Source organism: Bifidobacterium sp. LH_426, from assembly GCF_056356875.1.
In genome coordinates, this window is record NZ_JBKEVB010000008.1 from 57,672 (window position 1) to 113,378 (window position 55,707).

Genomic DNA, 55,707 nt, shown 5'->3' on the forward strand with positions numbered 1-55,707 from the left:
CGCGGAAGTCAATATCCATGCGGTGTTTCCGGAATCCATGTCTACCTCCCTCTCTTTCACATCTTTCGCCCCGCTTCTCGGGCGAGGCCATTCGTTCTTTCGTCGTCCCCCAGCGGGGGCTAACGGTTCGATAGTGAACGCCCGGATGGTTTTCGTTTCGTTACGGCAGGTTACGCGCTTGTTAATCGCGACGGCGATGCGGGGTGCGTTCGCGTTGATTCCTCGGGGATTTCGCGGGGATTCGGCGGGGACGAATCGAAACGTGACGAAAACGCAAAGGTCCCGGACCATGTTCCATGACATGGTCCGGGACCTTGGTCGCAGTGCGGGGATGGATTCAGGCGAGGATGCCGTCGACGAAGCCTTCCGGGTCGAAGGGGGCGAGGTCGTCGGGTCCTTCGCCGAGGCCGACGAGCTTGACGGGCACGCCGAGCTCCTTCTGCACGCTGATCACGATGCCGCCCTTGGCGGAACCGTCGAGCTTGGAGAGCACGACGCCGGTGATGCCGATCGCCTCGGCGAACACCTTCGCCTGGGTCATGCCGTTCTGGCCGGTGGTCGCATCGAGCACGAGCAGCACCTCGTCCACGGGAAGGTTCTTCTCGGTGACGCGGCGGATCTTGCCGAGCTCGTCCATCAGGTTCGCCTTGTTCTGGAGACGGCCGGCCGTATCGATGATGAGCACGTCGGCATCCAGCTCCTTGGCCTTGGCGCTCGCCTCGAACGCGACGGACGCCGGGTCGGCGCCGTCCTTGTCGGAGCGGACGACCGGCACGTCGACCTTCGCGCCCCACGTTTCGAGCTGATCGGCGGCGGCGGCGCGGAACGTGTCGGCCGCGCCGAGCACGACGCTCTTGCCTTCGGAGACGAACAGGCGGGCAAGCTTGCCGGCGGTCGTGGTCTTGCCGGTGCCGTTGACGCCCACCATGATGATGACGCCCGGACGGTTCGCGCCCGGCTTGTCCGCGTTGAGGCGGCGGTCCGTATCGCGGCCGACCAGGTCGAGCAGCTTCTCCTTCAGGGCGGCGCGTACCTCGGCCGGATCGGCCTTGCCGGTGACACGCGCGTCGGTGCGCAACTCGTCGACGAGCTGTTCGGAGGCTTCGGCGCCGACGTCGGCGAGCAGGAGCGTGTCCTCGACGTCCTCCCAATCGGATTCGGAGAGGTTGTCCTTCGCGAGGATGTCGAACAGCGCCTTGCCGAACGGGTTGCTCGACTTGGCGAGCTTCGCCTTGAGCCGGGCGAGACGCCCGCCCACCGACTCCGGCTTCTCCGCCTTCGGCGCCGGCGCGGGCGCGGGTTCCGGCGCGGCCTCCGCCGCCGGCTCCGGCTCCTCGTTCTCGCCCCCGCTGGCGGGGGCTGTCGGCGCAGCCGACTGGGGGTGGTCCGCGGATTCAGGTTCGGGAGCCTTCTTTTCCTCCCCCTTCAGGGGGAGGTGGCGCTCCGCGCCGGAGGGGGTTTCCGAAGCGGCCTCCGCCTTGGGCTCGGGCTCCGCACTCTCCGGCAGATCGCGGCGCGCCTCCCGCTCCTCGATCGTCTTGTCAAGATCGCGCTTGCGCGACTTGGAGAACCAGACTGCCAACAAAATCAGGACAATCGCGACTACGGCGACGCCTACCATGGCCAATGTATTGCTATCCATGACCCCCAGTCTAACGACGGCCGTCACCCGCGCCGGCACGTCCCGCGACGGCGGCTAAGCTAAGGGGCATGGCCAATTCCTCACGCATGACGTCGTATCAGCGACGCGAACAGCTCATCCGCATCGGACGATCCCTCTTCGCATCGAAAGGATTCGAATCGGTGAGCGTCGAGGAGATCGCCAGCACCGCGAAGGTCTCCAAACCGATCGTCTACGAGCATTTCGGCGGCAAGGAAGGCCTGTACGCGGTGATCGTCGACCGCGAGATGCAGGCGCTCACCGCCGCGCTCACCGCCGCACTCGACGACCCGGACATGCATCCGCGCCAGATCGTCGAACGCACGGCGCTCGCGCTGCTCACCTACATCGAGGAGAACGCGGAAGGGTTCCAGGTGCTGTCGCGCGACTCGCCGAGCACCGATCCGTCCGGATCGTTCAGCTCGCTGCTCGGCGACATCTCGATGCGCGTCGAGGACCTGCTCATCGCCGCGTTCAAACGGCAGAAACTCTCTCCCAAAGGCGTGCCGTACTACGCACAGATGCTCGTCGGCATGACCGTGTTCACCGGACAATACTGGGCGGACCGGCCGAAAGTCAGCAAGGAGCAGCTCGCCGCATACATCGTCGATCTCGCATGGCACGGACTGAGCCGACTCGACTCGAAACCGAAGCTCATCTTCGAAGGCAAATCCGCGAAAACCGCGAAATCACGGAAAACCACACGACCGGACACGCGACCGGACGACGGCTCGGCGCGAACGCCGCAGTCGTCCGTTCCGCAGGAACCGAACGACGCGGCGGACGGCGGCGACGCCGGAACCGGCGTGACGCACGCGGCGTGACGGAACATGAACCGGATGTGCAGGATATGCGCATAAGTCCCGTCCGAGTGGGCCCGGTGCTAGGGTGAGGCGTTGAACCGAACAAACCAGATGTGATTTCGAGGATCGTGACTATGACGCAACCGGCATCGACGACGGCCGACGGACAGGCCGCCACCGGCAAGACGCTCACCTTCGTGGTGCCCTCCTACAACATGGAGGAGTATCTGGAGCGCTGCGTGCTGTCGCTCACGGCGGCGCGGCGCAACGACGACATCGAGGTGCTCATCGTCGACGACGGATCCAAGGATTCCACGCTGGAGGTGGCGCGCGCGTTCGAACGCCGCTTCCCCGGCATCGTGCGTGCCATCCACCAGGAGAACAAAGGCCACGGCGGCGCGGTGAACACGGGCATCGCGGCGGCGCGCGGCATGTACGTGAAGGTCGTGGACGCGGACGACTGGGTGGGCCCGGACTCGCTCGAAGAGGTGATGGCCGCGCTGCGCGACGAGATCGCGGGCGGCGACCCGGTCGACATGCTCGTCACCAACTACGTGTACGACAAGGTCGGCAAGCGTCGCAAGCACGTGGTCAACTTCCGTCACGCGATGAAGACCGGCGAGCGCCTCACGTGGGACGACATGGGGCATTTCGGTCTCGCCGAGTACATCCTCATGCACGCGCTGATCTTCCGCACGTCCGTGGTGCGCGCGTCCGGCATGCGGCTGCCCGAGCACACGTTCTACGTCGATTTCATCTACGCGTACCAGCCGTTCCCGTGGGTGAAGTCGCTGCGCTACCTGGACACGCCGTTCTACCACTACTTCATCGGACGCGACGGGCAGAGCGTGCAGACCGACGTGATGATCCGACGCGTCGACCAGCTGATCCACGTCAACCAGTGCATGGTCGAGGCGACGCCGGAACGCGGGACCGTGCCGGACGGGCTGTACCGGTACATGATCCACTTCCTCGCGATCGAAAGCTCGGTGGCGAGCGTGTTCCTGATCCTCTCGCGCGATCCGGAGAACTATGCGAAGAAGAAGCGGCTGTGGGCCGGGATCAAGACGTATTCGCCGTCGATCTACCATGACGTGCGCCGCAAGCCGATGTCGCGCGCGCTGAACCTGCATGGGTCGGCGGGCAGGTCCGTGATCCGGTGGGGATACCGCGTGGCGGAACGCGTGGTCGGGTTCAACTGATTGGTGTCGGCCGGTCGGGGTCGGCTGACCGGGTTCAACTGACCGTCGTCGGCTGACCGTCGTCGGCCGCACCGGAACGCCACATGATTCTCATGGTTTTCCCAGCATTTGCACACAACACGTTGAAGAGGCGGGGGTTTACTGGGAATCACGGTTGAAAAGCCGCGATAACTGAATCCCTTCTTCTCTCTTCTCTCTCAAGCCCGGTCTTCCCACCGGGCTTTCTCTTTGCCCTGTGTCTTGCCCCTGCCTCACTTGTGTCCCGCCCGCGCCTCGCTCACGAGCAGGCCAACGTAGCCGACGGACACGGAAACCGGCGGCGCAGGGTTGCAATGTCCGCGCGGCGTGTGTATTTTAGAAACGTTGCCCCTCTAGCTCAACGGTTAGAGCAGCGTCCTTTTAAGTCGTGGGTTGTGGGTTCGAATCCCACGGGGGGCACCGCGAATCCCTTGGAATCTCAATGATTCCAAGGGATTTTTGTGTTCCGGGGCCCGCACCCCAGCCCCGCACGTCCCACCCACCACACCGCACCTACTACAGTGGGCAGCATGTCTTGCACCACACTTCTTGTAGGAAAAGCGGCCAGCATCGACGGATCGACGATCATCGCGCGCGATGACGACTCCGGTTCGGGCCGCTACGATCCGAAACGACTCGTCACCGTCAACCCCAAGGACCAGCCGCGCCATTACCGCGCCGTCCTCTCCCACGTCGAGATCGATCTGACGGACGCCGGCGAACCATGCCGGTACACAATCGCCCCGAACGTGCTCAACAATCGCGGCATCCTCGCCGAGGCGGGCGCGAGCGAGCGCAACGTGGCGATGAGCGCCACGGAGACGATCGCGGTGAACGAACGCGTGCTCGCCGCCGATCCGCTGGTCGAACTGCGCCCGGCCCAAGGCGAGCCGACCAATCCGGACGGCACGTCCAACCCGGACTACCGCCCCGAGCAGCCGGGCGGCATCGGCGAGGAGGACATCATCACGCTCGTCCTGCCGTATGTGCATACGGCGCGCGAGGGCGTCCAGCGACTCGGCGAACTGCTCGAGCAATACGGCACGTACGAGTCGAACGGCGTGATCATCTCCGACGTGGATGAGATCTGGTATGTGGAGACGATCGGCGGCCATCATTGGATCGCCCGCCGCGTGCCCGACGACTGCTATGCGACCATCCCGAACCAGCTGGGCATCGACGACTTCGACCTGAAGGACGCGTTCGGCCCGCAGCGCGAATACCTGTGCAGCGCCGACCTGCGCGAGTGGATGGCCGCGCACCGCCTCGACCGCACGATGCCGGCGCACACGTCCGCGGTGCCCGTGCGCGGCGCGGGCCTCGGCGCGGCGCGCGGCGTGGTCGGCTTCGCGGCGGACGGCTCGGTGGAGACGCCGGACCGCTTCAACCCGCGCACCGCGTTCGGCACGTCCACGGCGAAGGACCACATCTACAACACGCCGCGCGCCTGGTACATGCAGCGCTGCCTCAACCCGAGCGAGGACTGGGATTCCCCGGCCGCCCGCTACACGCCCACGTCCGACGACATCCCGTGGTGCCGCGTGCCGGAGAACAAGATCACGATCGAGGACGTCGACCGCATCCTCGCCTCGCATTTCGAAGGCACGCCGTACGACCCGTACGGCACGCTCGGCACGCCGGAGTCGCGTCACCGCTACCGTCCGATCGGCGTCAACCGCACCGGCCACATGGTCGCGATCCAGGTGCGCCCGTACGTGCCGGAATCGGCGCGTGCCGTCATGTGGACGTCGTTCGGTTCCGGCCCGTTCACGACGGTCGCGCCGTTCTATGCGAACGTGCGCGACACGCCCGCCTATCTGCGCGACACGACGCCGATCGTCTCGACCGGCAACCTGTACTGGACGAACCGTCTCATCGCGGTCATCGCCGACGCCCACTTCTACGAGACGAACAATCTGGTGGAGGGGTACGCGGAAGGCGTGCGCGCGTACGGCCATCGTCTGGTCGACGAGACGGACGCGACGGTCACGGCGCAGGTCGCGGGCGGGCGCGGCGAAGCCGACGCCGCCGACGCGCCTGCCGCCGGACGCGCGGACGACGCGACAATCGCGACGACGCTGGAAGCCGCGAACGAGCGGATGGCCGGCTACCTGCGCGAACACACGACGATGCTGCTCAATGATGTGCTGTACACGTCCAGCAATCTGATGCACAACGCGTTCGCGATGTCCGATCGCTGGGCGTGAGCCGCACAATTCCGTAACAGCCCGGAAAAAGACCTCCCATACCGTTCATAGGTTGAAACCGTTCGTAATCTGAACGAGACAATGAGATGAGACGAGATGAGGGAGGACACGCATGCGTACAGCACGAGGCGACTCCGGGCTGACCGCCGGGCTGCGGGCCCGTCTGCGGGCGCTGACGGCACTGGTCGCGGCGCTGCTCGCCGCGGTGATGATGGTCGCCGGACTGTCGGCGACGCCGGCGCTCGCCGCCGACGGCACGGAGGCCGGCGACACGACCAAGAGCATGTCGACCGTGGACGACGCGACGCGCGCGCTCGCGAAGAAGGCGAAGGGCAAGACCTACACAATCGCCACCGACACCACGTTCGCGCCGTTCGAATTCCGCGAGAACGGCAAGATGGTGGGCATCGACATGGATCTGGTCAACAAGATCGCCGCGTCGCAGGGATTCAAGGTCACGATCCAGTCGCTCGGCTTCAACGCGGCGCTGCAGGCGTTGAGCTCGAACCAGGCGGACGCGGTGATCGCCGGCATGTCGATCACCGACGAACGCAAGCAGGTATACGACTTCTCCGACCCGTACTTCCAGTCCGGCGTGCAGATGGCCATCGCGAAGAGCGATGACTCCGTCAAGGGCTACGCGGACCTCAAGGGCAAGACCGTCACCGCGAAGACCGGTTCCGAAGGCGAGGCCTACGCGAAGTCCATCGCGAAGAAGTACGGCTTCAGCATTAAGTCGGTCGACCAGTCGGCCACGATGTACGAGATGGTGAAGGCCGGCAACGCGGCCGCCGTGTTCGACGACTACCCAGTGCTCGCCTACGGCATCTCGCAGAACAACGGCCTCAAGACCGTGACGCCGAAGGTGCCGAGGGGCTACTACGGCTTCGCCGTCAACAAGGGCCGGGACGCCGAGCTGCTGGCCGCGTTCAACGTCGGGCTCAAGGAACTCAAGGATTCCGGCGAATACGACAAGATCCTCGTCAAGTACCTGGGCGCGAACGCCTCGACGAACGCGGACACGAACAGCGTGAAGACGGTGGAACGCATCGGATTCTGGCAACTGGCCGTGCAGTCGCTGCCCGCACTCATGCAGGGCCTCAAGAACACGATGATCATCACCGCGCTCTCGTTCATCGTGGCGCTGCTGCTCGGCCTCGGCTTCGGACTGATGCGCGTGGGCCGCAACAAGGCGCTCGCGTGGATCTCCCGCGCCTACGTGGCCGTGTTCCGCGGCACCCCGGTGCTCGTGTGGGCGTTCTTCTTCTACTTCGGCGTGCCGCAGCTCGTCGGCCACGCCATCCCGAACTGGATCTGGTTCTCCGGCCTGTTCACGCTGTCGCTCAACTCGGGCGCGTACCTGACGGAGATCATCCGCGGCGCGATCCAGTCGGTCGACCCCGGTCAGGCGGAGGGCGCGCGTTCGCTCGGCCTCACCTACGCGCAGACGATGCGCAGGGTGATCCTGCCGCAGGCCGTGAAAATCGGCACGCCGGCCGTCATCAACCAGCTGGTCATCCTGCTCAAGGATTCCTCGCTGCTGCTCACCATCGGCTTCGCCGACCTGCTCTACCAGGCGCAGCAGCTGTACGCGGCGAACTTCCGCGTCACCGAGACGCTGCTCATGGTGGGCGTCATCTACTTCGTGGCCATCACGCTGCTGACCTGGCTCGCGAACATCGCCGATAGGAGGTTGAACAAGTAATGGCTGCATCGACTGAGAACACGGCGAACGAGTTCGTCGTCGACGTGCGCGACCTGCACAAGAGCTACGGCGGCACCGAGGTCATCAAGGGCGTCGACTTCCAGGTACGCAAGGGCGAGGTCGTGTGCATCATCGGCCCATCCGGCGCCGGCAAATCCACGCTGCTGCGCTGCCTGAACGGACTGGAGACGCCCACGTCGGGCACGGTGGTCGTCAACGGCCACGACCTCGGCGCGAAGGACACGAACATCGACGAGGTGCGCGAGCAGATCGGCATGGTGTTCCAGCACTTCAACCTGTTCCCCAACATGACCGTCGCCGAGAACATCATGCTCGCGCCGACGCTCGTGCACAAGATGCCGAAGGACGAGGCCCGCGCGCTCGCCAAGAAACTGCTCGCGCAGGTCGGCCTCGCCGAGAAGATCGACGCGCGTCCCGCGTCCCTGTCCGGCGGCCAGAAGCAGCGCGTGGCGATCGCCCGTGCGCTCGCGATGAACCCGGACATCATGCTGTTCGACGAGGCGACGAGCGCGCTCGACCCGGAGATGGTCGGCGACGTGCTCGAGGTGATCCGCGGGCTCGCCGAGGAGGGCATGACGATGATCCTCGTGACGCACGAGATGGGCTTCGCGCGCGAGGTCTCCAGCCGCGTGGTGTTCACCCACGGCGGCGTGATCGACGAGCAGGGCACGCCTGACGAGATCTTCAACCATCCGAAGAGCGAGCGCCTGCGGTCGTTCCTGTCGAAGGTGCTGTAGCGCCGGTGACGTCGCGACCGGCGTGAAAACGCCGCATCCCACCCGGATAGTGGGCCGGCTCACAGGCCCACTATCCGAACAATTCCCTTAGCCGTCGGCGATACCCCGCCGACGGCTATTACTCTTATTGGTATGAGTGGGAATACCAATTGGACCAATCCGTTGCGCGATCCGCGCGACCTGCGCCTGCCGCGCATCGCGGGCCCGTGCAGTCTGGTCATCTTCGGCGTGACCGGCGATCTGGCGCAGAAAAAGCTGCTGCCCGCCGTCTACGATTTGGCCAACCGCGGTCTGCTGCCGCCGAGCTTCGGCCTGACCGGCTTCGCGCGCCGCGACTGGACGCAGGAGCATTTCATCGAATTCGTCAAGACCGCCGTCAAGGCGCGTTGCCGCACGCCGTTCAAGGAGTCGACGTGGAACAACCTCGCGGCCGGCATCCGGTTCGTGCAGGGCACGTTCGACGACCCGGAGGCGTTCGAGCGCCTGAGCGCCACCGTGCAGGAGCTCGACCGCGACCGCGGCACGCGCGGCAACCACGCGTTCTACATGTCGGTGCCGCCGAGCGCGTTCCCGATCGTCTCCAAGCAGCTGGCCGCTTCCGGCCTGTCGCGCTCCTCCGAAGGCGCGTGGCGACGCGTCATCATCGAGAAGCCGTTCGGCCATGACCTCGCCAGCGCGAAGGAGCTCGACCGTGTCGTCTCCGAAGTGTTCGACCCGAGCTCGGTGTTCCGCATCGACCACTACCTCGGCAAGGAGACCGTGCAGAACCTGCTGGCCCTGCGCTTCGCCAACGCGATGTACGAGCCGGTGTGGAACGCGAACTACGTGGACCACGTGCAGATCACGATGGCCGAGGACATCGGCATCGGCGGCCGCGCCGGCTACTACGACGGCATCGGCGCCGCACGCGACGTGATCCAGAACCATCTGCTCCAGCTCATGGCCCTCACCGCCATGGAGGAGCCGGTGAGCTTCACCGCGAAGGACCTGACGGCCGAGAAGACCAAGGTGCTCTCCGCCGTGCGCCTGCCCAAGGACCTCGCCGCCAACACGGCCCGCGGCCAGTACGCGAAGGGCTGGCAGGGCTCGCACGAGGTCGTCGGCTACCTGGACGAGAAGGGCATCGACCCGAAGTCCACCACCGAGACGTACGCGGCCATCCGTCTCGACATCGACACGCGCCGCTGGGCGGGCGTGCCGTTCTACCTCAGGACCGGCAAGCGTCTCGGCAAGCGCGTCACCGAAATCGCCGTCGTGTTCAAGCGCGCCCCGCACCTGCCGTTCGAGCAGACCGCCGTGCGCGAACTCGGCAAGAACGCGATCGTGATCCGCGTGCAGCCGGACGAGGGCGTGACGATGCGCTTCGGCGCGAAGGTGCCGGGCGGCACCACGATGGAGGTCCGTGACGTGAACATGGACTTCAGCTACGGCCGCTCGTTCACCGAGAACTCGCCGGAAGCCTACGAACGACTGATCCTCGACGTGCTGCTCGGCGACCCGCCGCTGTTCCCCACCACCGAGGAAGTGAACCTGAGCTGGAAGATCCTCGACCCGATCGAGGAGTTCTGGTCGACGCTCGGCCAGCCGCAGCCGTACCGCGCGGGCACGTGGGGCCCGGCCGAGGCCGATGAGATGCTGGCGCGCGAAGGCCGCCATTGGAGGATGCCATGATCATCGATATGCCGAACACCCGCACGCGCGAAATCGCGCACAAAATCGACGAGCTGCACGAGGAGCGCGGCGAATCGGCGACCGGCCGCGTGCTCACGCTGCTCATCGCCACCGACGAAGGCGAACTCGAGCACGCGCTCGAAGTCGCCAACGCGGCGAGCCGCGAGCACCCGTGCCGCGTCATCGCGATCGTGCCGGACACGTCGCGCCGCGACGATTCCGGCGACGGCGACGTGAAGGCGATGGAGAAGACCGACAACCCGGCCATCGACCTGACCGACGGCCCCGCGGAATCGAACCTCAACGCGCAGGTGCGCTTCGGCGCGGACGCCGGCGCTGGCGAGATCATCATCCTGCGCCCCCGCAACGGGCTCATCAACCATCCGGACACGCTCGTCATCCCGCTGCTCGTGCCGGACGTGCCGGTCGTCGCATGGTGGCCGACCACGCCGCCGTCCAACCCGGCGAAGGACCTGATGGGCGCGATGGCACGCAGCCGCATCACCGATGCGCTGCGCTCCAACAATCCGGAAGCGACGATCGAACGTCTGCGCCGCAGCTGGACGCCGGAGGACATCGACCTGTCGTGGACGCGCCTGACCGTGTGGCGCGGACTGCTCGCCTCGATGCTCGACCAGCCGCCGCACCTGCCGGTCACGGCGGTGAAGGTGACCGGACCGCGCGAATTCCTGCCGATGGACCTGCTGTGCGCGTGGCTGCGACTCACGCTCGACGTGCCGGTCGACGTGGAATACGTCGACGGCGCGACGGCGGTGACCGGCGTGGCGTTCACGCGTGCGGACGGCACCGTGTCGCTGGAACGCCCGCACGAGGACCAGGCCGTGATCTCGATGCCGGGGCAGGCGCCGCAGGCGATCTCCGTGCCGCCGCGCACGATCGAGGACTGCCTGACCGAGGAACTGCGCCGCATCGACCCGGACGAGATCTACGCCGACGTCATCAACGAAGGCTGGGACCTGATTCGTCACTAAGGAGTTTCACATGGCAAGTCGCACACTCGTCGTCTATCCGGACAAAGACGTGATGATCAAGGCCGGGGCGTCCCGGCTCGTCTTGGCGCTGCTCGACGCGCTGGACGAGCGCCTGCCGGACGGCTCGCGCCGCACGCGCGTCGACGTGGCGCTCTCCGGTGGCTCGGCCGCGCAGCCGCTCGGACTGATTGCGACCGACGCTTCGATCGCCGCGCTGGCCACGTCGATCGACTGGTCGCGCGTGCACTTCTGGTTCAGTGACGAACGCTTCGTCGCCGCCGACTCCCCCGACCGCAACGCGGTCGAGGCGCGCCGACTGCTGCTCGACGGGCTCGTGGCGGCGGGCTCGCTGCCCGAGGCGAACATCCACGAGATGCCGGCGGACACGCGTCCGGCTGCGGAGATCGCGAAGGTGACGCGCGACGCGGACAGCTCCGACGAGTTCGTGCGTTCCGCCGCCGACGTGGAGAACGAGGCGCTCGTGGACGCCGCGGCGCGTACGTACGCGGACGAATTGGTTCGTGAAATGGGTCCGGAGCCGGTGTTCGACCTGATGATTCTCGGCATGGGCCCCGACGGGCATTACGCTTCGCTGTTCCCCGCCTCCTCGGGGCATGCGGAGGTGCAGGTGCGCGACCGGCTCACGGTCGGTGTGACCCACTCCCCCAAGATGCCGCCGCTGCGCGTCTCCCTGACCGCGCCGTTGATCGCGCGCTCCCGCCATACGTGGTTCTTCGCGGCCGGAGCGGGCAAGGCGGAGTCGCTGGCGCACGTGTTCGCCGCGGGCGGCGAAGTGCCAAGTGGTGACGTCGTGCCGAAGGGGGACCCGGAATACCCGTCCTCCTTCGCTTACGGTGTGGACGAGTTCACCTGGTTCACCACCGAAGAGACGGTGACGAAGCTGTAGCCTCAGGGAGCTTCTCGGGGGGCTACTCTCCGAAGCTTCGAGGCTTCCTTCCGAGTCTCCCCGTGTCTCCGGAGTCTCCCCGTCTTTCCAAGCGCAAGTGATCCCGGAAATCGGCGGCTTCATCCGGGAATCGTTGCACTGACTCCAGCTCAACGCAATGATTCCCGGAAAACAGCCCCGTTCTCCGGGATTTGTTGTACCAAGACGATATCAGCGCAAGTAATCCCGGAAATAGACGGCTTCGTCCGGGATTTGTTGCACTGAGCTGTGGTCAGTGCAATGATTCCCGGAAAACGACCCTATTCTCCGGGATTACTTGCGATGAAAAGAGACCAGTGCAATATTTCCCGGAAATTTACCCTATCGTCCGGGAAATGTTGCGCTGAAATGATGCCAGCACAAGAAATCCCGGAGAACATCCTTGTTTTCCGGGATTTATCGCGCTGAGACGAGACCAGCACAAGAAATCCCGGACGAGTGGTGTGTCGTCCGGGATTTCTTGCACCGAAAAAGAGCTTCTTGCTCTTCGGATGCTGGGTTGCCCGGCTCGATCAGCAATTATGGACCGGCCTACGGCCGGACTCAGATCTGGCTCGGCGGTAAACCGCCTCGCACCGAAGAGGGCCGGACGGCCCACCGGGCCGTCCTAAGCCTGAGATTGAGGAGTTTCACTCCTCAATCTCAGGCTTACCCTCTTCGGCCCACAACGTGTGGAACACGCCCGGCTTGTCGACGCGGCCGTAGGTGTGGGCACCGAAGAGGTCGCGCTGGGACTGGGTGAGGGCGGTGGGGAGGCGCTTGGAGCGCAGGCCGTCGTAGTACGCCAGGGAGCTGGAGAACACCGGGGTGGGGATGCCCGCCTCGATGGCCTTGACGATCACGCGGCGCCACGCGTCCTGCGATTCGCCGATGATCTTCTCGAAGTACGGGTCGAACAGCAGCGAGGCCGGCGGGTTGTCGCCCTTGAACGCCTCGGTGATGCGGTCGAGCAGGAACTGGGCGCGGATGATGCAGCCGCCGCGCCAGATGCGGGCCACCTCGGACAGGTTGATGTCCCAGCCGTACTCCTTCGCGCCATCCTGGATCTCGTTGAGACCCTGCGCGTAGGCGACGACCTTGGAGGCGAACAGCGCACGACGCACATCCTCGATGAACGCGGCCTTCTCCTCGCCATCAAGATCGATGGTCTTGTTCGGGCCGGCCAGGTTCTCCTGCTGGGCGGCCTCGCGCAGCTCGCCGTGGGAGGAGAGGGCGCGGGCGAACACGGCCTCGCCGATCGAGGCGACCGGGGAACCGAACTCGAGACCGGTCTGGACGGTCCACGTGCCGGTGCCCTTCATGCCGGCGTGGTCGACGACCACGTCCACGAACGGCTTGCCGGTGGCGGCGTCCTTGTGATGCAGCACTTCGGCGGTGATCTCGATCAGGTAGGAGTCGAGGTCGCCCTTGTTCCACTCGTCGAACACGCCGGCGATCTCCTCGGCGTCCATCCCGAGGCCGCGGCGCAGGATGTCGTACGCCTCACCGATCACCTGCATGTCCGCGTATTCGATGCCGTTGTGGACCATCTTCACGAAGTGGCCGGCGCCATCGGTGCCGATGTGGGTCACGCACGGCTCGCCGTTCACCTTCGCGGCGATCGACTCGAGGATCGGGCCGAGCGTCTTCCAGGATTCCGCGGTGCCGCCGGGCATCAGGGACGGGCCGTTGAGCGCGCCCTCCTCGCCGCCGGACACGCCGCAGCCGACGAAGTGGAAGCCCTTGGCGCGCACTTCCTTCTCGCGCTTGATGGTGTCCTTGAAGAACGAGTTGCCGCCGTCGACGATGATGTCGCCCGGCTCGAACACCTGCTCGAGCTGCTCGATAACCGCATCGGTCGGGCCGCCGGCCTTGACCATGATGATCGCGGTACGCGGGCGCTTCAGGGACGCGGCGAACTCCTCCAGCGTCTTGGTCGGGACGAACGCGCCCTCGGAGCCGTGCTCCTCCATGAGCTTCTCGGTGCGCGAGTAGTGGCGGTTGAACAGCGCCACCGTGTTGCCGTGGTGCGCGAGGTTGCGGGCCAGGTTGGAACCCATCGCCGCAAGTCCGATAACACCGATGTTTGCCGTAGCTTCGGCCATTTGCCTTGCCTTTCAGTCGATTCAGCTTGTTCCGAGAAAAGTCTATCCCGCTGTGCGCCGATGCGCGAGTGGCGTCTTATGTCAAGCGGCCGTATGGGCGGCGGGACTACCCCTCAGTCATGCGAAGCATGACAGCTCCCCTGCAAGGGGAGCCGGGGTGAGGGGCACGCCGACGGGCGAGCGGCATCTTACGCCGGATGAACCGCGTGGGTGGCGGGGACTACCCCTCAGTCATGCGAAGCATGACAGCTCCCCTGCAAGGGGAGCCGGAGGGAGGACGTGATGTGAGGAAGACGACATTTTCCGTTTTGCGGCGATTCCGGCCGCGGCCGGGCCGACCTCGCCCACGGCGTGTCCTTTGGGATTCCAATGATTTACCGACGTCAGACGCAGACACTACATCTAGCGAAATCATCAACGACACGCCACTATGGATAGTGTTTACTCGTCAATCAATCCTCGATAGGCTGTCTCCCGCACCACATCACACCCGTCCGATCGGAGACCACCATGACCGTCACCGTGTTCACCAAGCCGCGTTGCCCGCAGTGCGACGCCACCAAGCGCCAGCTCGACAAGCTCGGCATCCCGTTCGAGACGGTCGACCTGACGCAGAACCCGTCCACGCTGGAACAGCTGCAGCAGGCGGGGTTCCGGCAGGCGCCGGTCGTCATCACCCCGGACAACTCGTGGACCGGCTATCGCCCGGACCTGATCCGCGAACTCGCGAAGGCCGCGACGGCGAACACGACGCAGGTCGCCGAGCAGCACGCGGTCGCCGCATGAGCGTCACACCGAACGTGAGCGGCAGCACGGGAGGCGACCTGTCCGGCCTGACCGGAGCGACGCCCGTCCGTCGCGCGCAGGGCGCGGGGGACCTGTCCGCGCTGACCGGCGTCGCCGCGGGCGGACGTCGTCACGGCGCCGCCGCGGCGCGACGTGACGACGCGGACGGTGGCGACGCGACGCGCGCGGGACGCCGTAGCGCGCCCGTCGCGTTGCACGGGATGAGCGAGACGCCGGACCATGACGACGCGACGCCCGGCACGCCGGAAACGGCGGCGGCGGGCGGACGCGCCAAGGCGATCGGCGCGCTCGTGTACTTCTCCTCCGCGTCGGAGAACACGTCCCGGTTCGTCGCCGGATTGAAACTCGGCGAGGCGGGGATCAACGTGTACCGGATTCCGCTGAAACCGAACGCGGCGATGCTCAACGTGCGCGAACCGTACGTCATCATGGTGCCCACATACGGCGGCGGCGACGCGCGCAAGGCCGTGCCGCCGCAGGTGAAACGATTCCTCAACCATGCAGGCAACCGCGCGTGGATCCGCGGCGTGATCGCCTCCGGCAACACGAACTTCGGCAGCGCGTACGGCGCGGCCGGCGACATCATCGCCGCGAAATGCCGCGTCCCGTACCTGTACCGCTTCGAACTGATGGGCACGCGCGAGGACTCGCGCAAAGTGCGCGACGGCCTCGTCAGGTTCTTCACGCGGTGAGGTAAGTCCGCCGAATCGGCGACATGCGCCGCCGTCTCTCCCCCAGTCTCACTCCGTTCGACAGCCCCCTCGTCAGAGGGGGCCAAGCACCTTACCGGCATAACGACGCCGCCTCCCCAACACGACACGACGCAGCCTCCCTCTGACGAGGGAGGTGGCACGGCGCAGCCGTGACGGAGGGAGAGACCCCGACATCTCACCGTGGCGAAAGCCACCGACGCCCAACCGTGACCGAACAATCTCCTGAAGGGTATTCCATGACCACCACCTACGATCCGTCGACCGACTACCATGCGCTGAACGCGATGCTCAACCTGTACGACGAGCACGGGCTCATCCAGTTCGGCAAGGACAAGGAGGCCGAGCGCGCCTACGTCACGAGCGAGATCGAGCCGAACACGAAGCGTTTCGCCACGGCCGGCGAGCGCCTGCGTTGGCTCATCGACCACGACTACTACGACGGCGACGTGTTCGCCCGCTACAGCGCCGACTTCCTCGAATCGTTCTACGCGCACGCCGCGCAGGCCGGCTTCGAGTTCGAGACGTTCCTCGGCGCGTTCAAGTTCTTCCGTTCCTACGCGTTGAAGTCGTTCGACGGCAAGACGTATCTCGAGGACTTCCCGCAGCGTTGCGCCGCGGTCGCCCTCGACCTGGCCGCCGGCGACGAATCCGCCGCCACCGCCTATCTCGACGAGATGCTCGCCGGCCGTTTCCAGCCGGCCACGCCGACGTTCCTGAACCTCGGCAAGGCGCAGCGCGGCGAGCCGGTGAGCTGCTTCCTCGTGCGCATCGAGGACAACATGGAGTCGATCTCGCGTGGCATCAACGCGGCCCTGCAGCTGTCGAAGCGCGGCGGCGGCGTGGCGCTGCTCCTCTCCAACCTGCGTGAGCTGGGCGCGCCGATCAAGCACATCGAGAACCAGTCGAGCGGCGTCGTGCCGGTCATGAAGCTGCTCGAGGACTCGTTCTCGTACGCGAACCAGCTGGGCGCGCGTCAGGGTGCGGGCGCCGTGTACCTCAACGCGCATCATCCGGACATCATGCGTTTCCTCGATACGAAGCGCGAGAACGCGGACGAGAAAATCCGCATCAAGTCGCTCGCGCTGGGCGTGGTCGTGCCGGACATCACGTTCGAACTCGCCAAGCGCAAGGAGCGGATGGCGCTGTTCAGCCCGTACGACGTGGAGCGCGTGTACGGCAAGCCGTTCGCCGACATCTCCGTCACCGAGAAGTACGACGAGATGCTGGCCGACGACCGCATCAGGAAGACGTACATCGACGCGCGCAAGTTCTTCACGACGCTCGCCGAGCTGCAGTTCGAATCCGGCTACCCGTATCTCGTCTTCGAGGACACGGTCAACCGCGCGAATCCGATCGACGGCCGCGTGACGATGTCGAACCTGTGCTCGGAGATTCTGCAGGTGCAGGAGGCGAGCGTCTACCGCGACGACCTCTCCTACGAGCACGTGGGCCGCGACGTGTCGTGCAACCTCGGCTCGCTTAACATCGCGAAGGCGATGGACGGCGGTCTCGCCGGCACGGTCGAGACGGCGATCCGCGCGCTGACGGCCGTCGCCGAGCACACGTCGATCGACGCGGTGCCGTCGATCCGACGTGCGAACGACGAAGGCCACGCGATCGGTCTCGGCCAGATGAACCTGCATGGCTTCCTCGCGCGCGAGGGCCTGCGTTACGGCTCCGACGAGGCGCTCGACTTCACCGACATGTATTTCATGACCGTCGCCTACCACGCCTGCCGCGCGTCGCACGATCTGGCGGTCGAGCGCGGCAAGGCGTTCATCGGATTCGAGCGTTCCGATTACGCGAAGCCGACCGGCGCGGGCAACTACTTCGACAAGTACACGGACGGCCGCGCTCCCGCCGCGCCGCGCACGGAGCGCGTGCGCGAGCTGTTCGCGCGCTATGGGGTCGCGGTGCCGAGCGTCGCCGATTGGGAGGCGCTGCGTGACGCGATCCTGCGCGATGGGCTGTACAACCAGAACCTGCAGGCCGTGCCGCCCACCGGGTCGATCTCGTACATCAACCACTCCACGTCGTCGATCCACCCGATCGCCTCGAAGATCGAGATCCGCAAGGAAGGCAAGATCGGCCGCATGTACTACCCGGCGCCGTACATGACCAACGACAATCTGGAGTACTTCCAGGACGCCTACGAGATCGGATGGCAGGCGATCGTCGACACGTACGCGGCCGCCACACGCCACGTCGACCAGGGTCTCTCGCTCACGCTGTTCTTCCCGGACACCGCCACCACGCGCGACGTGAACAAGGCCCAGATCTACGCCTGGCGCAAGGGCATCAAGACGCTCTACTACATCCGCATCCGCCAGCAGGCGCTTGAAGGCACCGAAGTGGCCGGCTGCGTCTCCTGCATGCTCTGATGGAGCGTATACCGCCTTTCCTCGACACTCGACGTACCTCCTGTACGTCTTCGGTCTCGGACAGCGGTCTCCGCACACATCAGTCTGATGGAGCGTCGTCTGCGTTGCGGCGGACTCGACGTACCTTCGTACGCCTTCGCCCGCCGCGCCTTGACGCCGCACACATCACGCACGATTCCATGGGGGTGCCATCTTGCCTCCCTCTGACGAGGGAGGTGGCCGCCGAAGGCGGTCGGAGGGAGAGATACCGCAAACGTTACGTTCCGGCTATCTCTCCCCCAGTCCGCTACGCGGACAGCCCCCTCGTCAGAGGGGGCCAAGAAATAAGCCGGCTTGCACACCGCCTGCGAACGCCTCCAGCGTTTGCTCCACGGCGACGTCCCGTCGAGGGGGCCAAGAACCGTCGCCGTCTCTGCGCCCCCTTTAGGGGGAGCTGGCCCGCGTAGCGGGACTGAGGGGGCATACAGACGCCCAGCCCACTTACCTACGTCATCGCACCACACATCACCACATCAGAAGGGGAACATCATGTCGAAAACCGTGTACCGGATGATCCTGCGGCTCACCGCGCCCGAGGAGTTCGCGGACCGCGACAATCGCGACGACGAAACCGACTGAATCCCGGATCTTCCGAATCACCCCCTCAGTCGGCCTTCGGCCGCCAGCTCCCCCTTCAGGGGGAGCAAGAGATACGCATGCACCGGCAGGTGTATTCGGAACAATCGGACACACGCACCACCGAATCACCGAAACGTAACGAACCAACCGAAAAGGAGAGAACCATGGCGCCGATTTCCGTGCCGCGCAAACCGCTGAAGCTCATCGACCGCGTCTGCGCGATCAACTGGAACCGACTCGAGGACGAGAAGGACCTCGAGGTGTGGGACCGCCTGACCGGCAACTTCTGGCTGCCGGAGAAGGTGCCGGTCTCGAACGACATCCCCTCGTGGCAGGCGATGAGCGAGGAGGAGCACACGCTCACGATGCGCGTGTTCACCGGTCTCACGCTGCTCGACACTATCCAAGGCACGGTCGGCGCGGTGTCGTTGATCCCGGACGCGCTCACCCCGCATGAGGAGGCCGTGTACACGAACATCGCGTTCATGGAGTCCGTGCACGCGAAGTCGTATTCGTCGATCTTCTCCACGCTGTGCTCGACCGAGCAGATCGACGCCGCGTTCGCGTGGAGCGAGGAGAACGAGTACCTGCAGAAGAAGGCACAGATCGTGCTCGACTACTACGAGGGCGACAGCCCGCTGAAGCGCAAGGTCGCCTCGACGCTGCTCGAATCGTTCCTCTTCTACTCGGGCTTCTACCTGCCGATGTACTTCTCCAGCCACGCGAAGCTCACGAACACGGCCGACGTGATCCGCCTCATCATCCGCGACGAGGCCGTGCACGGCTACTACATCGGCTACAAGTACCAGCGCGGGTTGGAGCTGGTGGGCGAGGCGAAGCGCGAGGAGCTGCGCGAGTACACGTACGACCTCCTGAACGAGCTGTACGACAACGAGGTGGAGTACACCGAGTCGCTGTACGGCGGCGTGGGGTTGACCGAGGACGTGGAGAAGTTCCTGCGCTACAACGGCAACAAGGCGCTGATGAACCTCGGCTACCCGGCGCTGTTCCCGGCGGAGATCTGCGACGTGAACCCGGCGATCATCGCGTCCCTGTCGCCCAACGCGGACGAGAACCACGACTTCTTCTCCGGTTCCGGCTCCTCTTACGTGATGGGCAAGGCCGAGGAGACCGACGACGACGATTGGGACTTCTGATTCCCGATCGGCAGGCCTCCGGTCCACGATTCCCTCCAGCTCGGAACCGTGGACCGGAGGCCCTAGAGAACAGCCCCTTGGGCGATGGCCTGCAACGCGGCCAGGTGCCCGGCGAGCGCCCGGCGGCCCTCCGGCGTGATGGCCGCCCATGTGACCATGTGACGGGTCGATTCGCCCGGCCGCTTGACCAGGGCGATGTACCCGTCGCCGGCGAGCGTGTTGAGGTGGCGGGAGCACATCGCGTCGCTCAGCCCGAGCGCCTCGCGGATGTCGGCGAAACGCATCTCCCTGACCGAGGAAAGCAGTCCGCAGATGCGCAGGCGCGTCGGCTCGTGGATGACGGCGTCGAACCGGGGCTCGACGGCACCGAAGCCGCGGATGCCTGGAGCCTTGCCCAAGCCCGGCGCTTTGCCTGCATCACTGCCCATGGCGCTCACCGCCCCTCCTTCTTGATCGTCGCGATGAAGTATCGATCGTACAGGTAATCCCAGAGGGCGAGCACCGCGCCCATCACGACGCCGACGACCATGGGCATCTCCGGCATCGCCGATTGATGGAGCATCCACCAGAGCAGCAGGACGAACACGCCGATCTGGACGATGAGCTGCACAATCAGCACGACCCACATGAACACGTTCCGTGGCCGCAGTTCGCCCATGAACACGCTGTAGTCGGAGCCGATCTGGCGTTTGCGCCACTCTCCCAGCTCGAACAGCGCATAGCACAGCGCTGCGGCCGCGGCCATATACGATACCGATTCGAGCAACGGGAATCGGGCTTCCACAAGCCAGCCGTCCGCATCGAATTCGATGACGGCGAACTGTGCGAACAATTGCGCACACAGCAGGTACATGACCCCGGCGATCACGCCGTTGACCGGATACCACCATTTCGGGGGCATCAGCCGTTCGGCGTTGCCGTCGCGGTCGGCGGCTATCTGGTTCAGCGCCGCCGCGGCCGCCGCCGGGTCGATGGCGGGTTGCGGCGCGCCGGTCCGGCTGTCGGTCCGGTCCGGGGGTCCGGCGGTTGCGCTTGACGTATCGGCGCCGGCAAGGCCGACGGTCTTGACGGTTCCGGCGGCGGCATGGGTCGCTTCGGTGATTCCGACGGTGTTCAGAGGTGTCGTGGCCATGATGGGTCTCCTTGCGTTGATGACGGCGCGCCGGCGGCGACGCGCGAAACGTTCCGTGCGATGGGCTGTCTGATTACACAAGCGAATGATGATTCGACCGGGAGGAGATGGCGATGTCGACATGCCCAGTATATCACTTTACTTGCATGAAAGTAAAGTGATACCCGCCGATTCCGACTCACGATTTTCACCCGGGGAATCGTGGGCCACGGAGCGCCTCACATTTTATCATCTAAAAATGTGGGAGTCAGCCACATTTTTAGATGATAAAATGTGGCTGACTCCCACATTTTAGGAGGATAATCATGGGTGAGCGACTCAGCAGAGGCCTGATGAACGACCTGTCGACATGGAAGCAGCAGCCGAATCGCAAGCCCCTGCTGCTTCGGGGAGCCCGCCAGACCGGAAAGACATGGATCGTCAGCGAATTCGGCAGACGATTCTACGACGACGTCCTGCGCATCGACTTCATGCGCGACATCGACGCCATCGGCCTGTTCGATCACACCCTCGACCCTCACACCGTCCTCGACAATCTATCTATCTATGCCGGAAGGGACATACAGCCGGGCAGGACCTTGATCTTCCTTGACGAGATTCAGGAATGTCCGCGAGCGCTCACCGCATTGAAATACCTGAGCGAGGAGACTCCGGAGCAACACATCATCGCGACCGGCTCCTATATGGGTGTGTCCAAGCATCCGGACGCATCGTTCCCCGTAGGCAAGGTCAATATGATGACCCTCCACCCGTTGTCCTTTCTTGAGTATCTGGACAACGCCGGCCAACAACGATTGGCGGATCTGATCAGAAACGGAGAACCCGAACGCATCAACCCGACGTTCGCTACGCGCCTGACCGACCTGTTGAAGCGCTACACGGTGGTCGGCGGCATGCCGGCCGCCGTATCCGCTCATCTGGGAGGTTCACCGATGCAGGAAATCCGATCCATCCAACAGGAGATTCTCGACGCATACGATCTGGATTTCTCCAAGCACGCACCACCACGGATGCTGGAACGAATCCGATTGGTATGGCGCACCCTGCCGACCCAACTCGCCAAGGAGAACCGCAAGTTCGTATACGGCGTGGTACGCCCCGGAGCGCGAGCACGCGACTTCGAGGAGAGCATCATGTGGCTGAAGGATTATGGCATCATCCAACAGGTGCATTGCGTCACGGCGCTGCGTGAGCCATTGAATGGCTACATCGATACCTCCACGTTCAAAATGTTCACGTCGGACATCGGCCTGCTCGGTGCGCTGGCCGGCCTCGACCCGTCCGTCGTCACCGAAAACCGCCGCGTGTTCACCGAATTCAAGGGGGCGTTGACCGAGCAATACGTCTGCCAACAGCTGGTGGCCCAAGGGTACGAGCCGACCTACTGGTCGAATCCGCAGGGGCACGCGGAGATCGACTTCTCCATCGAGAAAGACGGCGCCGTGTATCCCATCGAGGTGAAGGCGGAGCAGAATCTGCGGGCAAGAAGTCTGAAAGTGGCGTATGCGCGATTCCCGATCGTCCATGCCATACGAACCAGTCTCGCCGACTACCGTGATGAGTCATGGGTCGCCAACCTGCCTCTTTGGGCCGTTGGCGGGCTCGGCCGATTCATCACGCGTCATGCTGATACGTGGAGGGAGCACCACGAATCGGACGCAACGGTGGTTGAATAGGGGTATCTGACTTCGAACAAGGAGCGACCCATGATCAACGAGGAATACAAGGCGATGCTGGGCGGCAAGTCCGTCATCCGCGAGCTGAGCGAGTACGCGACGGCGCGTGGCAAGGAGATCGGCTACGAGAACGTGTTCGACTACTCGCTGGGCAATCCGAGCGTGCCCGCCCCGCCGGACTTCGCGAAGACGATGGTCGACCTGTACGAGCACGGCGATCCGGTCGCCATCCACGGCTACTCCCCGTCGCTCGGTATCCCGTCCGTCAAGGAGGCGATCGCCGACTCGTTGAACCGCCGCTTCGGCACCAGCTACACCGGCAACCACATCTTCCCGACGACCGGCGCGGCCGGCGCACTCGCGCACGCGATGCGCGCCGTCACCAAGCCCGGCGACGAGATCATCACGTTCGCACCCTACTTCCCCGAATACCAGCCGTACGTGAACGGCACGGGCGCGCACCTGACCGTCATCCCCGCGGACACCGCGAACTTCCAGATCAACTTCGACGCGTTCGAGGCGGCCCTCAACCCGAACGTGCAGGCCGTGCTCATCAACACGCCGAACAACCCGTCCGGCGCCGTCTACTCGGCCGATACGCTCAAGCGCCTCGCCGCGATCCTCACCGCCAAGCAGACCGAATACGGCCACGACATCTTCCTCATCAGCGACGAGCCGTACCGCGAGATCGTGTTCGACGGCGGCACCCAGCCGTACCCGGCGAACTTCTACGCGAACACGCTCACCTGCTACTCGTGGTCGAAGTCACTCTCCCTGCCGGGCGAGCGCATCGGCTACGTGGCGGTGAACCCGACCGCCACGGATGCCGACCTGCTCGTGCCGATGATGGGCCAGATCTCGCGCGGCACCGGCCACAACTGCCCGCCGAGCTCGATCCAGCTGGGCGTCGCGAAGGTGCTCGACGAGACGAGCGACCTGAGCGTGTACGAGACGAACATGAACCTGCTGTACGACGCGCTCACCTCGATCGGCTTCGACGTGGTGCGCCCCGGCGGCACGTTCTACATCTTCCCGAAGGCGCTCGAGGAGGACGCGACCGCGTTCTGCCTCAAGGCGAAGGAGTACGACCTGATCCTCGTGCCGTCGGAGAGCTTCGGCGTGCCCGGCTACTTCCGCATGGCCTACTGCATCGACACCGAAAAGGTCAAGCGCTCGATCCCCGCGCTGGAGAAGTTCGCCCACGAACAGTACGGCCTGTGACGGAACGCTGATGCTCCTTTTCCATCGCCTCCCTCTGACGAGGGAGGTGGCCGCCGAAGGCGGTCGGAGGGAGAGATACCACGAACAGCCATGTTCCAGCCGTCTCTCCCCCACCCGGCTTCGCCGGGAGCCCCCCTCGTCAGAGGGGGCCAAATGAAGACAGCCGACCACTACACCCTGCCGGCCTTGGACGGGTCGATGGTCATCGTCTGGAAGCGGTTCGCCATGTACGCGTCGCCGTAGTGCGTGGCGAACCACTGGGTGATGGGCGAATCCTGCGGCAACCCGGCCATGCGGCCGTACCAGCAATCAAGCGCCATCAGCGTGAACGCGATGTCGACGAGCATCAGCACGGCGCACACGGCGGTGAGCGAATACCGCACCTTCCACGGGATCCGGTTGATGAGCCGCAGCAGCCGCGGCAGGATCCAGCGCACCCACACCACGCCGATCAGCCCCCAGAACACCATGTATTTGCCGGACGTGCGCCCGTCGATCGACAGCCATTGCCCGGTGTAGTCCCATGCGGTGATGCCGAATGCCACCTCCATGAACCAGCTGGTCGCGTATTCGAACGTGCCGCCGATCACCGCGCTCGCGCAGAAGATCAGGAACGGGTTCGACTTCCACAACCGGTTCAATGCCACGGTGACGAGCACCGCCCCGCACCCGTAGATCGGCGAGAACGGGCCCCAGAGCAGCCCGGCACGATCCTGGAGTTCGCCGTGGTACATCGCGAAGTGGTACACGGTCTCGACGGCGAGGCCGAACACGCAGGCCACGGCGAACAGCCAGAAGATGTTGAAGAAGTCGAGCGCGATGTACCCTTTGCCGGACGGGTCGCGCCCGAGCATGCCCGCCTCGACGGCGCGCTCGTAGGCGTCGCGGTCGTCCATGCGTTTGAGCGCACGCTGCAGCCGTCGTTCCTCGGCGAGCCCCGGATCGCACGCGATGGACACGGCGACGAGGATCGCCATGCGCACGGCCGGCGCGATGAGGTTCGCGCCGAGGCCGTCGAGCGCGAGCGACAGCATGCCTTCGGCGAGCGTGACCGGCATCAGCACGTATGCCCAGCGGGCCGCGTAGCGTCGCCAGTTGCGCAGCAGCAGCACGCCGAACACGATGAGCGCGGCCGCGTTGGCGATGAGGACGAGCGCCTGCAGTCCGGTGAGGATGGCGGTCAGGCTGGCCGCGTGGAACGTGAGTTCGCCGCGCATGATCGCGCGCACGGCGTCGACGGACGCGAGCACGACGACCGGCAGCGTGACGAGGCCGTCGAGCAGCACCAGCACGCCGTACATGCGGATGAGCCACGGCAGCCGTCGCGCGTCGAGTCGGTCCTGTTCGTCGAGTTCGGCGGCGACGAGGTCGGCGGTCACCGCCGCCTCCTCGCCCGCCGCCGTGCGTCCGTTTGTCGTCGTTTCGTTTCGCGATGATTCCGTTTGCGTTGACTCGTTTCGCGACGATTGCGACGATGAGACTTGCGACGACTCGGCCTTCGTCGATCGCGATGATTCAGCCCCCGATGATTTCCCCATGACGACTCCTTCCCACGCACGATGCCAACAGGCTAACATGCCGGCTACGTGCTCCCGCCGGCGGGACATCGCCGTGAAGCAAACGCCGGAAGCGTTTGTAGGCGATGTGCGAGCCGATGTGGGGTCGGCCGCAGGCCGTCCGTGATTGCGGGGCCCGCGAAGCGGGACTGAGGGTGGCCCCAGACATCACAAACCCCGGTTCAAACCCCCGTTCTCCTGGATTTACAGCGTCAAACACCCGTTTCGTCCCCATCGAAACGGGTGTTTAGCGCTGTAAATCGGGAATATCGTCCATTTGGCACCCCTTTTTTGAGCGGGGAGCAGTGCCTCCCTCTGACGGGGGAAGTGGTCCACGGCGGACGACGCGACCCGTCCGGCCCCGAATTGCCTCCCTCTGACGAGGGAGGTGGCCGCCGAAGGCGGTCGGAGGGAGAGATACCGCGAACAGTCACGTTCCAGCTATCTCTCCCCCACCCGGCTTCGCCGGGAGCCCGACCGCAATCAAGGACAGCCTACGGCTGACCCCACATCGGCTCGCCTGTCGGCTCACACATCGCCTACAAACGCCTCCGGCGTTTGCTATACGGCCCCCGCAATCACGGACAGCCTTCGGCTGACCCCACATCAGCTCGCCTGTCGGCTCGCACATCGCCTACAAACGCCTCCGGCGTTTGCTATACGGCGATGTCCCATCAGAGGGGGCCAAGTCAGAGAGAGGAGCCAAGGCGGAGGGGCTTTCAGGTAACGGTCAAGAATTGTTCAGAGGTTGCTTCGCAAGGTCGCAGACGACCTGCACGTTCGCGCAAGCCCTTTCCCCGGAACCGGCGGTGTACTGATATCAGCAAGCACGAAAGGCCCGCCACCGCAAGCATCGCGGCGGGCACGACGAAAGGCACGATCATGGGCATCAGGAACACCTCCGGCAAGCGGCGGGGCGGCACCACCTCCACGAGCTTCCGCGAATCACACGAATCGACTCCGGGCCGCGGCACTCGCCGCCCCCACAACACCCGCGGCGCCCGCACCGCGCAGGCCACGACCGGCAAGCTCGCCGCAATCGCCGCCGGTACGGCGCTCATCGTCGGCTTCGGCGGCGGCGCGGCCGGCACGGCAATCCTGCGCAACACCTCGACCCGCGGCGGCAATACGATCGTCTCCGGACAGATGGCCGGCATGGGCGGCGCGAACACGATGACCTACGACTACTCCGGTTCGTACACGGCGGCGCTCACCGCCGACGGCGAGGAAATCACGTCGTCCGACACGACCGCCGCGACCAACGCCGACCAGAACGCGGCCCTCGCCCAGAACGGCGGCACGCTGACGCTCACCGGCGCGACGCTCACCAAATCCGGCGACTCCGACAGCGCCGACAACAACAACTTCTACGGCACGAACTCGGTCAGCCTGACCGTCGGCAAAAAGTCGAAGACCGTCATCGACGGGTCGAAGCTCACCGCCGACTCGTCCGGCTCGAACGGCGTGTTCGCGACCGACTCGGGCACCGCGCTCGTCCACGACACGACGATCTCGACGACCGGCGACAACTCGCGCGCCCTCGACGCGACCTACTCCGGCACGATCCTCGCCGGCGAGGTCACCGCGGACACGCAGGGCGACCACAGCGCGACCGTCGCCACCGACCGCGGCGGCGGCTCGATCTCGCTCAACGAGGCGGACCTGAAGACCGCGGGCTCCGGCTCGCCGCTCCTCTACTCGACCGGCGACGTGCAGGTGACGAACGTGACCGGCACGTCCACCGGCTCGCAGATCGCCGGCATGGAGGGCCTCAACACGATCCTCATCAAGGATTCGACGCTGACGAGCACCATCACGGACAAGACGGCCAGCGACCCGGTCGCCAACGGCGTGATCATCTACCAGTCGACCTCCGGCGACGCCGAAGCCTCGACCGGCGAGCACGCGACGTTCCAGGCCGCCGATTCGACGCTGAAATCGTCGATCGAATCCGGCTCGATGTTCTACTTCACGAACACCACCGCCGACGTAGTCCTGTCGAACACGACGCTCGACTTCGACTCGTCGAAGGCGGCGCTCATCACCGCGGCCGGCAACGACGCGAACAACTGGGGGCCCGCCGGATCGAACGGCGCGACCGTCACGTTCACCGGGCGCAACCAGACGCTCGCCGGCACGGTCAGCGCGGACACGATCTCGTCGGTCACGTTGAACCTGCTCGACGGATCGACGTGGACCGGCGCCGCGAGCATCACCGAGAACGCGAGCGCGAGCGACGGCACGACGAGCGACGCGCCGATCACGGTGAACGTGGACGGCTCCTCCACGTGGGTCGTGACCGACAGCACGACCGTTTCCGCGTTGAACGTCGCGAGCGGCGGCAAGGTCGTCGACGCCGACGGGAACACGGTGACGATCAAGGCGAACGGCAAAACCGTCGTGAAGGGCGATTCCGACGTGACCGTGACCGTGACGGTGACCGGCGACTACGCGACGACCCTGCCCGACACGGCCACCGGCGACGGCACCACGCTCGCCACCGACCTGATCGACCGCTCCTCCTACGACACCCAGTTCAATACCTCCACCACCTGGACGATGTGACCCCTCCAACTCGGCCCCCTCTGACGAGGGGGCTGTCATCCGAAGGATGACTGGGGGAGAGACCACCTCACAACTTCACCCACACTTCCCGCGAAAGGACCCCACCATGACCACCAACGACACGAACAAGACCCAGGTGCTCGACACCAAGACCACCGCCGCGACCGACGCGACGCAGGTCATCCCCGAGAAGGAGCGCCCGGCGGCGGCCGACGCGCGCGCCGCCGCGGCGACGCAGACCCTGCCGCCGACGGGTGGCGTTGCCGGCACCGCGGCCACGGGCACCGCAAGCGTCACCGGCAACACCACCGGTGACGCAGCCCGGACGGCCGCCGGCGCGAAGCCGGCGTGGGCGTCCGCCCAGCAGCCGGCCTACCAGCCGGTCGGCGACCAGTCCCGACACGCCGGATACGCCGGTACTCCGGCCGGCAACGGCACCGGATTCGGAACTGGTACGGGCACCGCCGATACGAACGCGTTCGCGGCGCCGGGCGCACCGCAGGCACCGTATGCGCCGGGCGATCCGGCCGTCGCAGCCGGCAATGGCGTGCCCGGAACGCCCGGCACCGGTATTCCCGGCGCATCCAACGGCTTCCCTGGCGCTCCCGGCGACGGCAAGGCGAAGCATCCGAAGCTGGGCGGCAAGACGGTGGCGATCATCGCCGGCGTGACGCTGGTGTGCGGCCTGCTCGGCGGCATCGCGGGCGGCGCGGTCGTCACCGCGTTCTCCGATTCCGGCCGCGGCGAGAGCACGAGCCAGATGGGCCAGATGCCCAGCGGCGCCTCGAACGGCAACAGCCAGGGCGGCGGCATGGGCGGCCAGATGGGCGAGCCGCCGAGCGGCGGCATGGGCCCCGGCGGTTCGTCCAACAGCCAAGGCGGCTCCTCCAACGGCGATTCCAACTCGTCCGGCTCGGGCTCCTCCGGTTCGAGCAGCTCCGGCTCGTCCAGCAGCTCGTCCGACACCGAATCCGGCTCCACCACCTCCGGCGATTCCATCGCCTCCTGACCGGCGGCTGGCTGGGGGAGAGATACCGCGAACGTCACGTTCCAGCTATCTCTCCCCCACCCGGCTTCGCCGGGAGCCCCCTCGTCAGAGGGGGGCCAAAAATAAGCACACATCAGCCATCACAAATTGGGCAGATTGACTAGCGACACGGCAATCGGCGGGGTTCCTTCATCACCCTCCACTAGGGTGAACACTGAAAAATCGTTTCGAGCAACAGCATCGAACGACAGCAAGTAGAAGGAATCACAGGCATGGGCAACGTTCTCGCGATCGTGAAACGCGACCTCATCCGCATGCTGAAAGTGCCGGCCGCATGGGTCATCGCCGCCGGACTGACTTTCATCCCCCCGCTGTACGCATGGTTCAACATCGTGGGATTCTGGAACCCGTACGGCAACACGCAAGGCATCCAGGTGGTCGTCGCCAACAACGACAAAGGCACGAACAGCGCGCTCATCGGCAAGCAGAACCTCGGCAACCAGATCATCACACAACTCAAGGCGAACCACCAGCTCGGCTGGACGTTCGCCGACGAGGCCGAGGCGATGAACCGCGTCCAATCCGGCAAGGCGTACGCGGCCATCGTCATCCCCAAGGACTTCAGCGACCGTCTCGCCGGCGTCGTGACCGGCGGCGCGCGACCGAAACTCGAATACTACGTGAACGAGAAGGCGAGCGCCATCGCCCCGAAGATCACGGACATCGGCGCGAGCACGGTGGACACGCAGGTCAACGGCACGTTCGTCTCCACGGTAAGCGAGGTCCTCTCCGAAACCGTCAACAAGGCGACCGACACGGTCGAGACCACCGCCGGCACGCTCCAGACGAAGACGCTGCAATCCCTCGACGACGCGCTACGCGACGTGACGAACACGCGCGGCAAGGTCAAGGAACTCGCCGAAACGCTCAAAACGACGCCGCAGAAGACGCAACAGGCGCGTGAGGCGCTGGCCGACGTGCAGCGCCTCGCCGCCGACGCGAGCACCGGACTCGGCAGCGCGTCGCAGCTCATCGGCGCTACGCAGTCGACGCTCAACACATTCGTGGCGACCACGTCGGGCACGCTCGACACCGGCACGTCGCTGCTGTCGCAGACCTCGCAGCAGGCGACGGACGGCGTCACGCGGGTGGCGGGCGGCATCACCGTCGCGAACGGCGCGGTCGGCGACGCGGTGACGACGCTCACGCAGGTCAACCAGACGAACAAGCAGGTCCTCGACCAGCTCAAGGCCATCGTCGGACAGTTGCCAACGGACGACACAGCCGTACAGACGCTCAACCGAATCATCAAAAATCTGGAAGATAAAAACGCGGCCACCGCCGAAACGCTCGCCAACGCGAAAACCCTCAACGACGACACGGCGAAGACCGTCACGTCGGTCTCCGGCCTCGCCACGACCTTCAACACGGCCACCCAGTCGACGCTCACGACGACGACCGACGCGCGCAAGACGCTCACCACCGGCGCGCTGCCGCAGCTCAACAGCGGCCTCAACACGCTCGCCGGCACGACCGGCACGCTCGCCGGCGGCCTCACCAGCCAGGGCACGCTCATCAGCCAGACGAACGTCGTGCTCGACCAGATCGACCGCGCGGCCGCCGACACGGTCACCGCGCTCGGCGACACCGACAAGGCGCTCGCCGGCGTGCAGACGCGGCTCGACACGGTCGCCACCGACCTGCGCGCGCTCGACACGTCCAGCATGCTCGGCGAACTGTTCGGCACCAGCGGCGCGGACGGCGGCATCACGCTCGACACGAAGCGCATCGCCGAGTTCATGCTCTCCCCCACCGTGCTCGACACGAAGATCCTCTACCCGGTGAACGCGTACGGCTCCGGCATGGCGCCGCTGTTCACCAACATGGCGCTGTGGGTGGGCGCGTTCGCGCTCGCCGTGATCCTGAAGCTCGAGACCGACGACGAGGGCATCGAGAACATGACGATCACGCAGGGCTATCTGGGCCGCTTCACCCTGTTCTCCGTGTTCGCGGCCGCGCAGGGATTCGTGACGACGGTGGGCGACCTCATCCTCGGCGTGCAGACGGTGAACGCGTTCGCGTTCGTCCTGACCGGCGTGATCACGTCGCTCGTGTACGCCTCGCTCATCTACGCGCTGTCGACCACGTTCCTGCACGTCGGCAAGGGCGTGTGCGTGGCGCTGATCATCCTGCAGATCCCGGGCGCGTCCGGCCTGTATCCGATCGAGATGATGCCGGACTTCTTCCGCAACCTGTACCCGTTCTTCCCGTTCACGTATTCGATCGACGCGTTCCGCGAGACGATCGGCGGATTCTACGGCGCCCACTGGTTCACCCGGATCGCGCACCTGCTGCTGTTCGCCGTGATCGGCCTCGCGCTCGGCCTGATCGTGCGCCCTCTCATGGCGAACGTGAACCGCCTGTTCGCGCGCGAGATCGAGGAGAGCGACATGATCATCGGCGAGCCGGTGCACATGCCCGGCACCGAATACCGGCTCTCCACGGCCGTGCGCATGCTGTCCAGCCACGAAGGCTACCGCGAGCGCATCGAGCGGCAGGCGGCGCGCTTCGCCGTCCACTACCCGCGGCTCAAGCGCGGCGCGCTCGTCGCCGGCATCGTCGTGCCGATCGTGCTCGCCGTCACGTTCTCGCTCACCACGAACACGAAGCTCGAGGCGCTGCTCACGTGGATCGTCTGGATCCTGCTGATCATCGCGTTCCTCGTCACCATCGAGTTCATGAACGACAGCCTGCGCCGGCAGGTGGAGCTCGGCAATCTGGACGACGAGGCGATCCGCGCGTACATCCGCGACAAGGAGCGGCTGCGGGAGCGCAACAGGCGGCGGGTGAAGGAGAAGCTCGCCAAGCCGCTCACGTACACGTTCGAGACGTTCGACACGCGCGGCGGCGACCAGCACAACGGCAACCAACACCACGAGGGGAGGTCCGCGCGATGAGGACGATCTGGCGACTGTTCACCGGCGACGTGAGGCGCATGACCAGCAACGTCGTCTCCATCATCATCACGATCGGCCTGGTCGCGATCCCCGGCCTGTTCACCTGGTTCAACATCGCGGCCAGCTGGAACCCGTTCGATAACCTCAAGAACCTGAAGTTCGCGGTCGCAAGCGTCGACGAAGGCTACAAGTCCGATCTGATCCCCATCAAGATCACCATCGGCGACACGGTCGTCAACACGCTGCGCGCCAACTCGCAGCTCGACTGGACGATCACCACGAAGGACGACGCGATCGACGGCGCGAAATCCGGCAAATACTACGCGGCGATCGTCATCCCCAAGGACTTCAGCAAGAAGATGATGACCTTCTTCTCCGCCGACGTCGACCACGTGAAGATCGACTTCTACAACAACGAGAAGAAGAACGCGCTCGCCCCGAACCTCACCAACGAGGGCGCGAACGAGGTGAGCACGCAGGTCAACCAGATGTTCGCCAAGACGCTCACCGGCACCGCCCTGTCGATCGCGTCGCAGCTCGCCGACGACCTCTCCTCGCCAAACGCCAAGACCGCGCTCGACCGGTTCAGCGCGAACATCGGCGACTTCGCGACCACGCTCAACGACACCTCGTCGATGCTGTCCAGCTACGCGACGATCACCGGATCGGCGAGCTCGCTGCTCACCGAATCCGACGCGCTGCTCGACACCGCCTCCGACGCGGCGGACGCCGCCGGAACGCAGCTCGAAACCGCAAAACAGGGCGCGACCGACCTCTCCGGCGCGATGACCACCGCCGCCGACACGCTCGCCAGCGCGCTCGCCGCCAGCGCGAACAGCTACGGCGCGGTCGCCGATTCGGTCGACGACCTGTATGCGAACGCGGGCAAGCAGGCCACGGACACGGCAGCCGCGCTCGACACGCAGGCGAAGCACGTGGGCACGCAGATTGCTGACTACCAGACGATCCGCCAGTCGATCGCCGATTTGCAGGCCAAACTGCCCACCGACCTGCAGCCCGCGCTGCAGCCGATGCTCGACCGTCTCGACACGGCGATCGCCCTGCAGCAGACGATCCAGACGCGGCTCACCGACGCGGCGAACGCCGTGCGCGCGAAGAACACGGACGCGCAGAACCAGCATGCGCAGGTCAAGAGTCTCGCCACGCAGGCGAAACAGGCGATCGCCGGCGTGAAATCCGATTTCGACACGCAGGTCAAACCGCAGCTCAAGCAGCTGAACGCCTCGGTGACCGACGCCACGCAGGTGCTCGACGCGGGCGCCACGCGGCTCAGGAGCACGCTCGGCGATCTCGACACGACCACGGCGGACGCGCAGGCCAATCTGGCCGACGTGCGCGAGACACTGGAATCGGTGTCCGACAAGCTCGCGAAGGCCGGCGAGGAGCTCGGCTCGTTCGACGAGAAGCTGGCGGCCGCGTTGGACAGCGGCGACATGAGCACGGTCCGGGAGGTGCTCGGCAACAATCCGGATACGCTGGCCGCCACGTTGGCGGCGCCGGTCCAGCTCACGCGCAAGGCACTGTTCCCGGTGAGCGACTTCGGTTCGTCGCTCGCGCCGCTGTACATCCTCCTGCCGCTATGGGTGGGCGCACTGCTCATGGTCGTCACGCTGAAGACCACGGTGTCGCGCCGCACGCGCAAGGAGCTCGGTGATCCGCGGCCGCACCAGATGTACCTCGGCCACTACGGAATCTTCGCGCTGATCGCGCTGCTGCAGAGCACGTTCTCGCTGGGCGGCGCGCTGCTGTTCATCCACGTGCAGGCCGTGCATCCGCTGCTGTTCATGCTCACCGGATGGGTGAGCTCGCTGGTGTTCTCGTTCTTCACGTACACGATGGTGGTGAGCTTCGGCAACGTAGGCAAGGCGATCGGCGTGCTCATGCTCATCGTGCAGATCTCCGGTTCGAACGCCGCCTACCCGCTGCAGATGCTGCCCAACTGGATCGGGGCGATCAGTCCGGCGCTGCCCGTCACCCACTCGGTGACGATGATCCGCGCGGCCATCGCCGGCATCTACGACATGGACTACTGGCGGGCGCTGGGCGCGCTGCTGCTGTTCGTCCCGCCGATCCTGCTCGTCGGACTCGTGCTGAGGAAGCCTTTGGTGCGGTTCAACCAGTGGTACGTGGCCAAGGTGGAGAGCACGAAGATCATGGCGTAGGGGTCCGGTCCGGGAACGTCACGGTTCGCTCGCTCGTCGTCACGGTTCGCTCCGGGGTTTGCCACGGTTTTCCGTGCCGAATCCCGGAGCGAACCGTATCAGGCGTGGAGCGAGCCGTGAGCATCGCGGAGGAACGGCAGGGCCGTGAACAGCGGCAGGCCGGTGAACACCGGAATCGGATACCAGAACAGCGCCTCGGGCGAGGCGTACAGCGACATCACGGTGAAGACCAGCAATCCGAACGCGGCGACACGCGGGCCGATCGACGCGTCGACGCCCGCGAGCAATCCCCCGTCATCACGGGAATCACGGAAATCACGAGAATCGGCGATGACGGTGCGACGGCGACGTCGCGTCACCGACTCCGCAATCAACGCGATCGCGGCTGCCGACGGAATCCACGTGACATAGAGCGCCATCGACGTGAACGGATTGCCGGCGGCGGTGCCGGAGGCCGCCGCGACCGTGCCGGCGCCCGTGCCGCGCACCCAGTCGCGGACCGAGCGCAACGTGTCGCGCGCCCACCGCGGCCGCGCCGACGTGCCGGCGAGCGGCGCGAGGTCGCGCGCGATGGCGGCCATGCGCGCGGACCCGGCGGACGTGCCGGAGCCGCCGGTGCCGCCGCCAGCGCGGCGCACCTTGGCGGCGGTCAGATACGTGGACCACTGCTTCAGATAGCCGCCGCGCAGCAGATAGTCGGAGTCCGTGGGGTAGGCGAAATTGACGCGCGGATCCCACCATCCGCGCGTCTGGGCGGCATACGTGCGCGCGTAGACGAGCGGATGCGCGAGGCCGAGCCGCGCCCACGCGCGCACGGCCGCGAGCTTCTGCGCGGTCGTCGGACCGGGCGCGACGACGGTGCCGTCGTCGGCGCGACGCGGCTCCTTGAGCGTATGGAACGTCTCGTCGGACCGGTGCGGATTGATGGTCGTGGCGGCCTTGTCGAGATCCATGATCCCGTCCAATGCGCGGCGCTGGGCGGGGTCAATCGCGGACGGATCGTCGTGGGCGAGACGCGCGACCGGCTGCGTGACGATGCCCCAGACCTCGCGACCGGGCGATGGGGTCGCATGGGTCGCGGCGGCGGCGATCGGTGCGAACAGTCCTTGCGCGAGGAGGACGGCGACGACAAGGCAGATAGCGGCGCGAACGCGGTCGGAAAGGCGCGGCGCGGCGGTGCCGGCGGGGAGATCATCACGACGGGGCTTCCGCCCAGCGCAAACGCACAGCAATCCGATGCCGGCGCAGACGACGATGGGCAGGGCCGTGCGCTTCGACGCGACGGACGCGAACGTGAGCAACGTGAACGCGACGGCGACCGGCATGCGGCGCAACACGCGGCCGCGCGTGAGGCATGTTTCGGCGAAGATCACCGCCATCGGGAGGAAGAAGACCGTGTGGAGGGAATCCTTGCCCATCGTGGTCGAGGCGGCGACGACCACGTAACTCGTCGCGGTGTAGACGAGGCCGAGGGTGACGAGCCACAGGGGCGCGCCGAGCTTGCGGATGTAGCAGAGCATGAATGCGATGCCGGCGGCGAGGGCGAGCGCCTGCACGATCGTGTAGACGGCCTGGCCGGCGAGCGGGGAGCCGAAGACCGCGGCGCCGAGATGCCAGAAGAGCCCGAAAATCAGGGTGTCGAAGAGCGGATGCTGCGTGTAGTAGTGGTGCAGGCCCATCGCCTGGAGATACTGGGCCATCGTGTCGTCGCGCATGGCACCGGGCCACGTGAGCGCGATCCACGGCAGCCAGCACGCGACGATCAGGGCGAGATAGAGGGTGAAGCGCTCGCGCAATGCGACGGTGAAGGCCGACGGCCGGCGGTCGGCGAACCAGAGGCGGGCGGCGGCAGGCCAGGTGCGGATGATGCCGGAGCCGGCCCGCGCGACGCCGGACCGAGTCCGCGCGGCGGATGACCATGTATCCCATTCAGACACCCCACCAGTGTACGCGGCTTCACGGCGACATGGCTTCACGGCGACGCGGCTTCACGGTTGCACATCGTTCGGCGCAAGGAATCCCGGAAAACTGAGGTATCGTCCGGGAATAGTTGCGCTGAGAACCGGTCAGTGCAAGTTTTCCCGGGAAATGGGACTTTCTTCCGGGATTTATTGCGCTGAGGACCAATCAGTGCAAAGATTCCCGGACGAAGCCGCGTATTCCCGGGAATAGTCGCGCCGAAAAGCGACGGGGACGCTGTTGAGACCCCGGAGACCGGCGGCCAGAGACCGGCGGCCGGCGGATATTGGATGGCTACTGGATGGAGGCCTGCTCGCGGGCCAGGTCGAGGGCCTTGTTGAACGCGTCGGACGTCCAGCTGGCACCGGCGACCTTGTCGACCTTGAGGCCCTTGAGCGGCTTGCCGTCCACCACGCCGTTGATCGCGTTCGCGAAATCGGTCTGGTGCTTCTTCGAAATCGATGTGAACGGGTGACCGATCACCTCGACGGTCTGGACGTTCTGGTCCTTGATTGTGATGTGGACGTCGATGGAGTCCTCGCCCACCGGGCCGTACTGGCCGTTGATCGAATACGTGCCGTCCTTGTAGTTGCCGGTGTCCTTCGCGGCGGAGGAATCGCTGGAATCGGACGACGAGCCGGACGAGTCGGAGGAGTCGCCGGACTGCGACTGCTCCTCCTGCGACTTCTCGGTCTCGCCCGAATTGCCGGCGTACTGGTCGTCCATCGGCGTGGCCTTCGACTCGGCGCAGCCGGCGACGCCGCCCAGCAGCACCAGCGTCGCGGCCGTCAGCGCGACCGTCCTGACGGCCTTCCGTGTGTTGTCGTTCCTCTGTTCGTGCATATCGACCATCCTAGCCGCCGGCCGCTCAGTCCTCGCCGCCGGTCTTGGCGGCCTTGGTGGGGTCGGCGAAGCCGATGGCGGTCTCGCCGGTCTGCGCGCCCTCGACCTGCGCGCCGGTGGAGGCCGGGCGTCCGCCGGCGGCCTCGTACGCCTTGCGCGCCGCCTCGTCGTTCCACTTCTCGCCGACGAGCACGCCGTGGTTGAGCATGATTTCGCGCTGGGCGCAGCTGGCGACGAGCGCGTCATGCGTGACGACGATGATCGTCGTGCCCTGCTCGTGCAGCTGGCGGAACAGGTCGAGCACAATCTTCTCGTTCTTCTCGTCGAGGTTGCCGGTCGGCTCGTCGGCGAGGATGAGCTTCGGCTCGTTGATGAGGGCGCGCGCGATGCACACGCGCTGCTGCTCGCCGCCGGACAGCTGGCTCGGCAGATGGTGGGCGCGGTCCTTGAGGCCGACGCGCTCCAGCGCCTTCATGGCCTGGTCCTCGTCGACGACCGAATGGTAGTACTGGGCGACCATCACGTTCTCCACGGCCGTCAGATGCGGCACGAGGTAGAACTTCTGGAACACGAGGCCGATCATGTTCTTGCGCATGTCGGCGAGCTGCGAGGCGTTGAGGTCCTCGAGCTTGCGGCCTTCGAGCTTCACGGAACCCTTCGACGGGGAGTCCATGCAGCCGATCATGTTCATCAGCGTGGTCTTGCCGGAGCCGGACGAGCCGACGATCGCCAGCCATTCGCCTTCCGGCACGGTGAGGTTCAGGTCGTCCACGGCATGCAGGTCGCCGTAGATCTTCGAAATATGGTCGAGTTCAAGCAACATGGTGGTTTTCCTTACTCCTCTTACTCCTCGCGAAGCACGATGGCGGGGTCGATGCGGGTGGCGCGGTGGACGGGCGGGATGGAGGCGACGACGGCGACGAGCGCGGCGAGCACCACGGACGCGACGCCGAGCGCCCAGTTGAACGCGATCGCGCGTTCGAACACGGCGACGCACAGCCAGCTGGCGAGCCCGTATCCGATCGCGGTGCCGACGAGACCGCCGATCAGGCCGTACATCGCGGATTCGACGTAGAATTCGACGCCGATCGCGGCGGAACTCGCGCCGAGCGCCTTGCGCAGGCCGATCTCGTTGCGCCGCTGCGAGACGATCGAGCTGATGGTCGTGCCGACGCCGACGAGCGTGAGCACGAGCACGACGAGCGAGACGATCCAGAACAGGGTCTGCAGCATCGTGATGATGCGCGTGTCCGATGCGGTGATCTTCGTGACCTGCTGCGCCTTCACGTGCATCGACGTCATGTCGTTGATGCTGGCGACGAGCGCGTTCAGGTCGCTCGCACCGGACGAGTATTCGATGACGTCCACGCCGCGCTTCACGCCGGTGAGTTTGTCGACGTCGGCGTTGGTCGCGTAGATGATGGAGTCCTCGCTGCCGCCGGTGTCGACGATGCCGGCCACGCGGAACTCGGTTCCGGTGGTGTCCATGATGTCGCTGTTGACGCGGCCGTCGCGCATCTGCTGCGACGATTGCGAGGACTGGGAGGCGGCGTCGGATTCGGGGGATTCGGCGGTGGAGGCCGAAGAGGAAGAGGCGTTGTCGGAGGCGCGGTAGCCGATGGTGATCGAGCCGCCGACCTTCAAACCCATCGCGTCGGCGACGTCACGGCCGACGAGCACCTTGCCGGCGGTCGGCCAGGAGCCGTCCACCACCCAATGATGGTTGAGGTTCTTCACCTGGGCGGCGTCCACGCCGGCCATCACGTACGGCGCGGCGTTGACGCGCACGTTCTCGTAACGGTAGGCGGCGTGCTTCTGCGAGCCCTTCGCCGCGACCATCTCGGTGGTGTGCCGCACCATCGCCGCGTCGATGCCGGTGGATTTCGCATCGGAATCACCGGATGCCGACGCGGAATCGCCGGATGCCGAGGCGTCGGACTCCGTACTCGAACCGGAATCGCCGGTGGGCGTGACGATGAGGTTCGCGCCGTACGCGCGCATCTCCTGGTTCATCTGCTGCGGCACGGCGATGCAGATCATCGCCAGGCAGAACAGCGTGGCCGCGCCGACCATCGACGCGATGACCGCCATGACCGCACGCGAACGGCGGCGGAACACGGCGCTGAACAGCATCCGGAAGAACATGCCGGTATTCGTCATCGCAACCCTCCTTCACGTTCTTGGCTCCCCTTGTCAGGGGAGCTGTCGTCGGCAGACGACTGAGGGGTAGTCACCATACCACTCGTCTCTCCCCCAGTCAGCTTCGCTGACAGCCCCCTCATCAGAGGGGGCCGCATAGTTTGACGATCAGCGACCATGGAGCACCTCCGCGGGCTTGAGGCTCAGGATCGAGCGGATCGACGAGGCGCTGGCCAGCGCGACCGTGAGCGCGAGCAGCACGAACACGAGTACGAACACCATCGGACGCATCGTGATGCCGGAACCGAACACCACCTGCCCGATGATCTGCGCGACGCCCGAACCGAGTCCCGCGCCGACCACGGTGCCGAGCAGCGAGACGGTCGCCGTCTCCGCCATCATCAGGCGGGAGACCGCGCCGTCGGTCGCGCCGATCGCCTTGAGCAGCGCGAGTTCGCTGGAGCGCTCGCCGATCGACGCGACCATCAGGTTCGCGACGGCCACGGCGGCGGCGATCAAACTCAGCACCGTCATCAGGATCATCACGGCCTGCGTCTTCTGCAGGACGTTGCCCTGCAGCGCGGCGACCTGACGCACCTGCTTGGCGACGGCCCCCGGAATCACCTCTTCGATCTGGTAGGCGATCGAACTCGGGTAGGCGGTGCAGTACCAGGTCTCCCACTCGTCCTGGCTCAACGCGGCCGGATTCTTCGCGGCCTTGCGCGCCAGATCGTTCTCCGGCGTGGTGAGCGCCTTCACCTCGATCTTGTCGATCGAATCGGGCAGGTCGGCGAGCACCTGCGCGGTGGACGAGGCGATGTACAGCGAACCGTTCTCGTCGTCTCCGGAATCGTAGACGCCAGTCAGCCTGATCTTCTGCGTATGCGTCTGCCCGGACGCGGTCTTCTTGGTGAGCGTGACCGTGTCGCCGCGCTTGACGCCGAGCTGCTGCGCGAGCGTCGCGCCGATCACGCCCTGATCGGAATCGTCCTTCGGCCACGTGCCGTCGAGCGTCCACCACGAGCGCATGCCCTCGACGCCCACGACGGTGGTCTCACCGGATTCGAGCTTCAGCTTCTTGTTGAACCACGTGCCGACAATCGGCGCGGTGGCCTTGGCGCCACCGTCCGCCCCCGAGACCTCGGCGTGCACGTTGAGCTGCGGCGCGAAGTTCGTGATGTTGAATGCCCAGAAGATCGTCTTGATCTTCGCCGCGTCGGACTCCTTGAGGAACGACGTCGGGTCGGATTCGGCGGCCGCGCCGCCCGTCGCGCCCTCCGTGTTGTACAGATCGGAGACGACGGCGTCCGACTTCGGCTGCACGGTGATGTTCGAGCCGTACGTCGACAGTTCGGCGTTGAGCTTGTCGCCCACGTCGAACACGACGCCGAGCATCGCGACGCTCACCGTAGCCGACAGGCACACGGTGAGTGCGATGAGCAGCCGCCGCCGCAACTGGCGCGTGAACGACCGCGCGATCATTCGCAGAAAGAACATTGTTCCTCCTTGTTCCGTTGTTGCCTCCCTCTGACGAGGGAGACCATCTCACGTTCCACCCCGCTCCCCCTGAAGGGGGCGCATGCATAGTCACTGGAAGTGGGCGCTTAGGGCGTCCAGGTCGGCGGTGTGAATCGTGATCTTGCCGTTGCCGGTCTTGTACGGGAACGGGATCGGGTTGCATCCGCCCTTGAAGCCGATGGTCGCCAGGTTGATCGCGACCTCGCACTTCTTGCAGATGATCTTGCCGTCCTTCTCGTAGTAGCCGGCGTCGCCGCAGTTCTCGCACGCGTCGAGGCCGATGCCGTACGCGCCGCCGTTCTTCTTGATGATGATGAACCGCATCGAGGTACCGTCCTTCGCCTTGTATTCGAAGCGGTGCAGATGCCCGTCCTCGACCTGGCTGAACGGAATCGTCGCCACGCCGTCCTTCAGCGAATACGCTTCCGGCGGCGACAGCGTGATCGTGCGCGTGGTCGCGGCGACGCCCGCGGTGAGCGTCACGGTCACGCCGATCGCGGCGACGAGACTCCACACGGCCGCGGCGACGGCACGACGGCGGAACGCCTTGTGCCGTCGCACGTCGGCCTCGTTCTCGCCGTCGCGCGGTTTCGTCGGCGTGCGGAAGCCGGCGACGATCGACGCGATGGCGGGGATGACGAACACGACGCCCTGCGCGATGATCATCTGCGTGTTGTGGTTGATGGACCAGACGAGCGGCTGGAACAGGAAGTGCGGGAAGAGCAGCGAGTGCGCCTGGATGATCTGCAGCAGTCCGGTCGCGTGCTGGACGAACAGGATCGCCATCATCAGTGCGGCGGCCGCGGTGAACGCGGGCCGCACGGCGGTGTTGCGCATCGTGCGGAAGATCGCCGCGACGATGACGGACATGACGACGCCGAGCACGAAACCGAGCGCGCGCAGCAGCATCGCGGATGTGAACGCGGTCTCGCCCGGCTCCACCCAGATCGTGAGCTGGAGGATCACATCGGGCAGCGCGTAGAAGACGGTGAGCGCGATGGCGAGGGCGCCGACCGCGTTGGCCGCGTGCATGAGCGGCGCGTGTTTGCGCCAGTCCGTAGTAATCCAGTGCCCGGCGATGACGGCCACGATGGCGAGCACGTCGACGACGACGGCCACGGTGAGCACCGGCTGGTTGACGAAGGTGCGCTGGTTGATGACGGCGGTGGCCCTGAGGGCGGCGAACACGATGGCCGCGACCGTGCCGAGCAGCAGGCCGTAGAGACGCCAATGGGCGCTGAACGGTTTATCCTTGCCCTCGCCGACCGTGAGCGTCACGCTCAGGCACATGACCAGCAACGCGGGTGCCAGCGTCCCCGGCATCACCGCAACGAATTGTTCCAGCATTCGCGCCCTTTCGATTGTATGCGACTCCCTGCGATGAGGGAGCTGACCGCCATAGGCGGACTGAGGGAGAGATTACCGCAAAACGGACTGAAGCCCCCTCTGACGAGGGGGCTGTCGGCGAAGCCGACTGGGGGAGAGACCGCGGCGGCAGCCGTGATGAGAGGGAATCGGCCTTCGGCCGATACCGTGTTCTCCGCGGCTTGCGCCGCTCTTCTTCTCTCCCTCCGTCATCGCTTCGCGATGCCACCTCGTCCGCAACTGCGGACGGCCTGCGGCCGACCTCATGTCGGCTCGCCTGGCGGCTCGCACATCACCTACAAACGCCTCTGGCGTTTGCTTCACGGCGATGTCCCGTCAGAGGGAGGCATCACCGGCGAATAACGGACGTTCGCTTACGCGAACGGCTGTTCGCTTCACGGCTCGGCCACTCCGCCGTGGTGATTTCCTACGGAAATCACCACTGACGCGGAGTGTACTCCCAGTTGTCGAAGGTGACTTCGAGGGGCTCGGTCCAGAAGTGGCCCTTGACGCCGGTCTCCGGGTCGACGTGGAGCATCCAGCCCTTCTTGGCCGGGGACTCAATCGAGAGCTTCAGCTGGTAGGTGCCGGCCTTGTCGAGCTTGACGTTGGCACCGTAGTGCGGGCCGTCGGAGGCGTTCATCTGCATGAAGGTGCCGGAGGTGGCGGTGCCGCCCTCGACTTCCTTGCCGGTGGACTTGTCGATGATCGTGTAGTTGACGGTCAGGTCAGGGATGAAGTCGCCCTTGCCGTAGCCGAGCTCGGTGCCCTTCTTGTTGGCGTGGATGTCGGCCTCGAGGTGGAAGGAGGCGTCCGCGGCCTTGAGGCCCATGGAGGACGGCTCCATGTCGATCGGCTGGAAGTAGACGGCGCCGACGGTCAGCGGGCCGACTTCCTGATCCTGCTCTTCGGCGGTGCCGGACGGGCCGACCGGGACCTCTTCGAAGCCGGTGCCGGCGTCGGAGGAGGAGTCGGACTTGGTGTCGGAGGACTGCGAGGAGGAGTCCGACTTGGCGGAGGAGGTGTCGCTGGAGGAGCCGCAGGCGGCCAGCGAGAACGCCATGGAGCCGGCGAGCAGCACGCCGAGCAGGGCGGCGATCTTCTTGTTCTTCATCATTTCTCTATCCTTTTCTTGTGGGAGTGAAGGAACCCCACAACAGGGACTTCACAGCTTGTTGGTTGAATTATCGATTACTCGGGAAAGTCTTACTTGGCGGAACCGGCCTTCGCGGAACCGGCCTTCGCTGCGGACGCCTTGAGCTTGCGCTGCTTGGCGAAACCGACCACGAACAGCGCGATCACGGCGACGGCCGCGAGCACCTGCGCGACGATGCACTCGACGTACGGGTAGAAGCCGAGCCAGTCGTTCGTCGGCACGCCGTCCAGGTAGATGGCGGGCAGCAGGTCGCCTTCGATGAGCGCGTGCACGCCGCCGCCGGCGAAGACGACGACCAGCACGGACATCAGGATCGACGTGACGAGGAAGAACGGGCCGATCGGGATCTTCACGGAGGTGAAGCGGATAATCAGGAAGATGATCACCAGCACGACGGCCGCGGCGATGCCGCCCGTCCACATGCCCTTCGAATCCTGGCTCATCGAGTAGATGGACTGATAGAAAATCACGGTCTCGGCACCCTCGCGGAACACGGCGAGGAAGCTCAGCATGGCGAGTGAGACGATCGTGCCGAACGCCACCTTCTCGCCGGCCTCGACCTGTGCGGAGACGGACTTGACGGCTGCCTCGGTCTTGGTGCGGATGTAGCGGTTCCACGCCTCGACGCTCGACTTGTTGAGCATCCAGTTGCTGGTCCACAGGAGCATGCCCATGGCGATCAGGGCGCACACGCCCTCCATGATCTCCTGCTGCGGGCCGGAGCCGCCGAACAGGAGCGTGAAGATCACGGCGATGATGCCTGAGCCGGCGAGGCCGGCGACGACGCCCAGGTAGATCCACTTGGTGAAACGCTTGTTGCCGGACTTGACGAGGTAGGCGATCACGGCGGCGACGACGAGCAACGCCTCAAGACCCTCGCGGATGAGGATGAGGAACGCCTGGCCGACGGCGCTGGTGATGAACTTGGTGAAACCGCCCTCCTTGTCGGCGGCGCCGCCGTCGAGGATGCCGGCGTCCTTGACGAGCATGGCCTTGAGGTCGTCGACGAGCTTCTTCGTGGACTTGAGGTCCTTGCCCTTGTTCATCGCGGAACGGGTCATCTTGAACTGGTATTCGACCTGCGAGACGCGGTTGCCGGAGATCGCGTTCATCACGTTCTTCTCGAAACCGAGCTTCTCGTAGTACTGGTAGTACGCGTCGTTGACGAGCGTGGCGCCCTTGGCGCCATCGCCGTTCTCGTACGCCTTGTACGCGTTGTCGAGAATCGGGGTCATCTCGTTGGCCACGTCGGTCCAGGAACGGTTGCCCTTGCCCGGGTTCTTCTTCTTTTTGGCGTCGAGCTCCTTGCGCTCCTTGTCGAGCTCGGCCTGCAGGGCCTCGGCGTAGGCCTTCGGCTTGGCGAGCTGCGCGTTGCCGTCGAGCTGCTGCGCGGTGGCGTCGAGGTCGGCGACGAGCGCGGTGATCTTCTGATCGAGCTCATCGTTGTTGCCGGGCACGTAGGAGAGGTTCTGGATGTCCTGGAACGCCTGCTGCTGGGAGGTCTGCTTGTCCGCGCCAATCGTGGAGTTCACGACGGCGGTGAAGTTGGAGGCGACGTAGATCGAGTTGTACGCGGCCATGAAGTCGGAAGTCGCGCCGGACGTGTTGCCGTCCTCGTACTCCTGCTGGCCGTCCTGCAGCTGCTCGGCCATCGCCTCGGAGACCGCGGACCACGTCTTGTAGTCCGTGGCCTTGCTGGTGGCGGAGGACAGTCCGGACGAGGAGCCGGCGGCGAGCGCGGTCTGTGGGACGGCGGCGAACGGGGTCACGGCCATCGCCACGATCATCATCAACGCACCGGCGAACGCGACGAGCTTCACCGGAACGCGCTTGAGCAACGCGGACATTCCAGGGTCTTCCTCTCTAATTTCACAATCCATCAGAACGATAGAGAAAAAATTCCCGGAACAACAGTCTTGATTTTTGCGGATTATTGAGGTAGTCGGCATGCGGAGCGACGTTTTCGGGGTGGAAATCCTTGTTTCGTCACGGTTTCGGCACGTCCGCGCCGGTAAGACGCCTCCCGTTGCGTCTCACATCGCGAACTGGACATACCGCCGCCCATGTCTCATTCCATATTGCGGACCCTCCGCACCCCCTCAGTCCGGCTTCGCCGGCCAGCTCCCCCTGAAGGGGGCGCAATCCGCCATGCGTCACACGCATGACAATCCTCTTCGCGCCCCCTCTCAAGGGGGCGCAATCCACTTTGTCTCCTTCTCAGGGGGCGCAACCCACTTTGCTCCCCCTTTGAGGGGGAGCTGTCGGCCATAGGCCGACTGAGGGGGTATGACCGTCACTCTTCCATAGCCGTCACCCTTCCATACCCGTCACCCCTCCAGCACGCGCAGCACCTTGCGTTCGTCGTAGAAGGCGAAGACCACGCCGCCGATGCCGCACAATACTGCGGCGCTCACGGCGGCGATGCGGTAGCCGGCACCGGACGCCATGCCGATCGTGGAGACGCCGGTGAACAGCAGCATCGCGACGGACTGGCCCATCTTCATCGCGAATGTGCGGGCCGCGTAGAACATGCCCTGACGGTCCTGGCCGGTGGTCTTCGAGCTGGCGTCGGCGATGTTGGCGACGATCGCCTGCGGCAGGATGCCGAACGCGGCCATCGGCACCGCGCCCACGATCGACAGCAGCACGCCCTGCGCCATCGGCGGCAGGAACGCGACCGCGCCGGAGCCGAGCGCGCCGGCGAACGCGAACGCGCAGGTGAAGATCACGAACGCGACGAGCAGCAGCTGCTTCTTGCCCACACGGTTGGCGAGCAGGTTGACGGGCACGTAGAACAGCACGGAGACGCCGGTCATCAGCACGAAGTAGACGGTGGTCGTGGTCTCGGGGAGTTTCAGCAGCGAGGTCACGAAGAACGGCAGACCGGTCTGGAATGTGGTGATCGCCACCCAGTAGACGACGTCGGAGCAGACGAACTTACGGAATTCGCCGTCGCCGAACGTCTGCCGCAACGATGCGACCATCGATTCGGATGTGGGCTTCGAATCGACGTACTCCCTCTCGCGGATGGCGAGCGGCGGCACGAGCATGCACACGAACGCGACCGCCGCCATGATCGTGAACGTGACCCGAATCGCGTCGACACGGCCGAGCATCGGCACGAATCCGCCCCAGATGACGGGCGCGACGTAGGCGACGGCCGTGCCGAACACCCATGTGAACGAGATGGCGGTGGAGATGGCGAGCTGCTGTTTGGAATCGTGTCCGAGCTCGGCGATGAGCGCGTTGTACGGCGTGCAGTAGAAGGTGAGCGCGATGTAGTAGCCGATCACGGTGACGAACAGCAGGCCGCGTTCGCCCAGCTCGTGCCGTTGACCGGACTCCAGAAGACGAGCACGGTGACGAGCGCGAGCGGGAGCGCCGCGAATTTGAGGAACGGCATGCGGCGGCCGGCACGTGCGTCGCAGCGGTCGGACAGGGAGGCGACGGCCGGGTCGATGAACGCGTCGAAGAAGCGGGCGAACGCGGTGATGCCACCCACCACGGTGACGACGCCAAGCACGGCGAGCCCCTGCGGCACGAACACGGTCTGGCCTTGGGCGATGGTCTCGTTGTCCGGCTGGTAGAAGTACACGAGCCAGTTCGAGATGATGCCGGAGAGCAGCGCCCAGCCGAACTGCCCGACCGCGAACGCCCAGATCTTCGGGGCGGGCAGGTCCTTGACCCGTACAGCGTCATCCGTCATATGCAACCTCCGTGACCTCATTGACACCGCGTCAATCCTAGCATCGGGATATATCCGATCGATACGCTTCCCCCCGAGGTCAGCCCCGTTCCCCCTCAGTCCGGTCTTCGACCGGACAGCTCCCCCACATCCGTGGGGGAGCAAAGGTACATCCGTCACTTTGCGCCCCCTTCAGGGGGAGCTGGCGGCCGAAGGCCGACTGAGGGGGCACCCGGCTTGAGCTCCCCATATCCGTGGGGGAGCAAGGTTTGTCGCGCGACCGCGTCCAGCCGGCAACGACGGCTCCCCCCATATCCGTGAGGGAATCCGTGAGGGAGCAAGCCGGCGGATGGACGCCCGCAGGGGTGCGCTCCTACACTGGGACGGCATGACGTCACTTGCCGAACGTATGCCGTACACGATGGCCTTTCCGCACGCCCTGGGCACCGGAATCATCGTGCAGTCGTCCGAAACCACCGGCGACGGGCGGCGGATCGACGGGTTCATCGAACAGTATGAACGCGTGTTGTCGCGGTTCCGCGACGATTCCCTCGTATCGGCGATGCGACGCGCCGAGCGTGGCGGCACGTTCGCGTTCCCCGATTGGGCGGGGCCGCTGTTCGACCTCTACGATCTGCTGTGCGAGGCGACCGACGGCGCCATCGACCCGTGCGTCGGCGAAGACCTCATCCGCCTCGGCTACGACGCCCGCTACTCGTTCACCCTCTCCCCCGGCGCGATTCCCACCACCACGGATTCCGCCAATACGATTCCCGCCACCGTGGATTCCGCCGATAGCTCCCGCGCAATCCTCGCCCCGACCGGCCGACCCGACACGCGCGACAACACACTCAGCGCAATCCATGGCCAATCCGATACGCACGGCAGCGCACTCGGCGCAATCCATGGACGGCCGACGTGGCACGGAGACGTGACGCGCACCGGCGAACACGGCACGACGCTCGTCACCCACCGCCCGGTCGCCCTCGATTTCGGCGCCTGCGGCAAAGGCTACCTCGTCGACCTCCTCGCCGCCCGTCTCACCGACCCTTCGTCCCCAGCCCCTGCGTTCCCTTCAGAGGGAACCGGCGACCGAAATCCGACTGAAGGAGCAAACCCCACACTCGCCACCACCTCCCCCGCGCCCCCTTCAGCGGGAGCAGGCGGCCAAAGGCCGACTGAGGGAGCAACCCCCACACTCGCCACCACCTCCCCTGCGCCCCCTTCAGGGGGAGCTGTCGCGCGAAGCGCGACTGAGGGGGTCCCCGAGCCCGCGCCTATCCCTGCCTCGACCCCGACCTTCGTCATCGACGCCGGCGGCGACCTCCGCACCTGCTCCCCCGCCCCCGTCACCATCGCCCTCGAGGACCCGTCCGACGACTCCCGTGCGATCGGCACGGCGAGCGTCACCCGCGGCGCGTTCTGCGCGAGCGCGCCGAGCCGCCGCCGCTGGACCGCGCACACCCCCGACGAACGCACGACGATGACGGTCCATCATCTGCTCAACGCGGTCGACGGTCTCCCGGTCGACGACGTGGCCGCGACCTGGGTGTACGTACCGACCGCGGGCACGAATCATGATTCCCGCGGGACGGACGATACCGCGGCGCTCCCCCGCCATGCCGCGCTTCCCCTCTACCCCACCGCGCTGGCCGACGGACTGGCGACCGCGCTGTTCGTCGCCGACCCGAACACGCTGCACGCGCGGCTGACCGCGCTGCACCCCGGAATCACGTTCGAGTGCGCCGTACTCAAGGCCGACCGCACGGCCATCGTCTCCGGCGGGTTCCCCGGCACGCTGTTCACCGCATAGCCCCGCCGTCTCACGGTTTTCCACGGTTTTCGGGCAATCAGGCCCTTACGATTGCGCGGCTGCGGAACATGAGTAAGATTATTCCGGCCTGATTCGCCGAAGACGGCGGAAATCCGCGGGCGGCGACGGCAACGAGCGCGCACAATCGCGCATATCACACACGAACCGGACACAACCTCACACGGGCATACGCACGAAGGAGCGGAGATGACGAACGACCAGCAGCACGCCACCGACACCCCTGACACCACCAACACCATCGAATCCCCCGAAACCACCGCCAACACAACCGCCGAATCCCCGGCCCAGTGCACGAAGAAGGACATGCGCATCGGCATCATCGTGGCCATCGTGGTCGTGATCGCCTCGATCGCCACGTTCGCCTTCACATGGGGCGGCGGCAAGGCAAGCGCCGAATCCGTGGAGAACTGCGAGACGCAGATCGTCGCGCTCAAAGCGCATCAGGACGCGCTCAAGACCGTGAAGGCCGAGGCCGACGAAGCCGTCAAGAACGCTGACGGCAAGACCGACCCCGACCAGCTCAAGGCCGTCAAGGCCGCGCAGGCCGCCGTGGACAAGCTGGGCGACGCGCCCACCTGCCCGTCCGACGGCTCCCAGCAGGACGTGGACGAGGCGATCGCCGCGATCCGCGACTACTCGGACGATCTGCGCAACGCGACCAGCAGCCTCGACGCCGCGGCGAAGGCCCTCGGCGGCGACGCCGAGTGATCGCGCTTCCGGAATCACACGACCGAACGTGGCCGAACAGGAACCGAACGTGATGGTCGTGTGAGACCCGGAAGCGTCCAGCCGACGTTCAGCGTCCCCGTGCCATACTGGAGCCGATACAACGGACCGGACGAACCGTCACGGCCCGTAACGCCACAGAAAGCCGGGGACCACACATCACATGCTGTTGACCACGCCGCCGGGCACGCCGAGCACCACGCCGCTGGTCTCCGTCATCGTGCCCGTGTACGACACCGAGGATTACGTGCGCTACTGCGTCGACTCGATCCTCAGGCAATCGCACCCGCGGCTCGACATCATCCTCGTCGACGACGGCTCCACCGACTCAAGCGCTGCCATCCTCGACGAATACACGCTGCGCGACGACCGCGTGACCGTCATCCACCAGACGCACGCCGGCGCGGCGAAGGCACGCAACGCGGGCCTCAACGCCGCGCGCGGCGAGTGGGTGACGTTCGCCAACAGCGACGACATCCTCGACCGCCGATACGTCGAACTGCTGCTGCACGCCGCCGAACGCACCGGCGCGGACCTCGCCAAGGCACGCTGGAAGCAGTTCGGCGTCGCGCGGCTGTACGACGTGGCGGAGGCCACGGCGGAAGGCGCGCGCGAGCCGGAACGCGTGACCGTGTTCACCGACGCGCTCAAGGCGTACCAGAACGTATTCTGCAAGAGTCTGCGGCTCGTCGGCACCGAATTCGGGCGCAACACGGAAGCCCGGTATTTCAACGATTCCTGCTGGGGGCGGCTGTATCGGCGCGAACTGTGGGAGGGACTGCGGTTCCCGGAAGGCACGCGCGCGCACGTCGCGATGGTGGCGGGCGAACTGTATCTGCGCGTGCGCAAGGTCGCCGACATCGACGTGACGCTCTACCACCAGCTGCAGCATGAGGGCGACGAGCCGCCGGAACGCGAGTTCGGCTACCAGCATGATCAGGCGGTCGCAGCCGCGCACAACTTCGATCTGGCGATGGAGCACGGCGTGCTGCCGGCACGCAGCTACTACGCGATGTCGAGCGCGTGCGACGCGGAGGCGGCGGCGGATTCCGATGCGGCTGCCGACGGCGACGCGGACGATGCGACGCGCGAGGCGCATCAGGCGGCGTATCAGGACGATCTGCTCGCGTTGTCGGAGATGACCGGGCGGCTCACGCCGGCGCAGCGCGTCAAGTGCACGACCACGCAGCTGATCCGGCGGCTGGAGCATCGCGTGTACTGGATGCGCGCGGACCTGCTCAAGCGCGACCGGAAGCCGTGGACGACGGCGGACATGCACATCGACGAGGATGGAGCGGACGCGAGCGCCGGGACGGACACGGACGCCGGAACGGACGGTGCAACGGGCGCGGGCGCCGGCGACGCTACTCCACGCTCTTGAGCGCGCCGACCGGGTCGATGCGGTCGAGCACCGGCTTGGTGAGCCAGGCGACGAACTCGGCGAAGACGAGCGTCGCGAACGCAGCCGCAAGATAGCTGGTCGGGCGCAGATCCACTTCGAAATACAGGGACGGCATGCCGAGCGCCGCGGTGAGCAGACCGCCGATCCAGCGGCCGAGCGGCAGACCGACCGCCACGCCCATCCACGTGAGCACGCGCATCTCGCGGTTCACGTACTGGTGGATCTCGCGCTTGCGGAATCCGAGCACCTTGAGCGTGGCCATCTCGCGCACGCGTTCGGAGATGTTCGTATTCGCGAGCGTGAACAGCACGACCAGGCACAACGCGCCCGCCAGTCCGACGATCAGGGCGACGACCGCGCCCATCAGGTCGAAGGAGAATCCGTCGGCGAGTTCGGCGGTGCCGACCGCGCTGACGACGGCGGGGTCGTCGGCGAGCTTGTCGACGTAGGCGGTCTGGGCGGCGTCGTCTCCTTTGAGCGTCGCGTAGACGGCGTTCCAGACGGGGGTGGCGGCGGAATCACTGGAATCGGCGGAATCACCGAACAGACGCTGGTACAGTGACTCGCTCACGTACACGTCCGAACCGACGAGACTGCGCGTGACGGTGGCGACGCGCGTTCTCGCGCGCGTCAGGTCGCCGCCGCGCAGCGTGACCGTGTCGCCCGCGTGCACGCCGAGCGCATTCGCCGCGGACTGGCTGACGATCGCGCCGGAGTCGTCGAGCGTGACCTCGCCGCCGCCGGAGCGGCCGAACATGCCGCCGCTGTAGCGGTAGAGGTCGTTGTCGCTCGCCTCGCGCAGGTCAATCATCGTGTTGAGGCGCTTCAGCGACCGTTCGGGGACGACGATGAGCTGGATTGTTTCGCTGGAGGCGGGCTGGGTGGTGCCGGACGTGGCGGTGGTGCCGGTCGCGGCGGATGTCGTGGAGGTCGACAGCTCGCCGCTTTCCACGCGGATGCGCAACGTCGCGGTGGTCTTGCCGTCCTTGTCGAGCCGTGCGCGCAGGGCGGGCGCGTCGGCGTCGGCGGAGACGGCCATGAGGTCGTACCGGTAGATGCCGTCGTACTGTTTCGGGCCGATCGCGGCGACCGTGTCGTTGATGGCGAGGCCACACAGGATGAGCGCGGTGCAGCCGGCCACGCCGCCGACCGTCATCACGAGACGCGACTTGAAACGGAAGATGTTGCGTGCGGTCACCTTGTTGAGGAAGCCCATGCGGCTCCAGACCGGGCGGATGCGTTCGAGGAGGATGCGCGCGCCGGCCTTCGGGGCCTTCGGACGCATCAGCTCGGCGGGCATGTGGCGGATGTCGCGGCGGCAAGCGAATGCGGTGGCGGCGAGCACGCCGACCACGAACAGCGCGATGCCGGCCGAGCCGTACAGCCAGTCGTATTCGAGGCGCGCGCCGGGCAGCGTGTACAGGCCTTCGATCACGACGAACAGGAACGCGGGGATGCCGAGGAATCCGGCGACCAGACCGAGTCCGCCGCCGATCAGGCAGGCGAGCAGCGCGAACAGCAGATAGCGGGAGGCGACGGCGATGCCGCGGTAGCCGAGACCGAGATAGGTGCCGATGAGACCGCGGTCCTCCTCGACCATGCGGGCCATCGTGGTCAGGCTCATCAGCACGGCGACGAGCAGGAACACGACGGGGAACGCGCGGCCGATCGATTCGATCGAGGTCATGTCCGATTTGAAGGCGCTGAAGCCGCCGATGTCGGCGCGCGTGGTCACATACCAGCGAACCTGCGGGATTTGGGAGGCAACCTGTATGGTTTGGGCGTCGATCTGCTGGATCGCGGCCTCTTTCTGTGCGGTGAGGTCCGCCTGCGCCTGGTCGAGCTGGGATTGGGCCTGTTGCAATTCCGGGCTTTTCGCGATGACGGATTGCCGGACTACTGCGGGGTCGTATGCAGGTTGGGAGGAATGTTCTGCAGGTTGGGCGGAATTTCCTACAGATTGGGGCATCAACCCTGCAGATTGCGCCGCCAACCCATCAACTTGGGCGTCGAACTGCGCGCGTTGCTGGTCGAGTCGGGCTTGGGCGTCCGCGAAACGCTGTTCGGTCTCGGCGCGGGCCTTATCGAGTTTCGCCTGGGCCGCATCGGTGAGCTGTTGACGGCGGGCCTTCTCGCGCTTGGACTGGATGGTGTTCTCGATGCGGCTCGCCACCGTGCGCACGGCGGTGTCGTAGTCGTCGGAGAACGTGTCGAGGTCGGAGGTGCCGGTGACGCGCAGGCTGATTGATGTGTAGAGGTCGTCGGCGGTCTCGGAGGCGATGGCGGTGGTGCTGTCGGCCGCGTTGTCGGTCGTGTCGGTGGTCGTTTCGGTGGTCGCGTTGTCGTCTGTACCGCCCGCCAGCGCGAAGAACGCGTAGTCGTCGGAGGCGGTGGAGCGGAAGGCGTTCTTCGAAGCGTACCCGTCCGGATTGGCGAGATCCTGCGGGTCGATGACCACGCCGGTGATGGTGAGCTTCGTCTTCTTTGACTTTTCCGACTGCTCCGATGTGACGCCGAACCGACCACCGACCTTGAGGCCGCTGTCGCTGAGGAACCGCTTCGTGACGGCGATTTCGCCGGTCTTCCGCGGCAGCCGGCCCTCCGTGAGGTACGGGCGATCGAGGCCTGTCGCGGCGTCGCCGTCCACACCGCCGCCGACTCCCCCGATCTCGCGGATTACCGCGGTCTTGTCCGAACCATGCACGCTCACGGTCACTGTCTGCGAGCGCTCCGCCTGCACCGATTCCACACCGCGCACCTTGCGTAGCGCGGCCACGTCGTCGTCGGTGAGGCCCGCGGTGGAGACGACCTGGATGTCGCGCAACCCCTGCGATTCGTAGAAGCGGCCGGCGGCGAGGAACGCGTCGCGGCAGCCCGCGTAGATGCCGGTGAGCACGGCCACGCCGAGCAGGGTGATCAGCGCGATGGAGACGAACCGCTTCCACGACCGCCGCCAGCAGCGCAGCATGTCCTTGAGAAACGCCTGCGACATCACGCACCTCCTTGTCCTCTTCCATTGTCTTCGCGCCGGTCCGCGGACGCAAACGCGATCGCCGTGGGGAAACGGCATACAATACCGTGGTTGCGAACCGTCGCGCACAGCCCACAAGGTCTCCCGCGACGGGCGGACGGCGAAGCCGCCCGTGAGACACGACGTGAGATATGAGACAAGAGAGAGAAGAACATATGGCTTCCGAGAACAAGGCCGGCGACACGGCCACGAAGCCGCGCGAGACCGACGACGTGCCGGTGCCCGCGACGCTGCGCAAATCGTTGAAGAACCGCCACATCCAGCTGATCGCGCTGGGCGGCGCGATCGGCACGGGCCTGTTCTACGGCTCGAGCGAGTCGATCGCGCTGGCCGGCCCGTCGATCCTGCTCGCCTACCTGATCGGCGGTCTCGCGATCTTCATGATCGTGCGCGCACTGTCCGAGATGTCGGTCGAGGATCCGAAGGCGGGCGCGTTCAGCTACTATGCGACCCGCTACTGGTCGAAGCGCGCCGGATTCATCTCCGGCTGGAACTACTGGTTCAACTACATTCTCGTGTCGATGGTGGAGCTGGCCGTAGTGGGCAGCTTCGTCAACTACTGGTTCCCGGCGATTCCGACGTGGGTGTCGGCCGCCGTGTTCCTCGTGGTGATCTGCGCGGCGAACCTGCTCGGCGTGAGCAAGTTCGGCGAGTTCGAGTTCTGGTTCGCGATCATCAAGATCGTGGCCGTGATCGCGATGATCCTGGGCGGTCTCGCGGTGATCGTGTTCGCGCTGCCGACCGAGTCGGGCGCGAAGGCGACGTTCGCGAACTGGTTCACCGTGGGCGGCGGCTTCTTCCCGAACGGCCTGATGGGCCAGGCGAAGGACGGCTCGTGGACGGGCCTGCTGATGGCGCTCGTCGTCGTCATGTTCAGCTTCGGCGGCACCGAGCTCATCGGCATCACGGCCGGCGAGACGGAGGACCCGAAGACCACGATCCCGCGCGCCACGAACGACATCATCTGGCGTATCCTCGTGTTCTACATCGGCGCGCTCGGCGTGATCATGGCCGTGGTGCCGTGGAACCAGATCGACGGCAAGTCCAGCCCGTTCGTGCAGATCTTCGACTCGGTGGGCGTGCACGCGGCCGCCGGCATCCTCAACTTCGTGTGCCTGACCGCCGTGATGAGCGTCTACAACTCCGGTCTGTACGCGAACTCCCGCATGCTGTACTCGCTGGCGAAGCAGGGCAACGCGCCCGCCTACCTCGGCAAGCTGAACAGGCACGGCGTGCCGGTGGCCGGCGTGCTCACCTCCGCGGTGATCACCGCGATCGCCGTGGTCGTCGTGTTCGTGTGGCCCGAGTTCGCGTTCAACTACCTGATGTCGATCGCGACGATCGCCGGCATCATCAACTGGACGATGATCATGGTCACCGAGATGAAGTTCCGCCGCGTGGTCGCCGCCGGCGGCGCACCGGGCGACACCGATCTTGCGGGCAAGTCGGGTGCCGAGGCGTTGGCCGCGATCCACTTCAAGCTGCCGTTCGCGAAGGTGACGCCGTGGGTGGTGCTCGCGTTCCTCGCGCTGGTCGTGGTGCTCATGTGCTTCTCCCCCAGCTACCGCGTCGCCGTCATCGCCGGCGTGATCTGGCTCGCGATCCTCTTCGTCGCCTACCAGCTCACCCAGGCGAAAAAGTAGAATCCGCCCAGGTGATTCCGAGCGAACCAAAGTGGGGTGCCGGCAGTCATGTCGGCACCCCACTTCGTGTATTCGGCTTCGTGTATTCGGCTTCGTGTATTCGGCTTCGTGTATCCGGCCCCGCGCCGCAGCCCGGCACCGCGGCCCGACACCACATACCCGATGCGACAGCGCAGGGTTCACCGAATGCCTGCCGCGCCGCACGCCCCAGCACCATGTCGTCCAATACCGTTACGAGGGGTACATCCTCCGTCGTCTTTACACCTATCTGCGTTGCAAGGGGTATCCCAACAGGGGTGTATTGTCTCGGGGCATAGTTGACGCATGTCTTGGGGCATGGTTGACGGGGTCTCCTGGGGCATGGTTTACATGTGTGTTGGGGCATCGTTGGCACCGGGTACGGGTT

General features: G+C 65.8%; 37 protein-coding genes, 1 tRNA gene and 2 pseudogenes (1 of these 40 cut by a window edge). 24 read left to right on the forward strand and 16 right to left on the reverse strand.

The window, feature by feature from the left end; all coding sequences use genetic code 11:
• Window positions 1-39: the 5' portion of an ammonium transporter gene (locus tag AC1AYD_RS08470; protein WP_476502981.1), read on the reverse strand. 1,248 nt of this gene lie to the left of the window's left edge; 39 of the gene's 1,287 nt are visible here — the first part of the coding sequence; the start codon lies at window positions 37-39; its stop codon lies off the left edge, out of view.
• 298 nt (window positions 40-337) lie between these two features.
• Window positions 338-1,642: a signal recognition particle-docking protein FtsY gene (ftsY, locus tag AC1AYD_RS08475; protein WP_476502982.1), complete on the reverse strand. Its 1,305-nt coding sequence runs from the start codon at window positions 1,640-1,642 to the stop codon at window positions 338-340.
• 86 nt (window positions 1,643-1,728) lie between these two features.
• On the opposite strand from ftsY, the gene AC1AYD_RS08480 reads away from it, so the two are divergent.
• From AC1AYD_RS08480 to pgl, 9 genes are all read left to right on the forward strand, one after another.
• Window positions 1,729-2,484 carry a TetR/AcrR family transcriptional regulator gene (locus tag AC1AYD_RS08480; protein WP_476503007.1) on the forward strand — a complete coding sequence of 252 codons (756 nt, stop codon included), beginning with the start codon at window positions 1,729-1,731 and terminating at the stop codon, window positions 2,482-2,484.
• Between the two features lie 113 nt (window positions 2,485-2,597).
• Window positions 2,598-3,665, forward strand: a complete 1,068-nt coding sequence (locus tag AC1AYD_RS08485) for a glycosyltransferase family 2 protein (RefSeq protein WP_476502983.1) — start codon at window positions 2,598-2,600, stop codon at window positions 3,663-3,665.
• 365 nt (window positions 3,666-4,030) lie between these two features.
• Window positions 4,031-4,103 (forward strand) — tRNA-Lys (locus AC1AYD_RS08490).
• 110 nt (window positions 4,104-4,213) lie between these two features.
• Window positions 4,214-5,890: a C69 family dipeptidase gene (locus AC1AYD_RS08495; protein ID WP_476502984.1), complete on the forward strand. Its 1,677-nt coding sequence runs from the start codon at window positions 4,214-4,216 to the stop codon at window positions 5,888-5,890.
• A gap of 112 nt (window positions 5,891-6,002) precedes the next feature.
• Window positions 6,003-7,595 carry an amino acid ABC transporter substrate-binding protein/permease gene (locus AC1AYD_RS08500; protein WP_476502985.1) on the forward strand — a complete coding sequence of 531 codons (1,593 nt, stop codon included), beginning with the start codon at window positions 6,003-6,005 and terminating at the stop codon, window positions 7,593-7,595.
• A complete protein-coding gene (locus AC1AYD_RS08505; protein WP_034529733.1) occupies window positions 7,595-8,353 on the forward strand; it encodes an amino acid ABC transporter ATP-binding protein in 759 nt (252 codons plus the stop codon). Before AC1AYD_RS08500 ends, AC1AYD_RS08505 begins: the two co-directional genes overlap by 1 nt.
• A 132-nt stretch (window positions 8,354-8,485) precedes the next feature.
• Window positions 8,486-10,024, forward strand: a complete 1,539-nt coding sequence (gene zwf, locus AC1AYD_RS08510; RefSeq protein WP_034529736.1) for a glucose-6-phosphate dehydrogenase — start codon at window positions 8,486-8,488, stop codon at window positions 10,022-10,024.
• A complete protein-coding gene (locus AC1AYD_RS08515; RefSeq protein WP_476502986.1) occupies window positions 10,021-11,016 on the forward strand; it encodes a glucose-6-phosphate dehydrogenase assembly protein OpcA in 996 nt (331 codons plus the stop codon). The genes zwf and AC1AYD_RS08515 overlap by 4 nt, the downstream gene beginning before the upstream one ends.
• A 10-nt stretch (window positions 11,017-11,026) precedes the next feature.
• Window positions 11,027-11,923 carry a 6-phosphogluconolactonase gene (gene pgl / locus AC1AYD_RS08520; RefSeq protein ID WP_476544989.1) on the forward strand — a complete coding sequence of 299 codons (897 nt, stop codon included), beginning with the start codon at window positions 11,027-11,029 and terminating at the stop codon, window positions 11,921-11,923.
• Window positions 11,924-12,591: 668 nt separating this feature from the next.
• Here pgl and gndA read toward each other — a convergent pair.
• Window positions 12,592-14,046 carry an NADP-dependent phosphogluconate dehydrogenase gene (gene gndA, locus AC1AYD_RS08525; RefSeq protein ID WP_476532415.1) on the reverse strand — a complete coding sequence of 485 codons (1,455 nt, stop codon included), beginning with the start codon at window positions 14,044-14,046 and terminating at the stop codon, window positions 12,592-12,594.
• A gap of 510 nt (window positions 14,047-14,556) precedes the next feature.
• Between gndA and AC1AYD_RS08530 the strand changes: the two genes are divergently transcribed.
• The 4 genes from AC1AYD_RS08530 to nrdF all read left to right on the forward strand — a co-directional run bounded on the left by AC1AYD_RS08530 (window position 14,557) and on the right by nrdF (window position 19,722).
• Window positions 14,557-14,832, forward strand: coding sequence for a glutaredoxin family protein (locus AC1AYD_RS08530; RefSeq protein WP_476544990.1), 276 nt, complete (start codon window positions 14,557-14,559; stop codon window positions 14,830-14,832).
• 221 nt (window positions 14,833-15,053) lie between these two features.
• Window positions 15,054-15,545, forward strand: a complete 492-nt coding sequence (nrdI, locus tag AC1AYD_RS08535; protein ID WP_476545002.1) for a class Ib ribonucleoside-diphosphate reductase assembly flavoprotein NrdI — start codon at window positions 15,054-15,056, stop codon at window positions 15,543-15,545.
• A 257-nt stretch (window positions 15,546-15,802) separates the two neighbouring features.
• The gene (nrdE, locus tag AC1AYD_RS08540) at window positions 15,803-17,947 is read left to right on the forward strand and encodes a class 1b ribonucleoside-diphosphate reductase subunit alpha (RefSeq protein WP_476544992.1); all 2,145 of its coding nucleotides are present in this window, start codon (window positions 15,803-15,805) and stop codon (window positions 17,945-17,947) included.
• Between the two features lie 782 nt (window positions 17,948-18,729).
• Entirely contained in the window at window positions 18,730-19,722 is a 993-nt protein-coding gene (gene nrdF / locus AC1AYD_RS08545; protein ID WP_476544993.1) for a class 1b ribonucleoside-diphosphate reductase subunit beta, read from the forward strand.
• A gap of 62 nt (window positions 19,723-19,784) precedes the next feature.
• Here the strand turns inward: nrdF and AC1AYD_RS08550 are convergent, their stop codons facing one another.
• Both AC1AYD_RS08550 and AC1AYD_RS08555 read right to left on the reverse strand, forming a co-directional pair.
• Window positions 19,785-20,150 (reverse strand): transcriptional regulator, encoded by a 366-nt coding sequence (locus AC1AYD_RS08550; protein WP_476502991.1) that lies wholly within the window; start codon window positions 20,148-20,150, stop codon window positions 19,785-19,787.
• Between the two features lie 5 nt (window positions 20,151-20,155).
• Entirely contained in the window at window positions 20,156-20,977 is an 822-nt protein-coding gene (locus AC1AYD_RS08555; protein WP_476544994.1) for a hypothetical protein, read from the reverse strand.
• A gap of 182 nt (window positions 20,978-21,159) precedes the next feature.
• On the opposite strand from AC1AYD_RS08555, the gene AC1AYD_RS08560 reads away from it, so the two are divergent.
• On the forward strand, window positions 21,160-22,530 hold the full coding sequence (locus AC1AYD_RS08560; protein ID WP_476544995.1) for an ATP-binding protein: 1,371 nt from the start codon (window positions 21,160-21,162) through the stop codon (window positions 22,528-22,530).
• 30 nt (window positions 22,531-22,560) lie between these two features.
• The gene (locus AC1AYD_RS08565; protein ID WP_476532422.1) at window positions 22,561-23,751 is read left to right on the forward strand and encodes a pyridoxal phosphate-dependent aminotransferase; all 1,191 of its coding nucleotides are present in this window, start codon (window positions 22,561-22,563) and stop codon (window positions 23,749-23,751) included.
• 170 nt (window positions 23,752-23,921) lie between these two features.
• On the opposite strand, the gene AC1AYD_RS08570 is transcribed toward AC1AYD_RS08565, so the two are convergent.
• A complete protein-coding gene (locus tag AC1AYD_RS08570; protein ID WP_476544997.1) occupies window positions 23,922-25,289 on the reverse strand; it encodes a putative ABC transporter permease in 1,368 nt (455 codons plus the stop codon).
• Window positions 25,290-26,189: 900 nt separating this feature from the next.
• Here AC1AYD_RS08570 and AC1AYD_RS08575 point away from each other — a divergent pair.
• The 4 genes from AC1AYD_RS08575 (at window position 26,190) to AC1AYD_RS08590 (ending at window position 34,000) form a co-directional block, all read left to right on the forward strand.
• Window positions 26,190-27,872, forward strand: a complete 1,683-nt coding sequence (locus tag AC1AYD_RS08575) for an adhesin (protein ID WP_476544998.1) — start codon at window positions 26,190-26,192, stop codon at window positions 27,870-27,872.
• A gap of 106 nt (window positions 27,873-27,978) precedes the next feature.
• Window positions 27,979-28,881 (forward strand): hypothetical protein, encoded by a 903-nt coding sequence (locus tag AC1AYD_RS08580; RefSeq protein ID WP_476544999.1) that lies wholly within the window; start codon window positions 27,979-27,981, stop codon window positions 28,879-28,881.
• A 251-nt stretch (window positions 28,882-29,132) separates the two neighbouring features.
• Window positions 29,133-31,817, forward strand: coding sequence for a YhgE/Pip domain-containing protein (locus tag AC1AYD_RS08585; protein WP_476502998.1), 2,685 nt, complete (start codon window positions 29,133-29,135; stop codon window positions 31,815-31,817).
• Complete coding sequence (locus tag AC1AYD_RS08590) at window positions 31,814-34,000, forward strand: YhgE/Pip domain-containing protein (protein WP_476502999.1); 2,187 nt, start codon at window positions 31,814-31,816, stop codon at window positions 33,998-34,000. The genes AC1AYD_RS08585 and AC1AYD_RS08590 overlap by 4 nt, the downstream gene beginning before the upstream one ends.
• A gap of 98 nt (window positions 34,001-34,098) precedes the next feature.
• Here the strand turns inward: AC1AYD_RS08590 and AC1AYD_RS08595 are convergent, their stop codons facing one another.
• From AC1AYD_RS08595 to AC1AYD_RS08635, 9 genes and pseudogenes are all read right to left on the reverse strand, one after another.
• On the reverse strand, window positions 34,099-35,937 hold the full coding sequence (locus tag AC1AYD_RS08595) for a DUF6020 family protein (protein WP_476503000.1): 1,839 nt from the start codon (window positions 35,935-35,937) through the stop codon (window positions 34,099-34,101).
• A gap of 316 nt (window positions 35,938-36,253) precedes the next feature.
• Window positions 36,254-36,802, reverse strand: coding sequence for an FMN-binding protein (locus AC1AYD_RS08600; protein WP_476503001.1), 549 nt, complete (start codon window positions 36,800-36,802; stop codon window positions 36,254-36,256).
• Window positions 36,803-36,827: 25 nt separating this feature from the next.
• The gene (locus AC1AYD_RS08605) at window positions 36,828-37,625 is read right to left on the reverse strand and encodes an ABC transporter ATP-binding protein (RefSeq protein ID WP_476503002.1); all 798 of its coding nucleotides are present in this window, start codon (window positions 37,623-37,625) and stop codon (window positions 36,828-36,830) included.
• Window positions 37,626-37,645: 20 nt separating this feature from the next.
• Window positions 37,646-38,962, reverse strand: coding sequence for an ABC transporter permease (locus AC1AYD_RS08610; protein ID WP_476503003.1), 1,317 nt, complete (start codon window positions 38,960-38,962; stop codon window positions 37,646-37,648).
• 147 nt (window positions 38,963-39,109) lie between these two features.
• The gene (locus AC1AYD_RS08615; protein WP_476503004.1) at window positions 39,110-40,438 is read right to left on the reverse strand and encodes an ABC transporter permease; all 1,329 of its coding nucleotides are present in this window, start codon (window positions 40,436-40,438) and stop codon (window positions 39,110-39,112) included.
• A 90-nt stretch (window positions 40,439-40,528) separates the two neighbouring features.
• Window positions 40,529-41,806: a Fe-S-containing protein gene (locus AC1AYD_RS08620; protein WP_476503005.1), complete on the reverse strand. Its 1,278-nt coding sequence runs from the start codon at window positions 41,804-41,806 to the stop codon at window positions 40,529-40,531.
• A gap of 454 nt (window positions 41,807-42,260) precedes the next feature.
• Window positions 42,261-42,941, reverse strand: coding sequence for an iron transporter (locus tag AC1AYD_RS08625; RefSeq protein WP_084686236.1), 681 nt, complete (start codon window positions 42,939-42,941; stop codon window positions 42,261-42,263).
• A gap of 89 nt (window positions 42,942-43,030) precedes the next feature.
• Complete coding sequence (locus AC1AYD_RS08630; RefSeq protein ID WP_476503009.1) at window positions 43,031-44,770, reverse strand: FTR1 family iron permease; 1,740 nt, start codon at window positions 44,768-44,770, stop codon at window positions 43,031-43,033.
• Window positions 44,771-45,307: 537 nt separating this feature from the next.
• Window positions 45,308-46,686, reverse strand: a pseudogene (locus AC1AYD_RS08635) (MFS transporter).
• Window positions 46,687-47,074: 388 nt separating this feature from the next.
• Here AC1AYD_RS08635 and AC1AYD_RS08640 point away from each other — a divergent pair.
• The 4 genes and pseudogenes from AC1AYD_RS08640 to AC1AYD_RS08655 all read left to right on the forward strand — a co-directional run.
• Window positions 47,075-47,713: pseudogene (locus tag AC1AYD_RS08640) on the forward strand (FAD:protein FMN transferase); the annotation flags it as partial.
• 258 nt (window positions 47,714-47,971) lie between these two features.
• Window positions 47,972-48,478, forward strand: coding sequence for an FAD:protein FMN transferase (locus tag AC1AYD_RS08645; RefSeq protein WP_476545003.1), 507 nt, complete (start codon window positions 47,972-47,974; stop codon window positions 48,476-48,478).
• A 207-nt stretch (window positions 48,479-48,685) separates the two neighbouring features.
• Window positions 48,686-49,207 (forward strand): hypothetical protein, encoded by a 522-nt coding sequence (locus AC1AYD_RS08650; protein WP_476503387.1) that lies wholly within the window; start codon window positions 48,686-48,688, stop codon window positions 49,205-49,207.
• Between the two features lie 181 nt (window positions 49,208-49,388).
• Window positions 49,389-50,606, forward strand: coding sequence for a glycosyltransferase family 2 protein (locus tag AC1AYD_RS08655; protein WP_476503386.1), 1,218 nt, complete (start codon window positions 49,389-49,391; stop codon window positions 50,604-50,606).
• Here AC1AYD_RS08655 and AC1AYD_RS08660 read toward each other — a convergent pair.
• On the reverse strand, window positions 50,590-53,619 hold the full coding sequence (locus AC1AYD_RS08660) for an ABC transporter permease (RefSeq protein ID WP_476545001.1): 3,030 nt from the start codon (window positions 53,617-53,619) through the stop codon (window positions 50,590-50,592). The genes AC1AYD_RS08655 and AC1AYD_RS08660 overlap by 17 nt on opposite strands.
• 194 nt (window positions 53,620-53,813) lie before the next feature.
• Here AC1AYD_RS08660 and AC1AYD_RS08665 point away from each other — a divergent pair, with 194 nt between their 5' ends.
• On the forward strand, window positions 53,814-55,301 hold the full coding sequence (locus AC1AYD_RS08665; RefSeq protein ID WP_476503384.1) for an amino acid permease: 1,488 nt from the start codon (window positions 53,814-53,816) through the stop codon (window positions 55,299-55,301).
• Window positions 55,302-55,707: the final 406 nt, after the last annotated feature.

What these genes read in the sequence shown, in the direction of transcription:
- ftsY (WP_476502982.1), bottom strand. Translation starts at nt 1,642, where the DNA reads ATGGATAGCAATACATTGGCCATGGTAGGCGTCGCCGTAGTCGCGATT.
- AC1AYD_RS08480 (WP_476503007.1), top strand. Translation starts at nt 1,729, where the DNA reads ATGACGTCGTATCAGCGACGCGAACAGCTCATCCGCATCGGACGATCC.
- AC1AYD_RS08485 (WP_476502983.1), top strand. Translation starts at nt 2,598, where the DNA reads ATGACGCAACCGGCATCGACGACGGCCGACGGACAGGCCGCCACCGGC.
- AC1AYD_RS08495 (WP_476502984.1), top strand. Translation starts at nt 4,214, where the DNA reads ATGTCTTGCACCACACTTCTTGTAGGAAAAGCGGCCAGCATCGACGGA.
- AC1AYD_RS08500 (WP_476502985.1), top strand. Translation starts at nt 6,003, where the DNA reads ATGCGTACAGCACGAGGCGACTCCGGGCTGACCGCCGGGCTGCGGGCC.
- AC1AYD_RS08505 (WP_034529733.1), top strand. Translation starts at nt 7,595, where the DNA reads ATGGCTGCATCGACTGAGAACACGGCGAACGAGTTCGTCGTCGACGTG.
- zwf (WP_034529736.1), top strand. Translation starts at nt 8,486, where the DNA reads ATGAGTGGGAATACCAATTGGACCAATCCGTTGCGCGATCCGCGCGAC.
- AC1AYD_RS08515 (WP_476502986.1), top strand. Translation starts at nt 10,021, where the DNA reads ATGATCATCGATATGCCGAACACCCGCACGCGCGAAATCGCGCACAAA.
- pgl (WP_476544989.1), top strand. Translation starts at nt 11,027, where the DNA reads ATGGCAAGTCGCACACTCGTCGTCTATCCGGACAAAGACGTGATGATC.
- gndA (WP_476532415.1), bottom strand. Translation starts at nt 14,046, where the DNA reads ATGGCCGAAGCTACGGCAAACATCGGTGTTATCGGACTTGCGGCGATG.
- AC1AYD_RS08530 (WP_476544990.1), top strand. Translation starts at nt 14,557, where the DNA reads ATGACCGTCACCGTGTTCACCAAGCCGCGTTGCCCGCAGTGCGACGCC.
- nrdI (WP_476545002.1), top strand. Translation starts at nt 15,054, where the DNA reads ATGAGCGAGACGCCGGACCATGACGACGCGACGCCCGGCACGCCGGAA.
- nrdE (WP_476544992.1), top strand. Translation starts at nt 15,803, where the DNA reads ATGACCACCACCTACGATCCGTCGACCGACTACCATGCGCTGAACGCG.
- nrdF (WP_476544993.1), top strand. Translation starts at nt 18,730, where the DNA reads ATGGCGCCGATTTCCGTGCCGCGCAAACCGCTGAAGCTCATCGACCGC.
- AC1AYD_RS08550 (WP_476502991.1), bottom strand. Translation starts at nt 20,150, where the DNA reads ATGGGCAGTGATGCAGGCAAAGCGCCGGGCTTGGGCAAGGCTCCAGGC.
- AC1AYD_RS08555 (WP_476544994.1), bottom strand. Translation starts at nt 20,977, where the DNA reads ATGTCGACATCGCCATCTCCTCCCGGTCGAATCATCATTCGCTTGTGT.
- AC1AYD_RS08560 (WP_476544995.1), top strand. Translation starts at nt 21,160, where the DNA reads ATGGGTGAGCGACTCAGCAGAGGCCTGATGAACGACCTGTCGACATGG.
- AC1AYD_RS08565 (WP_476532422.1), top strand. Translation starts at nt 22,561, where the DNA reads ATGATCAACGAGGAATACAAGGCGATGCTGGGCGGCAAGTCCGTCATC.
- AC1AYD_RS08570 (WP_476544997.1), bottom strand. Translation starts at nt 25,289, where the DNA reads ATGGGGAAATCATCGGGGGCTGAATCATCGCGATCGACGAAGGCCGAG.
- AC1AYD_RS08575 (WP_476544998.1), top strand. Translation starts at nt 26,190, where the DNA reads ATGGGCATCAGGAACACCTCCGGCAAGCGGCGGGGCGGCACCACCTCC.
- AC1AYD_RS08580 (WP_476544999.1), top strand. Translation starts at nt 27,979, where the DNA reads ATGACCACCAACGACACGAACAAGACCCAGGTGCTCGACACCAAGACC.
- AC1AYD_RS08585 (WP_476502998.1), top strand. Translation starts at nt 29,133, where the DNA reads ATGGGCAACGTTCTCGCGATCGTGAAACGCGACCTCATCCGCATGCTG.
- AC1AYD_RS08590 (WP_476502999.1), top strand. Translation starts at nt 31,814, where the DNA reads ATGAGGACGATCTGGCGACTGTTCACCGGCGACGTGAGGCGCATGACC.
- AC1AYD_RS08600 (WP_476503001.1), bottom strand. Translation starts at nt 36,802, where the DNA reads ATGCACGAACAGAGGAACGACAACACACGGAAGGCCGTCAGGACGGTC.
- AC1AYD_RS08605 (WP_476503002.1), bottom strand. Translation starts at nt 37,625, where the DNA reads ATGTTGCTTGAACTCGACCATATTTCGAAGATCTACGGCGACCTGCAT.
- AC1AYD_RS08610 (WP_476503003.1), bottom strand. Translation starts at nt 38,962, where the DNA reads ATGACGAATACCGGCATGTTCTTCCGGATGCTGTTCAGCGCCGTGTTC.
- AC1AYD_RS08615 (WP_476503004.1), bottom strand. Translation starts at nt 40,438, where the DNA reads ATGTTCTTTCTGCGAATGATCGCGCGGTCGTTCACGCGCCAGTTGCGG.
- AC1AYD_RS08620 (WP_476503005.1), bottom strand. Translation starts at nt 41,806, where the DNA reads ATGCTGGAACAATTCGTTGCGGTGATGCCGGGGACGCTGGCACCCGCG.
- AC1AYD_RS08625 (WP_084686236.1), bottom strand. Translation starts at nt 42,941, where the DNA reads ATGATGAAGAACAAGAAGATCGCCGCCCTGCTCGGCGTGCTGCTCGCC.
- AC1AYD_RS08630 (WP_476503009.1), bottom strand. Translation starts at nt 44,770, where the DNA reads ATGATGATCGTGGCGATGGCCGTGACCCCGTTCGCCGCCGTCCCACAG.
- AC1AYD_RS08650 (WP_476503387.1), top strand. Translation starts at nt 48,686, where the DNA reads ATGACGAACGACCAGCAGCACGCCACCGACACCCCTGACACCACCAAC.
- AC1AYD_RS08655 (WP_476503386.1), top strand. Translation starts at nt 49,389, where the DNA reads ATGCTGTTGACCACGCCGCCGGGCACGCCGAGCACCACGCCGCTGGTC.
- AC1AYD_RS08660 (WP_476545001.1), bottom strand. Translation starts at nt 53,619, where the DNA reads ATGTCGCAGGCGTTTCTCAAGGACATGCTGCGCTGCTGGCGGCGGTCG.
- AC1AYD_RS08665 (WP_476503384.1), top strand. Translation starts at nt 53,814, where the DNA reads ATGGCTTCCGAGAACAAGGCCGGCGACACGGCCACGAAGCCGCGCGAG.